Below are 57,671 nucleotides of genomic sequence, written 5' to 3' on the forward strand. Positions count from 1 at the left end.
GGAGAAGTGGTGGGCATCTCAATAACTGGAGCAGATATGGATGATATAAGGAGAGGAATGGTTGTTTGTCATGAAAACTATCCTGCAATGGCTGTGAGAGAGTTTGAAGCTGAAGTTGCAATATTCGTCCATCCAACAACCATAAAAAATGGTTACGAATGTATAACACATATAGAAACCATTGCAGAAACTGTTATTTTTAAGCCCCTTGATAAAGAATACCTTTCAGCTGGAGACAACGGCCGGATAAGAATGAGATTTAAGTACAGGCCATGCTGTATACATGAAGGTCAAAAACTCATATTCCGTGAGGGAAGAAGTAAAGGATTCGGAACAGTGACCAAAATACCATTAAATAGGATCAGTTAATTAGGATTAACGAGTTACTGGTAATTAAAGGAGTTAATTAGGATTAATGATAACTTAATTAGTCAAATAAAACCCTAATTCATATTATAATAGTGTTCTATAAATTATCTGCTTTTATTTATTTCTTCAATCATTTCACATGCCTTGCAAATGCTCAGAGATGATGGTTCTCCACATCGTGTGCATTCACCCATTTTTATCCGCTTTTTAGGGAATTCAAAACTTTTATCAAAGGACTGAAGTATTGAAAGCTTTGTTCCCTGCCTTCGGGATTCCAGGTTGTTCAAATAATTCTTCATCTTAGCCCTGAGGGAACTGTGGGAGTATGGGCATTCTGCAAAGTGCACATCCACCCCATTCATAACCGCCCATATCCCAACATCCCTTTCAGGAATTTTCCAAAGGGGTTTTATCCTTGGAACAAGTTTGGGGTGTATCCTGTCGAGTTTTGGCCCGAACTTGGTGAACCTTCTGAAATCTGCCCTTGCAAAACTCATCAAGAATGACTGTATTTCATCGTCCAAATTGTGGCCAGTTGCAAGTTTATCAGCCCCCATTTCAAAGGCTGTTTTGTTTAGAAGGTACCTTCTGAAAACCCCACATGGAATGCATCCACTTTTGTACTGGTTTACAATGTCGTCAAGTGTGAAGTCAAATTCTTCCTTGAATGATTTTTCAATGAGCTCAACATCCATGTCCGATGCAAATTTTCTTGCGGCCTTTATACCATCAGCACGGTATCCTGATATTCCTTCATCAATTGAAACTGCTTTTAATTCAAAATTAAAATCTTCCCTGAATTTAGAAAGTAGATTAAGGGTTAAAATACTGTCCTTTCCACCTGAAAGCCCAACTACAACCATTTCTCCAGGTTTTATTAGTTCATACATTTCAACAACAGTTCTTGCAGTGTTTTCTATGTAATCTGTGAATCTTTCTGGATCCAGTGCTTTCATAAAAATTATATGAAAACCTGAACATAAATAGAAGTATGATATCTGCTGAAATTACAATAATTCCCATAGGAACCTCCGGGACCAGTTTAAGCCGTTATGTGGCTGCTGCAGTTTCAGCCCTGAAGGAAGTGGGAATAAAATATGAGTTAAGTGGAATGGGAACTTTGATGGAAACTGAAAACCCCCAGGAACTTTTTAAAGCAATTGAAGCTGCACACGAAGCTGTTTTCCGTGAAGGTGCTGAGAGAGTTACAACAAGCGTGAAAATAGACGATAGAAGAGATGTTAATCGCAGCCTCAAAGATAAAGTGTCCTCAGTTGAGAAGAGACTTAAATAGGGTCAAAATCACCTTTAAACTCAGTTATAAGCATCAAGTTCTGTAATCTGCTTTGATACTTCATTAAAATATATGAAGTAAATGCAGATGTAGACTAAATAGGTTTAAAAGTTTTTTTTGAGATTAATAAGTTTGAAAAAGGTTTTTGGAAGTAGATTAGTTTTGGGAATAAATTAGTTTTTGGGAATAGATTTCTGAATGCGGTTGATAACTTATCAATAAATAATATCTTTTGGTAGATAAATCCAAAAAATGAAATGAATGAAAAAATGAAAGAATTTGAAGTTGATTCTAAAAGATGGTTTCTGAAGCCTTTTCAAGGGTTGAAACTATTTTTTCAAGGTCTGATTTTTCAAGTGAGGGATGTACTGGTATTGAGATTACACTTGAAGCTGCCTCTTCTGCTTCTGGACAGGATACCTTGAATCCCATGTCCTGATAGATCTTCTGCTGGTATATTGGTTTTGGATAGTGTATACCAGTTCCAATTCCCTCTGCATTCAAGAATTCAATGAGATCATCCCTTTTAGCCTTATCAACACGTATGGTGTACTGGTGGAAGACGTGCTTCACATTTTCAGGTACTGTAGGTGCTTTTATCCCATCTATTTTTTCTATTCTGCTGGTTAAGTATGCAGCATTTTCAATTCTTTTACTGTTGAATTCATCGAGCTTTTTAAGCTGAACAAGACCTATTGCAGCTGCAATATCAGTCATTCTGAAGTTGTAACCAAGCATGACATGAGTGTAGCGCTGGCTTTCACCATGGGCCCGGATTGCCCGTGAAGCATCTGCAATGCCATCATCATCAGTTGTTATCATTCCGCCCTCGCTTGTGGTCATGTTCTTGGTTGGGTAAAAACTGAAGCAAGCTGCATCTCCTATTGATCCAACCATTTTACCATTATAAATTGCTCCATGAGCCTGTGCAGCATCTTCTATGACTTTGAGATCCTTCTCCTCTGCTATTTCGCATATTGGATCCATGTCTGCAGGCTGTCCGTAAAGGTGTACCGGCATTATTGCTTTTGTTTTGTCTGTTATGGCTTCAGATATCTTTTCAGGGTCCAGGTTGTAGGTTTCTGGGTTTACATCCACAAAAACTGGTTTTGCACCCACGTAGAGTATGGAGTTTGAGGTTGCTGCGAATGTGAATGGTGTGGTTATTACCTCATCTCCAGCTTTTATACCTAGAGCAAGGAGTGCTGTGTGGAGTGCTGTTGTTCCTGAGCTTGTTGCAACTGCATGTTTCACTCCAATGTACTCTGCAAATTTTTCTTCAAATTCTGCAACCTTCGGGCCCTGGGCAATGAACCCTGACTTTAAAACCTTGACAACTTCTTCTATTTCTTCATCACCGATAAGCGGCTTGGCAATTGGTATCACTATTTTCACCTTATTATCTGTCTTTTTAATCAATTTAAAACCAAATTTTTTATATAAATTTGTATAAACCTTAAAAATCATTTTATAACATTTATTTACATTAAAAACATTTTATATGTGCGGATCATCTGCAAATAACTATTAGTAAAAAATGTGGGTTTGAATCCGTCCTTTGAACCTGTTTTCATATTTATCTGAAACTCCCAAGTTCTGGTATGGTTTCACCATTCAAAGGTTATGATGGGATTTTATATAAATATTGGCAATCCTCAATAAAATGGTTCATGGATTAGAATCCTTCCATTTGAATATGTTAAGAAGCTCTGTTTTTTTGTTCCAAAATAGGATGGTTATCATTAGCACTGCAGCGATTAAAATTCCAATGGTTCCTGTAACAGCATCTGATTGCTGTACAGTGATTACTGAGGGTAGGTTGCCGAGTCCTGAATCCGTTGAGTTATAGACAACTGCAACGAACATGTTATTTGCTATGTGAATCCCCATAGCTGTTTCCAACCTGTTTTCACCGAGAACTATGATCCCCAACATTAAACCAACTATGAAGGTACCTAAAACCATCATCACACTCATCTGAAGGTCTGTTCCGTTGAAAAAATGCACTGAAGCAAATACAATGGATGTTGTAACCAATGGAATAACAGGTTTTTTGGAAAGAAGACCAAAAGCCTGCATAAGGTATCCCCTGAAAAAGAGTTCCTCAAATGATGCCTGTATTGGAAATGCAAGGACACTTAGAATGAGAAGTACGCCGAAGGTTTTTGGGTTGAAGGTTATCTGGTAACCCTGAATACCTGTTGTCATCAGAAGGGGTGTGAAAGTTAGGGCTACTATTAGAGCTGTCCAGATACCTGCACCCTTTAAAATCTTCATCCAGTCCATTTTTCCAGTGGTATTTATAAGGGATGTGAATTTTTTCTTGTGCATGAACCGTACACAGATGTAAAAAAGTAAAAATGATATTCCATAGGCAATGAAGACTATGAACAGGAAGAACATTGAATTTGAGGTTATGGATGTTAAATCAAGCTGATAAGCATTTGAAGCCCCGTAAACATAATATATTATCATTAAAACTGCTACCAATATTCCTGTGGCAAGTATCGCCCCACCCCATGATATAGTTATGGTTAAAAGGTATCTCCACCAGTTATTTTTACCCTGTGATCCATTATCTAGAAATGGGTTGTGCATTTAATTCCTCCAGTTTATAATTGAATGAGTAACATAATGTAGGTTGTAAGGTTCAGCATGACCAGTGAAATTCATTATGTAAGCTCATGTTCAATTAGTAATGTTCAATAACAAATAATTAAATCTTGTTACCGGTGGTTCAGGAAGATGGATGAAACACATATAGATGAAAAAACCATTCACGAAGGAAAAGTCACGATAAAAGTGCCTCATTTCGATAAAGTATCAGCAAAAGCCCCTGTATTTTATAATCCAGTTATGGAACTTAACAGGGACATTTCAATTGCAGCAATAACTGTTTTCAGCCAGGATGCTGACTTTATCAGTATCTGCGACTCCTTTGGAGGTACTGGAATACGTGGCATAAGATACTCCAAAGAAATAGAAAAGGTTCAGAATGTTGTTATAACTGATTTAAACCCCCTTGCAGTTCAATTTGCAGAGAAAAACATTGAAGAAAACGAAACAGAAAATGTAAAAGTCTACAGGGAAGATGCCAACATCATGCTTCGCAGGTGCAAGGGAAAATTTGATGTTGTGGACATCGACCCCTTCGGAACACCCTCACCCTACCTTGAATCTGCTGCAGCCAGTTTAAGGGCTGGAGGAATGATCTGTGCCACTGCAACAGATACTTCTGCCCTTTGCGGTACCTACACCGAACCCTGTATTCGTAAATATGGTGCAATGCCATTGAAAACTGATTACTGTCATGAGAACGGAATAAGGATACTTGCAGGTTTCATGGCCAGAACCTTCGCCAAGTACAAGAAGTTCATTGAGGTCCGTTTCTCCCACAGTACCGAGCACTACATGAGGATCTATGCAACAGTGGGTAAAGGTGCTAAGAATACCGATGAGTCCCTTAAAAATCTTGGTTACATAACACACTGCGATAAATGTCTTAAAAGAACTGTTTTCAAGGGTTTGACCCCACAAATTCCAGAGGAATGTCCTGAATGTGGAGGTAAACTCCGGGTTGGAGGTCCACTCTGGTGTGGTGCCATAATCAACAGGGATTTCACAGGGAAGATGATTGAATCTCTGGATGAATTGAAGTTGAATAAAGAAAATGAAGTTCTTAAACTCTTTGAAACATGCTATAAGGAAGCTGAAGCCCCCATAGGTTACTACGACATCCACAAGGTCTGTAAGAATCTGAAGATAAGTTCCCCACCCCTTATGGACGTTCTGGAAAAACTTCAAGAAGAGGGTTACTTCGTTTCAAGGACTCATTTCAGTCCAGTAGGAATAAAAACTGATGCTGATGTTTCTGAACTTAAAAGAATTGTTTTGAATGTTAAAGATTCTGTTGAAGGTTCAGATTAAATCCCTGATTTGAACCTATCAAAGCCCAGTATTATCTCCTATTTTTTATATTTTTTTGATTATTTTTAAAATACGTTCTCATGTAATTTTTTGTAAATAGTACATGTAAAAGATTTAAATATTTAAAAAAGTTCTTTAAAAAAAGTAGTGTTTGATTAGGGAAAGGGATCCTGTACCCTAACTCTAAAAACACGTTCTTCATTCATAATTCAGCATGTTGTGGGTGTAGTAGTACTGGAGCTCCGATGCATGCTGCAGCTCGAAGTTTCTGTAGGGGCTGTTGAGGTATGGGAATATTTCCCCTGAAAGTACGTAGTAGTAGGCTGCAAACCTTCCGTACTGTTTCCAGCATACGTAGTAATAGAGTGGGAAACCACAGCCTGGATTGATTATTGCACTTCCAGCCCTTGCAGTTCCGTGCCATACCATGGGTATCGGACCCTGTTGACCATGGGCTTCTGCTTCTCTCATCACCTCAGCCCATGCATCATCGTAGTTGTCGAACTCCTTACCGTTTACCATGATCTTCCATTCATCATCTGGAACCCCAAAGAGGAAGTACTGCAGTACTTGACCCCAGTCTATAGTCGTTGATGGTGATGATTCAAATGCCATTTCAATTATGTAAACTCCATTTTCATTGTAACTCAAATATCTAGAAGTCCCCTTGTAATGCGCAACAATAGCACACTTAGAACCTCGATCCTGCGCGTACTGAGCTAAAAGTTCTGAATGCTGATGCCCAGGGTACATATCGGGATTTGCAAGTTTTACAAATGCCAATCTTCCTAGAGGAGTTACATCACCAGCTTCGCTTGAAATATAAAGGTAACCCCCAAAGAATATGAGAATTACCAATAAAATTACGTACCATTTCATTACTTCACCTTGTAAAGTTTTATGAATCCTTATATCGGACCATGGATTTATTCTTTTTATTATTTTTCTTTTTATGGTTTATTTTTTTATTTCCATCCCTTATGGAAGTTTTTATCTTTTTTTTGTTCTATTTTTCTTTTTATATGCTTTCCTTATCCTTTTTGTTTCCTTTTCGGAAAATTCACAATTATGGTGAAACTTTTCTTACTTTTTGTTTTATTTTCTATTTGTAGTTATGTCTATATCCAGAGTAATTTCAATGTTCAACTATCCAAACATACTTTTTGCTTCAGTCATTGAAACATGAAATGGTGTTAGAATGAAGAGAAGGATATTCTCTAAAATGAAGATTTTTCTTTTTACTTCATATATATTAAAGTTTGCTACTTGCGATTTATACTCTCTATTTTATATAAAAATAATTTCATATTATACATATTGATCAAAATGGAGGTGAAAAAAATGGAGATAGGAGAACTCGTATCCGATGCCCTTCGGTACCCACTTTCTGATTGGCAAAAACTTTTAATCTTGGGAGTTGTTGTGATTTTAAGTAGTATTTCTGAACTTGCAAGAATGCTCGGTACAACGAATTCAGCAGTGATAATAGTATTAGGAATCATCGGACTCATATTCAGCATCTTAGTATCCGGTTACATGATAAGGATTATAAAAGCATCCTTAGCCAATATTGCAGAGATTCCTGCAATGGAGGACTGGAAAGAGATGTTCATAGATGGTATTAAAGCAGATGTAGTTGGAATAATCTATGCAATACCTGCTATTTTAATCATAATAATTTCAATAGCACTGGCAGCATTAACCCTTCTTGGAAGCACCAGTTTATCAGATCCTGCAGCATTACTAGGTCTTGCAGCAGGTGCAGGAATTGGAGGAATAATTGCACTTTTGTACATGCTCATAATCACTCCAATAATTGCAATTGCAATAACCAACATGGCGTATCAGGACGAATTCAAAGCAGCATTCAGATTCAGCGAAATCATGGCCAAAATATCTGAAATAGGTTGGGGAAACCTTATAATCTGGTACATCGTTATGATAGTATTATTCATCATACTGAGCATTATTGGAGGAATTATAACCGGCATATTCAGCATTATAACTCCAATACTCGGAACTCTGATATTTGATCTCGTTGTAATGCCCTACATCTACATGTTCCTTTCAAGGTCTGTAGCTCTGGAATACGCAGGATAACAAAAACCCCAATTCTTTGTTAAAATTTTTTAAAAAAATGTTTGAAAAATTGAGGTGAAAAAAATGAATATTAGTGATATAATATCTGACTCCATTAAGTACCCATCCTCAAACTGGGGAAAGGTGCTTATTCTGGGAGTAATATGTATAGCATCTATTTTAATAGTTCCAATATTTTTAGTCTACGGATACGTATTTAGAATAATAAAAGCAACCCTTGCTGGAATGGACGAACTTCCTGAATTTGATGAAATTGGAGAGATGTTCGTTGATGGTTTGAAGATACTGGTTGTGGGTATTGTTTACGCAATTCCAGTATGGATAATAGCAACCATCATTGGATTGATCACAGGGACTGGAATGGGAACAACCACTACAAGCTTAGATCCAACTATGATGTGGGCAGTTCTAGGAAGTAGCATAGTTTTCATTATTGTTGCATTGATTGTAGGCCTCGTGGAGATCATGGCAATTGTCAACATGGCTTACTACAACGGAGAACTTGGAGCTGCGTTCAGATTCAGTGAAATTCTCGACCGCATAGCTCAGATTGGATGGGGAAAATACATTGCAACCTACATCGTCATCGCAGTAATAGGATTCATAGCATTCCTAATAGGCTGGCTCACAATGTTAATCCTAATAGGTTTCATCTTACTGCCACTGATAATCGTTCCATACATCACAATGTTCAGCTCCCGTGCAATAGCATTATTATTCGCATCAACTGAAGAAGCCATAGAATAATATCTGATCTTTTCTTTCTATTTTTTTATTTTTTAACTCTTGATTAAATCCAGAATAACTTTTAAAATTAGTATTATAATTTATAAAGACTCATTTTTTACGTTTTAATGAAATATGAATCATTTTAATTTAAAAAAAGGATCACGATACTTTTTAGTTCTGTAAACAAATTTTTCAGGGCTTAAAATTCAAAATCTATTTATGGTAATATCTTCATAAAAGATTCATATTAAAACACAGGAGGTAAAAGAAAATGGACGTTGGAAACGTTATGACAGACTCAATTAAGTATCCCTCTTCGAATTGGAAGAAGGTTCTTATACTTGGGGTTATGATCCTTTTCAGTTTTTTAATCATCCCATTATTCGTAGCACTTGGATACTTCTTAAGGGTTTTAAAAGCATCCTTAGCTGGTCTGGAAGATCTTCCAGAGTTTGATGAATGGGTGGATATGATAGTGGATGGAATTAAAGTTTTTTTGGTTGGGATTGTCTACAGCCTACCTGCAATAGTGATCCTAGCAGTTTCAATGATAGCAATATGGGGATCCCTAAGCTCCATCACGGCAATGCAAAGTGCGGGGATGTCTCCAACAACTGCACTTGGAATGTTCACTGGAATCGGATTCGTTGGTATGATCGTTGCAATGCTTTACTTGCTTATTATAACACCAGTACTCTACGTTGCAATTGCCAACATGGCCTACAACGAAGAACTGGGTGCTGCATTCAGATTCAGTGAAATAATTGGTTTGATATCCCAAATTGGATGGGTTGATCTCATAGTGTGGTACGTGGTTGTGATATTGATTGGATTTGTTGTATCCTTCATAGGAGGCATAATTGGCATAATTCCGATTATTGGAGGCATAATAGCAGCTTTAACCGTGTATCCTTACTACAACATATTCCTCTCAAGAGCCATAGCTTGGCTCTATGCATCTGCATTCCCTGAGGAGTAATTAAAAACAACATATTCTCTATTTTTTTATTTTTTTTAAATAAATATTCTTAATAACCTGTTTAATGCGGATTCTAGAGGGAATAAATTTAAATCTAAAATTATATTAACTGAAAAATTGAAAAAAATAAAAAAATTTAAGACCAAAAAAAAGTAAGGGCAGTTTTTCAGAATTTTGAAACTGAAATTATTATCATGTTCCAACAAGCCTCAAACCTGTTATGTCCACAGAACTTGAATTCAAAGCCCTTAAATCTTCAGTTGAAAAGTCCCTTATGTCTGAATGTCCTGCAAGCTGGGCAAGCATCTTTGTCTCTTCCGTAATTGATTTTATGTAATTTGCAACCCTCATGGCAGCAACATCAACATCCAGCCGTTTTCTGAGGTTAGGATCCTGTGTTGCAACACCAACCGGACATTTACCTGTGTAGCACATCCTGCAGGCACGACAGCCCATTGCTATCATTGCTCCAGTTCCTATGTACACTGCGTTGGCTCCCAGTGCCATTGCCTTGGCAACGTCTGCACCGCTTCTTATTCCTCCTGTTATTATGAGGTCCACATCATCCTTCATACCGATTTCTTCAAGTCCTCTGACAGCCTGTACAAGGGCAGGGAGTGTTGGAACACCAGTATGTTCAATTACAACTTCTGGAGCTGCACCTGTTCCTCCCTCCATTCCATCGACTGAGATTATATCGGCACCTGCCTCTGCAACGATCTTAACATCTTCATCAACCCTTCCAGGTCCGAGTTTTACGATGATTGGAACCTTCCAGTCTGTTACTTCACGGAGAAGTTCTATGTGTTTGGCAAGGTCTCCCTCCCTTGTGGAGTCAAGGAATCTTGCAGGGCTGAGTGCATCTGTTCCCAATGGTATTCCACGTATCTTTGCAACCTCTGGGCTGACCTTTTCAGCCAGGAGATGACCCCCCATGCCGGGTTTTGCACCCTGACCTATCTTCACTTCAATGGCATCTGCACTGCGAAGGTAATCTGCTGAAACTCCAAATCTACCTGAGGAGTATTGGACAACCAGATTATCAGCAAAATCCCTCTCCTCTGGAAGCATTCCTCCCTCTCCAGTGTTACTGCATGAACCTACAAGGGTTGATCCCTTTGCAAGGGCAAGTTTACACTCCTTACTGAGGGCTCCAAAGGACATACCTGCTATGAGTACAGGAGTTTCCATAACAAGGGGATTTTCAGCGTTCCGAGTGCCCAAAACCACCTTTGTATTACAGGATTCCCTGTACTTGTCAACCGGAGCTATTGAAGCCTGTGCAGGCAGTATAACTATGTCATCGAAACTTGGAAGCCGTTTTTCAGTACCAAATCCCCTGAGCACATACTTCCCTGCCTTGGAAGTGTACCTGATATCTGCTATAGTTCTTGGATCCCATATACTTCCCCCTTTTGTTGGTAAAAGTACTGGACAAGCTGCCGTACATGATCCGCACATTATACAACGGGTTTTATCTATCTCCGCATGATCACCGACTATCTTTATGGCGTCGGTTGGGCAGACTATTTCACAGTTTCCGCAGAACACACACAGTCCCTCTGTGTTGGATGCAAGATCCCCTGAAGGAGACAGTTCCTTGGTTGAGTTTCCGGATATTCTGCTTTCCATCTCAAAACCTCTTTGAAGGCCCGTTGCAAAGTCTTTTATATCCACAACTTCAAGACATCCTGCCTTACATGATTCAACACATGCTGGTTTTCCACCGTCCACCATGCATTGCTGTTCACATTTAATCATTTCATTCTCTGTGCAGTTTATACTACCTATTGGGCACATAAGCATACAGAGTCTGCAGCCGATACATCTGTCCTGATCTATCTTTACAATTCCGTTTTCCCTGTATATAGCATCTCTAAAGCATCCTTTGATACAAGAAGGATTCAAACACTGCTGGCAAACCACTGCATGGTACCCGTTTGTCATTTCATGCAGGAATAAAGTGTTTTCACCGGTTGCCTTTGTGCATGCATCAATACAATCGTTACAGCCATCACATTCCGTGGGTTTTGTTAATAGTATCTGTTTCATTGGATCAACACCTACTCATCGTCCTGTTTACCGTAAAATGGTCTGAGATTTTTAGGTTCTATCTTCTTAAAATCTTCAATATCTTTGTTTATACTATAGTTGGTGAACAGCTTCAGCAATTTCTCCTTGTCATCCCCCTCAAGGGGCTTTACTTTTGCATTTGTACCTGTTTCAAAGTTTCCTGCAACGTATATCGTGCCCCCTATCATCCAGTCACCTGTATCAAGTCCAGCATCACCTGTAACTATTATATCACCACTCAACATGTAAAGACCTGCAAGGTTTCCAATGTTTCCCTCTACAATTATGGTTCCACCCTTGTTGAGTTGGCCAACAGCGTTTCCAGCATCCCCATAAACCATTATCGTCCCATTACAAAGTCCAAATCCAACACCTTCCTCTGCAGATCCATTTATTAAAATTTCACCAGATGTCATGTTGTCCCCAACGTACCTACCAACATGCCCCTGAACTTCAATGTGTGCTCCATCATTAAGAGCCCCTAAAAAGTCCCCTGCATCTCCATTCAGAATTATATCTGCATCTTCACCTAACCCCACAGCTATAGAATCTAGTTTTCCATGATTTTCCAGTAACAATTTTTTTTCAGGTTCAAGAGCTTTTTTTATCTCAAGGTTCAACTGATGTGTTGACAAACCCTCTGCAGTTATTTTACTTTTAGATTGCAACGTTTTAACACCACCCATAGTTTTTATATCTTCCATCTGAAATCCTTTAAAAAAATTCTAAGTTAAATTGAGGTTAAAATTCGTTTTATAATAAGGTTGCTATTTATATAACATTTAACTTATACAATTCCATATTGAACTGAGACAACTGGAGGTGTTTGGTTTGAAAACCCTGATAACCAATTTAAATGGGCATTGCCTTTTCAATGCTTCAAGAAAAACACAAACAGAGGGCCTTATAATTTTACATGAAGGAAAGTACAGGAAAACTGATCTTGAAGATTTTCTCAAGGGTGGAGACATAAAAATAGAAACAGAAGATCCCTATGAAGCTTGCAGGAGAATTGAGGAAATTATCAAAGGCACAAAAAAACATGGCAGAGTATTTGTAGCATATAACGGCAGAAATTTAGGCCCTCTTTTAAATTTTGTAGCAAACAAGGTAGGTGTTGATGGAATATTCACGTGTTACAACGATAAGGTAGTAAGATTGCCCCTTTTGAAGCTGGATATATCGGGAACAAAGCTGAAAATACTTAACATACTTTACCTTAAAGATTTAACAGCCCGGGAACTGGGCGAAGAGGTAAAAATATCACGTGCAATGGTTTATAAACATTTGAAAGGCCTTATGGAATTGGGTTTGGTTAAAAAATCCGACTCCTTGGAGAAATACTCCATAACCAATGCAGGTAAACTTTCAATTTCATGAATATTTAAAAATAAATATTTAAAAACTTATAAAAACATTGAACTGCTTAATTTCTGTGTATACATTAGGAAAACACTTGTTGATGAAAATTCCATTTATAAAAAACGCAAAATAAATATATGAATTGTGGGATACTCCCTCTAAGATCGGGTGATATTCATAGAAAAATGTTGAATGAAGTTCTTTTGGTTTAATTTTTGTTTAGCCTTAAAAATAGATAAAAATTGAATTGAAGAGTTTATTCAACAGGGTATTCAATTCGAAGTTTGTAACTTGCCCTTTCACTTAAAAGAACTGTTCCCGGAACGAAATAGTCTTCAAATTTCTTCACTTTCCTTATGATACATGGATCTATTTCAATGTTCTTTGTGTAGGAGCTACACTCTTCATCATCTATCACTCCCTTTTTAACAAGTTCTATGTATCTCATCCTTATGGTTTCCTCGTTTAACAATCCCATTTTAACCCCCATATAATACAGTGACAAAACTTATATTTAAATTGTTTGCATAAAATTATAAAAATTGTATAACTATTTATAGAATAAAGGTCTTAAAGATAAACATTGTTCAGTGAAATGGTGAAAGGTATGAAAAGTATTGATGAAAAAGAGAAGACAACAGACATAGATGAAATCGATAAGAAAATCCTGGATTTGTTCAACGAAGATGGTAGAATGTCTTACAGAAAAATAGCCAAACGTTTGGATATCTCAATAGGTACAGTGCACAACAGAATAGAAAAACTAATGAACACAGGCATAATCAAAAAATTCGCACCTGTCATTGACCATGGCAAGCTGGGTTACAATCTCACAACAATAATAGGAGTCCGTGTTAAAGGAGGTATGCTAAAAAACTGGGAAGACAAAACAGCTTTCCATAAGAACGTGCTCTGCATGTACGATGTAACCGGTGAGTTTGACGCCATCCTAGTAACACGTTTTAAGGACACAACAGAACTGGACGAATTTATTAAAGCCCTTCTTAAAGAGCCAGATGTTCAGAGAACCTACACACAAACCGTTTTGAACATAGTTAAAGAGGATATCAGTTCAAGTAAAATGATCTAGACCCCTGAAATTAAGAATTTCAATTTACTCTTAACATATATTTGAATACAAAAGCCCCTTTTATGAATTTGAAACAGTGCTTTATGATAAAATTCAAAAAATAATTCTGTTATGTATTGAATACTAAAGAATTTCTTTTGGCGCCATATCAATAAGTTGTATTAATAATTAAGATATTAAAAGATTTAAAACTTTAATTAAACATTAAAAATAGGATTTAAAGTTTAAATAATATTTAATTATTTTTATTTTCTTATTTAAGCCGTATAAAACTCTTTTTAAAGGAATTTTTAAACCAGATGAGTTAATAGTGTCCATTTACATAATTCTACTGGAGAATTGTTGTTTCGTAGTTTTGTAGGATCGAGTTTTTTTACGGATCGAAGCTCAAATAGATGTTGGGAGACCTTAAATTTGATGTCCATTGTATATTCAGAGGACTATAGAAATCATTCAACAGGAAATCATCCTGAAAATAATTCACGCATTACCCACACAATGGATGCCGTCCAAGAACAAATAAAAAAGGGCTTTATTGAAGAAATTCCAGTTTTAAAACCTGAAACTGTGTCCAAACAGGATTTATTCAGGGTTCATACAGAACAACATGTTGAAATGGTTCGTTCCTTCTGTGAGGGAGGTGGGGGTTACCTTGACTTCGATACATTTGCATCGCCTGAAACCTACAGCACAGCAAAGCTTGCAGCAGGAGGTGCAGTAACTGCATCAAAACTGGTTTTAAATGGACATGACTTTTCTTACTCCATTGCAAGACCTCCAGGACACCATGCAACAAGAGATAAGGTCATGGGTTTCTGTTTCTTCAACAACCTGGCTGTGGCAGTTGAGTACCTCAGAAAGGTTCATGGTGTAAAGAAGTTTTTCATAGTGGACTTCGATGTTCACTACGGTAATGGAACTGCTGAAATATTCTACAACGACCCAAATGTTCTTTATGTATCCATTCACCAGGACCCTAACACAATTTTTCCAGGAAAGGGTTTTGTGGAAGAAACTGGAGATGGTGGAGGGGAAGGCTGTAACTTGAACATTCCCATGCCCCCAGGATCAACAACATCTGATTATACCTACATCCTTGACAGAATTCTGGAACCTGCAGCCACTGCCTTCGGTGCTGATTTCTATTTTATGGATGTTGGATTTGACTGCCACATGGAAGATCCCCTGTCAAATATGGGTATTGATGATGAGTTTTTTCCATGGATTGGAGCAAAAATGAAGGATATTTCAGGTTCCATGGTTCTCATACTTGAGGGAGGGTACAACCTTGAGGTTCTCAGAAGGTGTAATGTGAAACTAATAAATGTGTTGACAGAGGAAGTAAGTATTGAGGAACTTACTGATATAAGGAATATGGAAAGTTATCTTTACAGAGGTGGGGATGATATTAATCCCAAAACAGAAACCTTGTTTAAAGTTATTCAAGATACATTTTCACCATTTTTCGAATTTTGAGGCGATTTTATGGAAAAATTCAGATTGGAACAAACTCAGGCACTTTTAGAAAAAGCTGGAAAATCCAGAAACCCTGCAGTGAAATTTAAAACTCCAAAAGAAGGCAGAATTAACTCAGAGTTGTTTGGAAAAACACTGAATGAACTGTTTGAAGCAGAAGAATTCATATACACCAGCAGACCATCCCATGTACTCAATGCAGAGGATGCTCAAACCTTTTGCAGTAAGATCATTGCTGTAAGAGGGAACCTGGATGAAATGCTTGCTGATTTTGGAGTTATTGAAAGGGAAAACAGGGAAGATGAGATCAAAAAACTTTCAGAAAACTTTTTAATCATCACCACTAAAAGCAACTTCAAAAAAGCTCTTACAAAGCTTGGTGTGGATGCTCAGCACATAATCGTTGCAGGCGTGCCCCTTGAAGCCGAGGATATGAAACTCATAAATCCTAAGATACCTGATGCAGCACTTAAAGGTGTTGGAAAGAAAATAGAGCACGTTAAAAATGATATAAAACGAAAAACCGAACAGTTCAATCCAACGGATATTCTGGTTGTGGTTGAAATGGATAGAACTGGTGAAGTTCTTGGAAAAAGGGCCCATGAGATCTACGGTGCAAAGGTCATAACCATGAGAAATCTGAAGGATGTAACTGCGGAGGAGTTCAGGGCAAAGTTATCCCAATGAGTTAATGAAATTTTGAACTGAAGTTAAATTAAATGAATTAGGATTTGGAATGTTGGATCAAATTTAGGATGTTGGATCAGATAAATGGAATAAATTTGGATTCTAGGAATAATTTAATTGTTATTTGGTTGGTTCCCATTTAACTAATTTTTTTCAACTTCTTTTATAACCTTCTTTTATATACAAGATAAGTTAATTATATCACAAACCAACATAGATAGGAAGGATTTATTTAAATATTTTATAAATCAATTGAATGTAGATCCAGTACATTAATAGTATCTAAATTGAATATCATGAAAAAACTATCATTTAGGGGTGAAAAAATTGGATTCATGTTTTCCAGATACCCAGGATAAGATACCCTCAATTCCTGTTTACCTTACAAGAGTTGGAGTTACTGGGGTTAAAAAACTTTTAAAAATTGAAAGGGATGAGAAAAGACCAATAGTTCTTTTACCAACCTTTGATGCGTTCGTTGACCTTCCAAGCACACAGAGGGGTATCCACATGTCAAGGAACCCTGAGGCCATAAGTGAAGTTCTTGAAAAGTCATTGGAAGGAACTGCAGTGGAAGTTGAATCTCTTTGTGCTGAAATGGTGAGCTGCCTCCTTAAAAAGCATAAATATGCAAAGAGGGCGGAAGTGAGCATGAAAAGTGAGTTCATGATCATGAAGAAGTCACCAGTCACCAAGATCAAAACCCAGGAGATGACCAAGATCATGGCAGACTCCGTGGGCTACAGGGATGAAAATGGAGTTAGAATAAGGAAGATGATCGGCGCAGAAGTTGTTGGAATGACTGTATGTCCCTGTGCACAGGAATCAACCAAAGAATCTGCAAAGACCAAACTTTTAGAGTTCCTGGACGCGGAAACAACACAAAAAGTTCTTGAAACCGTCTCATTTGCCTCTCACAACCAGCGTGGTCGGGGAATGATAATGATAGAGGTTCCTCAGAACCAGAATGTGCGTGCTGAGGACATAATACGGATCATTGAGGATTCAATGAGTTCTCCTGTCTGCGAACTCCTGAAAAGGAGCGATGAAAATGCTGTTGTGGAACATGCCCACAAAAACCCTCAGTTCGTTGAGGACTGCGTTAGGAACATGGTCCAGAAGATCGTTTCTGAATTTTCAAACCTTCCAGACGACACCATGGTAACAGTTAGACAGGTTAACGAGGAAAGTATACACAGACACAATGCTTTTGCAGAAAAAGTAGCAACCATGGGAGAATTAAAAGAGGAAATAGAACGTATGGAGGCAAACGGCGTTGACACGTACACACGAGGTTGCAGGTAAAGTAATGCAGGAACTTGAGGCCTTCGACAAGTCAAGACCTTCAATAGACACCCCTCAAATATTAATCGTGCGAGGAATGTCCAAACTGAGAGTGGATCACCAGGATATTCCAGCAGTTCTCTCAGACCTTCTGAAGAAGCTTGGAGCCAGAAGGGTTGAAACTATCTCAGAAGAAGCAGGCAACCTAATAGGAATCATGGATGAGAATATAAGGGCCAATGTGGATGTGAATGCAGAAACCGATATTCAGGGAATTGTGAGGATGAAGGAATCCTTTGAAAGCATGAACTGCCACGTTGAATATTCCCTTGGAGTTCTAGGTAAAATCGCACTATTCATAATACTCTGGAAGGATAAAAGTGGAATGGGTCCCATGTTCGTTGAACTGGTTGTATCCAACATGGCTGCTTAAATCCGTGCATCCATTAGTTTTAGAAGCTAAAAAAATATTCAATCTGAAAATAAATCGTTCATTGGAGAGAATTTTAATTCAATTTTATTTTTTTTAAAAAATGCAAGTTGGATAACTTATTTAAAACAGCAGCTGAATCAAGTTATTAAAAAACTGATATAATTTAGGAACTGGATTAAAAATAGATAAAAAATCTCTAAAATCAATTAAATGGAAGATATTAATGCCCAGATTATTAGAAGACAACATAATATCCCTTTTAAATGGGGAATGTAATGATGTGCTATCTTTGATGGTTGATGTAAATTCCAAAAGGATCCACGAAAACATCACCTACTCTAAAAACGTTTTCTTACCCCTCACAGATATTTGCAGGAACGAATGTGGATACTGCAGCTTCAGGAGAAACCCTGAGGATCCAGGGGCAAGGATCCTGATGAAGCCTTCGGATGCAATGAATGACATCATCCTTGCAGATAGGTATGGATGTAGGGAAGCACTTTTTGCATTTGGGGAACATGCCGATGAAACCCTTCAGGTTTCCCATGCACTGGAAGATCTGGGTTTTGGAAGCATGCTAGAATATCTCTACTTCCTGTGTGATGAGACCCTCACAAAAACGAATCTTCTACCCCACAGCAACCCTGGAATTCTCAAAAAAAGTGAGCTCAAATACTTGAGGGAAGTCAACGCATCCATGGGACTCATGCTTGAGACAACAAGTCAGCGTATTATGAAAACAGTTGCACACAAGAAGAGTCCTGGAAAAGAACCGAAACTTCGGATTGAAACCATTGAAAATGCAGGTAAACTCAAAATACCATTTACAACGGGACTTCTCATAGGTATAGGAGAAACTGTAGAAGAACGTGCTGAATCCCTCCTTGAGATACGGAGGCTTCATGATAAGTATGGGCATATACAGGAGATAATCATCCAGAACTTCAAGCCAAAACCTGGAATACCTATGCAGGACTTTAGAGAACCTTCACTGGTTGAGATGGTAAAGATGGTGGCTGTTACAAAGCTCCTTTTCCCTGATGTGAGTGTTCAAGTGCCACCAAATCTCAACAGGGACAGTGCTCAGATCTTCCTGATGGCTGGTGCAGATGACTGGGGAGGGGTTTCACCTGTAAGCAAGGACTACGTGAACCCTGAAGCACCATGGCCAGAACTGGACGAACTTAAAAACATTACAGAGGAAATGGGATTCCAGCTTGAGGAAAGACTCCCAGTTTATCCAGAATTTCTGTCAGAAGAATTTTTAAGTCCAAGGATACTTGAAAAGATAAAAGGGATTCCTTGAAAAAATAAAGGATATGAGTTTAAAAGAGAAGCAAAGAAAAAGTTGGGGACTATTTCTGAAGCCATCAGATCATGAATTTAACTCTACAATGAATTCTGTGCCATTATCTCCATTGGAGTTATTGACCTTCAGTTCACCATCCATCTGTCCAACCAACGTTCTTACAAGCTGTAATCCAAGTGTGTCTGCTTTCTCCACGTCCAAATTTTCAGGTAACCCCACACCGTTGTCAGAAATTTTCATTGAAAAGCCTTGATGTTCTGATTTATCAAGTGCATCTACTTCTATCAGGATTTCGCCCTGCATATCCCCAGGGAAAGCATGTTTGAAACTGTTTGAAACAATTTCATTGACTATCAGTCCAGAGGACACTGCACTGTCAATATCCAAGAATAAATCATCAGCAATTACCTTTATTTTTATCCGTTCTTGATCAACTCCATGGGAACGTGAAATATCTTCCACAAGACTATTCACGTACTCTGAGAAGTTCACCTCTCCCATATTTGGGGATTCGTACAGTTTTTCATGGACGAGTGCTATGGATTTAATGTGGTTCTGGCTGTCCCTGAACTTTTCTACTATCTGATCACGGATGTACTCAGATTGGAGGCCTGTGAGGCTTGATATCATTTGCATGTTCTTTTTAACCCTGTTGTGAACATCCTTTAGAAGTGCTTCCTTCTCATGGAGTGATGCCCTTGTTTCCTTCTCAATATTTATCTGTCTTTCAAGCTCGGTCCCAAGTTTTTCAATCCTCTTCTCAAATTCAGAACGTTCCGATTCAAGCTGTTCCTGGGAATCCTTACGGGTTTTTTCAAGACTTAACCTTAACTCCTTGTTCTGATCTGTTTCAGATTTTATGGCTTCATTTAACTGGTTAAGCTCTGTATTTTTTTCATCCAATTCTTTTTCAAGTGATTCTTTCACCTTTTCAAAGTCCAGGGTTTTTGTATGAATTTCTTTTTCAAGAGCGGATTTTTCCTTTTCAAATGAATCCTGAGCTTTCTTATTTTCTTCTAATTGTTTTTCAAGGGTATTTTTTATATTCAAGAGATCTTTAGATATATTTTTAACACTACCCTCAAGTTCATCTCTTCTTTTTTCTAAGGATCTTTCATGATCCTTTGTCTTTACTATTTCATCATTCAAATCTTTTATTTGAGAGTTTAAAGATTCCTTCGTGGCTTGGAACTCATCTGTTTTATCCTTGATTTCAACTTCAAGGTTACAGAGCACCTGGTTCATTTCTTCCTCGATCTTCTTCTGACGGGTCATATCATGACCCACAAACTGAAATTCTTCTATTTTTCCGTTTACATTGAAAACTGCCTTTGTAACCCACTGCCACCACTGAACATTGCCATCTGGCATTATAATGGGGCTTTCAAATAGTTTAACCTGATTTTCAGCGTCAAAGGAGTTCATGTAATCCTTCATTCGTTCCTTGTCCTCTTCCTTCAGTGAAAATACAAAGCTTCCCTGGGTTTCATCACCGAAGTATGTCCTGTAAACCTCATTGGAAAAGGTGAGCTTTCCATTTGTATCCAAACGGCATATTGGTTCTGTTTGATCGGTTAGTATGGACCTGTACAACGCCTCATTGTGTTCAAGCTCTTCTTCACGCAACTTAGCATCTGTAACATCCCTGATAAGAACCGAAATTCCATTTAAATAAGGATATGTATTTATTTCAAAAAATCGAAGATATTCATCATCAATGATGAATTTTTTAATCATAAAACCTTTTTTCTTCGTTTCAAGGGTTTTTTGATATAAATTTTGGACATCATCCCCATCGATATCTTTTAAGAGAGAGGATATGGGTTTTCCAACTGCATTTTGATATGATATTCCGGTGAAGTCTTGGGATGCATCATTCCAGTGCGTGCAGTTCAAATCATTGTCAAGTGCAAAAAATATGGGATCTATACCCCGTAATATTTGCCCATAATCGTTGTTAATTTTCTTTAAAGAGTTTTCAGTTGTTTTATATGCTGTTAAATCCTTGAACTGTACAAGGTACATCTTTGAAGAGGTATCATCGATTTCAAGAGGTTTTATAGATATTTCAAGACATATGAAATCAGATTTCGTTGTTTTAAAAGATTTATAATCTTTATAATCTTTAAAATCAAACTTAATTTCATAAACAATTGGTTCATCATTTAAAAGCTTTTCTTTTTTATCAGAAGGTATTTTAAAGTCTTTGAAGAGATTAAATTCACTTAAATTGGATAGATCAGAAGTTCCAAAGAGATCCAATGCAGCAGGGTTTGCATCCACAGGAACACCATCAGTATCGTATATCTCCATTCCAGTGGTTGACTGGTGGTATATGCTTTTGAACCATTTTTCACTTTCTTGAAGGGACTTTTCAGCCTCAACCTTTTCTGTTATGTCCTGAAAAACAAGGGTTGCACCTACAAATTCGCCACTATCATCTTTAATGGGAGATATACTGTATTCTATGGGGATTTCTGATCCATCAGGGCCATTTAAAGTGGAATTACTGGACATGCCTGATTTTTTTATAAGTTCCTGAACAGGTTTCTCAGGACCCTCAGTTATATCAAGGTTTAAAACTTCCATAAAATCCTTGAAAGAAACCTTGTCCAATTTAAATCCTGTAAAAAACTTTGCGTACTTGTTCATGAAGGTTATGTTTCCTTCAGCATCAGTTACTACAACTGCACCCCTTGAGTTTTCAAGTTTTTTATCCAGCCATTCACCATTTTCCTTTAATTTCAGTATTATTCCATGTTTGTAAAGGGCTTTACCGATGCTTTCATGAAGTTCTTTCTCTTCAAAGGGTTTGATTATGAAACCATAGGGTTCTGTGACTTCAGCACGTTCCAATGTACTTTCATCACTGTAGGCTGTCAAGTATATAACTGGAACATCAATATTATCCCTTATTTCTTTAACGGCATCTATACCGTCACCTTCACCCTTCAAGACTATGTCCATTAAAATGAGATCTGGTTTTATTTCTTCAGCCTTTTTTACAGCTTCCCTCCTAGAAAAAGCAAAAGTAGGTACATCATATCCCCAAAATTTTAGTTTTCTTTGGAGTTCCATTGCAGTTAATCCTTCATCCTCAACAACCAATATCTTTTCACCGGCCATATCAACACCCCAACGATCTTAACACCTCATGTAATAGAAGCTATTGTATTTTTATTATTAACCATATAAAAGGTATTCGATTATACAGTGTTGCCTTCAAAAGGTGAATAGAAAAGGTGTACTGTGAAATGTTAAAAATTTAGTTAAAATAAAAATAGAGGGTTCATGACCCTTTTTATATATCATTGAATGTTTCACAATTCATAAGGTCATCGATCTCACGTCTCAATGGAGGGTATGGTTTTTCATCAGGATATCCCAATGGGATAAGTGCAACTGGCCTTATATGCTCTGGAATATCCAATGTTTCATTAACCACATTCTCATCGAATGATCCAACCCAGCATGTGCCAAGTCCCAGTGCATGAGCTGCAAGAAGCATGTTTTGAGCTGCACATGCTGCATCCTGGATGCAGTAGAGTTCACTACCCCTTTCTTCATATATTGTAGCTGATCTTTGCTTATCTGCACATAAAACCATTACTACCGGTGCATTTGCTATAAAATCCCTCATGTAAGCTGCAACTGCAAGTTTTTCCTTAATATTGCCATCCCTTACCACCACAACTTCCCAGCTCTGAATGTTTCCTGCAGATGGTGCCCATATGCCCGCTTCAACAATTTTAAGGATTAAATCCCTTTCAACATCCTTTTTTTTAAACTTCCTTATGCTCCTTCTTCCAGAAATTGCTTCAAAAACATCCATCTTCACGAAACCCCCTATTTTTTAGGCCAATACAGATGTATGAATTTAAATGATGAAACTAGATACGAAATTTCACAGTTGAAAGTTTTTAACGTGTATTATCATTAATTCTTTAAGCTCAGGATCTTAAATTTCTATCCAATCCTTGCATCAATTACAACGTGATAAACACCGGGTGAATATGGTTTGATGATCCTTTCATTCAATACTTCCACTTCACGTCCATCTGCTGCCTCCTTTATACGATCAACAGGCCTTTTAAACTTTATACAGTCGGGCACAGATTCATGATAATGGATGACTCCTCCATCCTTGAGTATGTCCATTGCAACCGGAAGATATTCGTTGGTGTTTCCAATGTAGCCCATTAAAACCCTGTCTGCAATTCCACGCGGTGCAGCTTCCCTGCAGTCCCCAAGAATGGGCTCGACCACATGATCCACCTTGTTCAAAACTGCGTTCTGGCAGAGGTAGCTGTGTGAAACCGGGTTTATCTCGACTGAATAGATCTTGGCGGGTTTTGAGTGCACTGCCATGGGTATGGAGAAGTATCCAATTCCTGCAAACATGTCAACAATAGTTTCACCATCTTCAGGCATTGTGGACATTCTTTTACGTTCTCCAGTGTTTCCCTTTGACCACATGACCTTTGAAACGTCCATCTTAAAGAGACAGTGGTTTTCCTTGTGAATCGTCTCTGTACCATCACCCAACAAAACATTAACGTCTGGTTCTCTTTTCAAACCTTTTATATGACCTAATTTAACCACCCGTTTTACTCCAGGTATTTTCAGAAGTTCATGGGGGTTTTCAACATCCTGCTTTACAACGAGAATGTCGCCGATTACTTTACCCTTCATAAATCTATTTACACCTACAGATAATAAATAAGTTGTTCAAAGAAATCAATGAAAGAGTTAAAAGAGTTTTTTTGGATAAAAAAACCCAATATTGGCATCAAACTAGCATTTAAATTTTAAAAAAACCTAAAATGGTAATTAAAGGCAAATCACTGAAAAATAAACTCTTTAATAAATCTTCAATAATAAATAAAACGTTCCCAATTAGTTTCAACAATATTTTTTTTGAAAAATGATTGAATTTTTTTTGAAAAATAGTTTAACGATAAAAAATGATTAAAATTCAATGCAAGTGCAAGCCATCATATAATGAAAGGACTAAATAATAATGATTTAAACCCAGTACTGTGTGATAAAGGAGAATTTCTCCATCAGAATTGAATCCATGCTCTGGATAAAATGGATCACTGTAAAAAACATGGAAAAAGCATTTTAAAGGCCATGATCAAGTAAAAAAAGTTTATTCAAAAAAACCATATAGTTGGGATACAATTACATATCCACAACAATATTTATTTTATTCAAATCACTATATATTCGCAAGAGTTACAAAATTCTTGTGAGGTGGTTTAATATGTTTACACCCGTCCAAAAAGAGATCCTACAAATTTTGATCGATCTTTATAAGAAATCAAATTACAGGCCTGTTAAAGGGGAAGAAATTGCCTCGGTTATGAACCGTAATCCCGGAACCATACGCAATCAAATGCAATATTTGAGGAGTTTACACATAGTAGAGGGCGTTTCAGGCCCTAAGGGAGGATATAAACCAACCCTAGAAGCTTATCAAACTTTAAACATCAACGTAACAGATGAAGAGGCAACTGTCCCCATATTTAAAAAAGGAAAAAAGGTAGAAGATGTAACCGTCACTAAAATAGAATTTGGGAGCATCCCACACCCAGCAGGATGTGAAGCTACAATAAATGTTATGGGCAACATAAAACAATTCAATCTTGGAGAGGAACTTAGAGTAGGTCCAACTCCCGTTAATAAGCTTGTGATTAATGGTAAAATTGTTGGAAGAGATGACACCGATAACATTTTGCTGTTAGATGTTGGAGATATACAGAGTATCCCCAATAGATCCGTTCTAGAAATTGCCAGTCAAAATCTCATAACATTAGACCCCAATATGGATATAAAAGAAGCAGCATGGATCTTATCGAATAATGGAATAGATGGAGCACCTGTAATAGAAGGCCATGATATTCTTGGAATCTTAACACTGACTGATATTACAAAGGCAATTGCCAACGAAGAAAAAGATCTCAAAATAACAAAACTAATGTCTAAATACATAATAACAGTGAAACAAAATGTTAAGCTTCCGAAAGTCATTGAAACCCTAAATAAAAACAAAATTGGGCGACTAATTGTCGTTGATGAAAATGAAAAGCCCCTTGGAATTGTAACAAAAACTGATATCATAAACAGAATGGCAGGTCTCTACTTACATTGATTAAACACTATATGAGTAAAGGAGTAATGGGGAATATCTTTTGGAATAGGGAATAAAAGCTTTTTCAACCTTTTTAAGGGAGAATTTTAATTTAAGTCATGTGTTTGTGATTATATATTTTTGATAAATAAGAAGCATTCACAACTTAGAACAAATCCCATTTTTTTTGTAATTTTATAATTAACTTTGGCTTTTAATTTTTTTCGATTAACAACTACATTACAATGTCGTTTTACAGTTTTCTCTCAAGACCAGTTATAGTTGAATCAGCTTCTGAAAGAGTTTTTAACTCCTAAAAAATTGCATTGAAAAGAATGACTTGTCTGATTGAATTGCCTAATTTTATATCTATGACCTTTTTAATCCAGTAAAGGCTTGGAATAACTTAAGAAGGAAGAATAGTGGGTTTCATCGATCTCCATATCTTAAATAAAAAGTTTCCACCCATTACAAGTATAAGAGAAGATTTATATATTGTAATATAATAATATTGTTCAATAAAGAAAATTCTGAAAAGAAGTGGGTGGTCAGAATGGCAAAAGAAATTGAAAAAGAGATACAAGAACAAATAAAAGGAAAAATCCAGGCCAAAATCGAAAACGAAATACAAGAACAAATAAAAGGAAAAATCCAGGCCGAAATCGAAAACGAAATACAAGAACAAATAAAAGGAAAAATCCAGGCCGAAATCGAAAAAGAGATACAGGAACAAATAAAAGGAAAAATCCAGGCCGAAATCGAAAAAGAGATACAGGAACAAATAAAGGGGAAAAAATGATCCAATGATAAATTCCTATTATTTTTTTGAAATTTCAATGAACAGCCCATTAAACAACTGTGAGATCTAACTAAATTTAACCAGTTTGACTCTGCTTTTGCCAAGTTTTTCAATTTAAAATATATTAACTTTTTACTAAGGTTTTTCCCATATAGGAAAGCTATTTAAAATTATTTTCATGTTTAATGCGGTTAAAATTAATATTTTATTTTCTTTTCTTTTTTATACTTCTTAATTGGAGTTATATCTGCTAAATGTTATTATTTCAACATCCATCGTATTGTAAATTAATGCATTTCATTAATCCCCCTAATAAATGGGGGTTATTTTAATTTTATCCCTGAATCCTTCAGGAGTTTTTGGTTGAAATAGGAGGATTATGTGATTCATAGCTTAATTTTTTCTGATTAAAAAGCTTTTTTAAATAGAAATCCTAACCTTTAGCAAACAGTATTCACATTTTTTATATGCAAAGTAGTACGTATTAAATATCCAAACATAAAAAAATACCCTTAGGATATCCAGTCTACATTAAAAAACTTTTAAAGACTTAATTATCCATAATAAACCGATTTAAAACCAGATCATCTAGTACTCTTTTTGATAGACATGCTAAAAGCTACATAACGGATATAAATCTTTCGAAATGGTTCTTCTCACAAAAATTTATATAGCATATAATGGGAGAATCATTTACATCCAATATATCATGAATGTTCATGGAGAATTTGATCAATTGTCCCCAAAACACAGTAGTTAATCCATTACAATGGAAGTTAGTCACTGAAAGATCATGATAAAATCGATCACGTGTAAAATATCTTAAATCCCAGACAACATCCATGTTATATTTGGATTAATAAATTGAATTCGATTAAAAGGAGGTCGAATATATGGCATCGTCGTTTAAATCGCCTGCAGACACAGCAAAAGCATGTGTCGGAATAGCAGAATTGAAGGATAAAGCCCCTTTGAGTAACTTGATTCTTTTAAGCTTTTTAGCAGGCGCATATATTGCTTTTGGAGGTCTTTTGGCAGAAGTGGTTACTGGAGGTATGGCAGCTGCAGGTTATCCTGTGGGAATGGTAAAACTCCTCTTTGGTGCAGTGTTCCCCGTTGGTTTGATGCTGGTCGTTATAGCCGGTTCTGAACTGTTTACTGGTAACTGCATGTACATGCCCTTTGGAATTCTTCAAAAAAGGGCCAGTTGGATGGGACTCATCCGAAACTGGGTAGGAAGCTGGATTTTCAACCTTGTAGGTGCACTATTTGTAGCATATTTCCTGGCTGTAGCCACTGGTATACTAACAGCACCGCCATGGGAAGCAGCAGCACTTACAGTTGCTAAAACCAAAGCACTTGGTGGTGCAACTTTCGTAGCAGCAGGAAAAACTGTTCATTCATTAACATGGAGTCAGGTGTTCTGGAGGGCTATTGGATGTAACTGGCTTGTTTGTCTTGCAGTGTACCTAGCCATTGCTTCAGATGATATCATTGGTAAAATACTGGGTATATGGTTCCCAATATTCGCTTTCGTAGCAATAGGATTTGAGCACGTTGTTGCAAATATGTTCTTTATACCTGTCGGAATATTCATTGGTGGAGTAAGCTGGACACAGTTCTTCATGAACAACATGATACCAGCAACCTTAGGTAACATCGTTGGTGGAGCAATCTTTGTAGCATGTATCTACTGGTGGACATATCTGCGAGGAACAGACAAAACTGCGGATTAATCCAAATTAAGTGGTTTTAAATCTAAACCACTTCCCCATTTTTTAAAAAAAAGACAAATAGACATTATCACCGAACATAAATATGCATTAAATGATAAAAAATATTACTTAACAAGTATTACCACTACTCGTTAATTGAGTAGGTAAGTGGTTAAATAGTTCTTATCACGATCATCAAAGTCATTCAATTTTTTTAGAGGATATTATATTCTATGTAGTAAGGAGGTAAAAAAAATGGAAATTCAATACGTTCCGACCACATGTCCCTACTGTGGATGTGGATGTGGATTCAACTTGGTAAATGTGGACGGTAAACTCGTAGGTGTAGAACCATGGAAAAGAAACCCAGTAAATGAAGGAAAACTGTGCCCAAAGGGTAATTTTTCATATGAGTTTGTCCACAGAGAGGATAGACTAAAAACTCCATTGATCAAGGAAAATGGTAAATTTAAAGAGGCAACTTGGGATGAAGCTCTTGATCTGGTTGCATCCAAATTAACAGAAATGAAAGAAGAAAACCCTGAACAAATGGCATTCCTATCCTCAGCCAGATGTACCAACGAAGACAATTACACATTCCAAAAGTTTGTTAGAACTGTTATTGGAACCAACAATGTAGACCACTGCGCAAGACTCTGTCACGGGCCATCAGTAGCAGGGCTGGCCCAGACCTTTGGATCCGGAGCCATGACCAACTCCCTGGAAAGCTGTGCCCATTCTGATGTGGTGTTCCTGATTGGAACCAACACCCTCGAACAACACCCATTGATGTGGAGAAGAGCATTACAAGCCAAAGCAAAAGGCGCAAAAATAATGGTGGCAGATCCAAGGTTCACACCATCTGCCAAACAAGCTGACTTGTACATACCATTCAAATCCGGTACCGACGTGGCATTACTTAACTCCATGATGAACGTGATCATTGCCGAAGGACTGGAAGATAAAGAGTTCGTTGAAAACCGTACCACTGGCTACGAAGAACTAAAAGAAATGGTCAAAAAGTATCCTCCAGAAGAAGCAGAAAAAATAACAGGAGTTCCTGCTGATCTCATCCGAGAAGCAGCATTGATGTACGCCAAAGCAGATAACGCTTCCCTACTGTTCTCCATGGGTATCACACAACACACCGTTGGAACTGAAAACGTTATGTCCACTTCCAACCTGGCCATGCTCACAGGTAACATTGGCCGACCTGGTACTGGAGTAAACCCACTGCGAGGTCAAAACAACGTGCAAGGAGCATGTGACATGGGAGCACTCCCGGTTAGTTTCCCTGGATATCAGGCCGTTGCCAATGAAGAACTTGTAGAGAAAATGACATGTTCCTGGGGATGCAGTGACCTATCATGTAAACCAGGTCTTACAGTAGTGGAAATAATGCACGCAGCCCACGCTGGTGATATTAAAGGTATGTACATTATGGGTGAAAACCCCATGATATCCGACCCTGACCTACAACACGTGGGAGAAGCCCTAAACAATCTGGACTTCCTAGTGGTGCAGGACATCTTTTTAACTGAAACCGCAGAACTGGCTGATGTAGTGTTACCTGCATATTCATGGGCTGAAAAAGACGGAACCTTCACCAGCACTGAAAGACGTGTGCAGTACATCAGAAAAGCTGTGGAAGGACCTGGTGAATCAAGGGACGATTGGGCTATAACTTCTGACATCGCCACCAGAATGGGATCAGATCTCTTTAAATTCAACAGTGCACAGGAGATCTTTGAAGAAATACGATCAGTCACCCCACAGTACGCTGGTATGAACAAAGAAAGGCTGGAAAAACCAGAAGCACTTCACTGGCCTTGCCCTGATGAAGAACATCCAGGAACTCCCATACTACACGCAGAGAAATTTTCAACCCCTGATGGTCTTGGAGTATTCAAAGCCATTGAGTTCAAAGCACCAGCTGAAAACCCAGACGAAGAGTACCCATTCATACTCACCACTGGACGTTTGCTCTTCCACTGGCACACTGGAAGTATGACCCGAAGATCAGAAACCTTGAACCGTGAAGTTTCAACTGGTTTCGTTGAAATTAACACTGAAGACGCAGCTAAACTGGGCATTAAGAATAAAGAGATGGTCAAAGTTAAAACCCGACGTGGTGAAATTGAAGTTCCTGCCAAAGTCACTAATGACATCATACAGGGAACAGTGTTCATACCATTCCACTTTGCTGAATGTGCTGCAAACATGCTCACCAGTGGTGATGCATTGGATCCATACGCAAAGATGCCTGAACTGAAAGTTTCCGCTGCAAGCATTGAAAAACTGGAGTGATCACAATGGTTCAAATAGGAGATATGTACTATGCATGGGGTTCAGACGATGAAATAGCTGCCAACGGTGAATGTGGTGGGGCAGTAACCACCATATTAAAGTTCCTTTTAGAAGAAGGCATAGTGGACGCAGTACTTGCCGTTAAAAAAGGTTCAGATTTATATGACGCCGTACCAACCCTAATCACAAACCCTGACGAAATCATAGAAACAGCAGGATCCCTCCACTGCGGAACACTGAACATGGCCAAAGTAGTTGGAACATACCTCAACGGTGCAAAGGACATGAAGATAGCCGTTACCACCAAACCCTGCGATGCCATGACTCTGGTAGAATTAATAAAAAGGGAAGAGGTGGATGGAGACAACGTTCTTATGGTAGGGGTTAACTGCGGAGGAACCATGCCTCCTGTTAAAGCTCGACAGATGATCGAAAAATTCTATGAAACTGACCCAGATGAAGTGTTAAAAGAAGAAATTGCCAAAGGAAAACTGATCATCGAAACCAAAGACCATGAAGAACAGGAAATAAGTATCGACGAACTGGAAGACGCTGGATACGGTCGAAGAACCAACTGCCGAAGATGTGAAATCAACATCCCACGTATGGCTGATCTAGCACTGGGTAACTGGGGCGTGATCGGGCCACTGGCTGGTAAAGCCACCTTTGTAGAAGTATTCTCAGAAAAGGGTGCGGATGTCCTTGGTAAAGCCATAGAATCCGGAGCTCTTAACACCCAGGAACCAATACCCAAAGGTGTTGAAATTCGGGCAAACATCGACAAGATAATGGCAAAATTAGCAGGTAAATGGCAAGCCAAAGATTTCGATGAAAGCAGAGGTGAAATATTCACCACCATCGCCCAGTACATGGACGAATTCGATAAATGTATCAAGTGCTTCGGTTGCAGGGAATCTTGTCCAATCTGTTACTGTGAAAATTGCTGTCTAGAGGCAGATAAAGGTCCAGACTGGCTGAGTAAAGATCTTCCACCATCACCACTTTTCCATATGGAAAGGTTGATTCACATGGTGGAATCCTGTACCAACTGTGGACAGTGCGAAGAAGTGTGCCCTGCTGAAATACCCCTGGCAAAAATCTGGCATGAGATTAACCTCAAACTCCAGGAAACCTATGGTTTCACTAGGGGAATGGATGATAAAAAGCCACCTCTTTCTTACTTCCCAATGCCAGGTAAATAAAACGTGAAATATTAAAAATGAGAAGTGAGGATTTCTCACTTCCTATAATTTTCGTGTTTTATATTTAAAAATTAAAAATATGATAAAAAAATACATGGAGACGATATTATGGGATGGGAACCGAAAATTCTGGTTTTCTGTTGTAACTGGTGTTCATACGGTGGAGCAGACACAGCAGGTACTGCAAGAATGCAGTATCCTCCTAACGTACGTATAATCAGAGTGATGTGTTCAGGAAGAATAAATCCACTGTTTGTCCTAAAAGCATTTGACGAAGGAGCAGATGGAGTGATGGTTGCAGGATGCCACTTTGGAGATTGCCACTACGACAGAGGAAATTATGCATGTGACCGCAGAATAACAGCCCTGAAAACTGTTATGGAAACTCTTGGCATTGAAGAAGGCAGATTCAATTTAGATTGGATATCTGCATCAGAAGGCGAAAAATTTGCCAAAGCAATGAAGGGTATTAGTGATCAGGTGAGAGAACTCGGTCCTTTCTCTTGGAGAAAAAATAAGGCGGAGATCGGGTGATTTAGATGGTTAAAGTAAACGATATGTATTATGCATGGTCTCCGGACGAGGAGATAGCTGAAAGCGGAGAGTGTGGCGGAGCCGTGACATCTATAATGAAATTCTTACTTGAAGAAGGTATTGTAGATGCAGTATTGGCCGTTAAAAAAGGAGCAGACCTCTACGACGCAGTACCCACACTAATCACAAACCCCGACGAAATCATAGAAACAGCAGGATCCCTACACTGCGGAACACTGAACATCGCCAAAACACTCAGTAAGTATCTCAACGGCGCAAAAGACATGAAGATAGCTGTCACAACCAAACCATGCGATGCAATGACCATTGTAGAGCTCATGAAAAGAAAGCAGATAGAAAGGGACAACGTTGTAATGGTTGGAGTTAACTGTGGTGGAACCCTACCTCCAGTTCAGGCCCGCGAAATGATAGAAAAATTCTATGAAATCAACCCTGACACTGTTGTAAAAGAAGAAATCGCCAAAGGAAATTTAATCATAGAAACAGCAGATGACCAAGAAAAAGAAATAGGCATAGATGTACTTGAAGATGAGGGATACGGTCGAAGGACAAACTGTAGAAGGTGTGAAAACAACATACCTGTAATGTCAGACCTTGCTATGGGTAACTGGGGAGTTATAGGCCCTATGGCTGGAAAAGCAACATTTGTAGAAGTATTCTCAGAAAAAGGTGCAGAAGTCTTAGATAAAGCTATAAAAGCTGGAGCTTTAAAGGTACAGGATCCAGTACCAAAAGGTATTGAGATACGTGCAAATATTGATAAAGCGATGCTAAATCTGGCAAACAAATGGCAAGACCGGAATTTCGGAGAAGAAAGTGGTGAACTACTCTCCCTTGACCAGTACATGGATGAATTTGACAAATGTATAAAATGTTATGGCTGCAGAGAAGCATGCCCATTATGCTTCTGTGTAAAATGTTCTATTGAGTCAGAATCTAATCATTGGGTAGGAAAAGGAGAACTTCCACCATCACCCATGTTCCACTTCGTAAGAATGATTCACATGGTGGATTCATGCACGAACTGCGGACAGTGTGAGGAAGTGTGCCCTGCTGAGATTCCACTTGCAAAAATCTTCCATAAAATAAATGTCCAGTTGCAAGAAGAGTTTAAATACCATACCGGATACGATGTTGAACAAAAACCTCCCCTTTCCATAATAAATAAAGAGCCTAGTGAGGAATAAATACCGGTGATTACATTAAAAGACGTGCGATTACTGCATATCCATAATGATACAGTAGCACAATAACTTTAATAGACCACAATTAGTTTAAATAAAATATTGTCCACATTCACCTCTTACACGGTACAATCTTTATTACAAATTGTGGTTTATTAGAGTGTTTTAGGTGATAAAATGATGCTTGATGAAGTATTAAAAGCCAATGCAAATTTTGTTAAAGAGTTTGAACCTAAAAAAATGAGCCATATGCCCCAAAAGAAATTAGCAGTTGTAACGTGCATGGATACCAGACTAACAGGATTTTTAGAACATGCCATGGGCATTGGAAGAGGTGATGCCAAAATAATAAAAAATGCAGGTAACACCATAGTAGACAGGGACGTTATAAGATCCCTTGCAGCAGCAGTATATGCCCTTGGTGTAGAGGAGATCATGGTGGTTGGACACTACGATTGTGGGATGGCAAATGTAGATCCAGGGAAGATCCGTGCTGCTATGATGGATCGTGGAGTAGATCAAAAAACAGTTACAGAGCTTGATCTTAAGGAGTGGATAGGAGCCATTGATGACGAGGAAAAAAACGTGGTTCAAACTGTTGAAAAAATAAGGGGATCACAGTTCATTCCATCTGATGTACCTGTGCATGGCTTGATAATAGATCTATACCAGGGTAAATTGAAGGTACTTGTAGAAGATAAATGATTTTCTTCTTTTTTTCTTTATGGTCCTTAATTTAAGGATTGTTGATTCAATGAACTGAATTTTAATTATTAAATCCCAATTACAAGGTCAGGTAGTCAAAAAAATAGCGACTACAAACGCATAACTAATTACTTTTTTTTATGTCACCTTAGTCAGAATAGTACTATTCTTTGTAATATCTTTGTACTTTACCCCTCCAAAGAATAAAACGAAAGATTAATATTAAAAACAAATCATACTGAAATAAAATAACATAACGGAATTCAAAAACGAACCATATTCAAATAAAATGACATGTGGAGGAATTCAAATGAGCAAAATAAACAGACAGGAGATTCTTAGTATTTTGGATGGATACGATAAGGACAATATAACTATTGCGACCTTAGGAAGCCATACCTCCCTGCACATACTGAAAGGGGCAAAAAGAGAAGGATTTAAAACTGCTGTGGTCTGTGAGAAAGGAAGGGAAGTTCCATACCAAAGATTCGATGTTGCAGATGAATACATAATTGTTGACGAGTTCAAGGACATAGTTAACGAAGATGTGCAGCAGAAACTCAGGGATATGAACAGTATAGTGGTTCCTCACGGTTCATTCGTTGCATATGCAGGATTGGATAATGTTGAGGAGAAATTCAAGGTTCCAATGTTTGGTAACCGAGACGTGCTACGATGGGAGGCCGAAAGAGACCTCGAAAGAAAACTCATAACAGAGTCAGGTATAAGGATGCCATTTAAGTATAAGGAACCTGCTGATATTGACAGGGCCGTGATGGTGAAGTTCCCTGGGGCAAGGGGAGGTCGTGGATACTTCGTTGCATCTTCCACTGAGGAGTACAACAAAAAGATCGATGCAATGCTTGAAAGGAAATGGATAGAAGAGGAAGATGTTGCACAGGCCCACATAGAAGAATATGTTTCAGGCTGTAACTTCTGTGTGCATTATTTCTATTCTGTGTTAAAAGATGAGGTAGAAGTTCTGGGAATGGACAGCCGTTTTGAGTCAAATATCGATGGACTGTGCAGAATACCTGCCAAGGATCAGCTTGAAGTGGGACTGGATCCATCCTACGTTGTCACAGGAAATCATCCCGTGGTTATGAGGGAATCCCTGCTCCCACAGGTCTTTGAAATCGGTGACAATCTTGTTGAAACTGCAAAAGAACTCGTGAAACCTGGAATGAACGGTCCGTTCTGTCTACAGACCATGTGCACCGACAACCTGGAGATAGTTGTTTTTGAGATGAGTGCAAGAACCGATGGTGGAACCAACACCTTTATGGATGGCTCACCGTACAGTTACCTACTCTTCGGAGAACCTATGAGTATGGGTCGCAGGATATCCAGGGAAATTAAGAATGGAATTGAAGAAGACAGGTTAGACCTTTTAATAACCTGATATTTATTTCATTTATTTTAATGTTCCCTTATTTTTCTATTTTTAATGTTAGGTTTTTTTAGTTTTAAACTGATATTTTACCATAAAAATGGATATTACGTCTTTAAATCAATGATTAAGTTTTAATTGAATTTTTAAACTTGAATTGTTAAAAATATTTTTTAAAATAAAAAAAATATCTTTAGATGATTGAACTGAAAAAATAAAATGAAAACCTTTATAAACATTTTAAAATGAAAATAATTAAACAAAAAAGGTTTTACTTCAATTAAAATTAGGAAACTCATGAAAGAAATGAAAAAAAGTAAAACTAGTAATATTTATATAGCATGAATTTATAAAATAGGCATAGACAATTCTTATTTGAAAACTATTTTTATTTGCCGTATTTTTTTCGAGGTGTATTTAATGAACGATAAAAATCAATTAATAGGCACTACAACTGTTGGTTTGACCTGTAAAGATGGAGTTGTTTTCGCTACAGAAAGAAGAGCCACCATGGGCAATTTAGTAGCTCACAAGGTTGCAGAAAAGATCTTCAGAATAGACGACCACATAGGTGCAACAATTGCAGGGTCTGTTTCCCATGCACAGGTTTTAATGAAGTACATCAGTGCAGAGGTAGCACTTTACAGACTCAGAAACGGTGCCAGAATAAGCGTTGATTCTGCAGCAACACTAACATCCAACATATTACATTCAAACCCACTCTACGTCCAAACCCTCCTAGGGGGAGTGGATGCTAAAGGGCCAGCAATTTACTCACTGGATCCAGCAGGTGGAGTTGTAAAGGATATGGTCATATCCACAGGTTCAGGTTCACCATTCGCATACGGTGTGCTTGAAGACCGCTACAGTGAAGACCTCTACGTTGAAGAAGGTGTTGATGTGGCTGTAAGAGCAATAAAATCCGCAATTGAAAGAGACACCTACTCTGGTAATGGAATGCTGGTTGCAACCATTACTGAGGAAGAAGGATTCAAAATGTTGCCTCCTGAAGAGGTTGAAAAGAAGATTAAAGAATTAAACTAATTTTCAGTTTAAACTTTTAAACCTTTTTTATTAAATTAAATTATTATAAATTGTTTATAAATCGTAAACACAACTGTTTTAGTATCTAATTAATTCACAGTTGTTTTCTATTTTTTAGAAGTGATTATATGGGTTCAGAGATTCAAGAAATTAAAAATACAATAGTACAAAGATTACCCAAAAGAGTACAAGTAGCAAAGGTGGAATTTGAAGGTCCGGAGGTTGTGATCTACACAAAAAATCCGGAGATCATCACAGAGAATGGTGATCTTATAAGGGACCTTGCAAAGGACATAAGGAAACGTATAATTATACGTTCAGACCGTTCCGTTCTTATGGAGCCTGAAAAAGCAATTCAGAAGATCCATGAGATAGTTCCAGAAGATGCAAAGATAACCAACATCTCCTTTGATGATGTAACTTGCGAGGTAATAATAGAAGCCAGAAAACCTGGCCTTGTCATTGGTAAATACGGGTCAACATCCCGTGAAATAGTTAAAAATATTGGTTGGGCACCTAAAATTCTTAGAACTCCACCAATAACATCAGAAGTTATACAGAGGGTTAGAAGAACCCTTAGAAAAAACAGTAAAGAACGTAAGAAAATATTGCAGGATCTTGGAAACAGGATCCATAGGGAACTGCCATCAGAGAATGAATGGACTCGTTTAACATCATTAGGTGGTTTCAGAGAGGTTGGAAGATCTTCATTGTTTCTGCAGACAACCAACAGTAAGATACTCCTTGACTGTGGTGTTAACGTTGCAGGTACAGATGATAAAAGTTCATACCCCTACCTGAACGTTCCAGAATTTGTTTTAGACGATCTAGACGCAGTTATAATATCCCACGCCCACCTTGACCACTGCGGATTTTTACCCTACCTTTACCACTACGGATATGAAGGCCCTGTTTACTGTACAACTCCAACAAGGGACCTCATGACTCTTTTACAGCTTGATCATATTGACATAGCCCACAGGGAAGATAATCCATTACCATTCAATGTTAAACACGTTAAAAAGAGTATTAAACATACCATAACCCTTGACTACGGTGAAGTGACAGATATTGCTCCAGACATAAGGTTAACCCTTCACAATGCAGGGCACATACTTGGTTCTGCCATCACCCACATGCACATAGGTGACGGTCAGCACAACTTCGTTTACACTGGCGACTTCAAATTTGAAAGGAGCAGACTCCTTGAACCTGCAGTTAGTAAGTTTCCACGTATAGAATCCCTTGTTATGGAAAGTACGTATGGTGGACACGATGATGTTCAGCCAACACGCAACGATGCAGAGAAAGAGCTCGTTAAGATCATCTACAAAACACTTGAACGTGGTGGAAAGGTGTTAATACCAGTATTTGCTGTTGGACGTGCACAGGAACTTATGATAGTTCTTGATGAGTACATAAGACATGGAATCATTGATGAAGTACCCATTTACATAGATGGAATGATATGGGAAGCAACTGCCATACACACAGCCCGTCCAGAGTACCTGAGCAAAGACCTCAGGGATCAGATATTCCACATGGGAAGGAATCCATTCATATCCGAGGTATTCCACAAGGTCAACGGTGGCAATGAGAGGCAGAACATAGTTGAAGGAGAACCCGCAATAATTCTCTCAACATCTGGAATGCTTACAGGTGGAAATTCAGTTGAATACTTCAAATGGTTCTGCGAAGACGAGAAAAACACTCTGGTCTTTGTTGGTTACCAGTCCGAGGGATCCCTTGGTAGAAGGATTCAGAAGGGTTGGAAGGAAATACCACTTAAAGAAGAGGGTAAAACCAACGTTTACAACGTGAAGATGGAGATAAAAACCATTGAAGGTTTCAGTGGACACTCAGACAGGAAACAGTTAATGGACTACGTGAGAAGACTCTCACCAAAACCAGAGAAGATCATGATATGCCACGGTGACAACTACAAAACACTGGATCTTGCCTCAAGTATCTACAGACAGTACAAAATTGAGACAAAAACTCCAATGAACCTTGAAACCGTTCGAATACAGTGAAAAGTAGAAATTCCTTGATAAAAAAAGTTTTGAGGAAGATTCTACCACTTTTTTTAACTCCCTTCCTTTAATCTATTTTTAATTAACTTGTTTATTTTGATTCTACTAGGTTTTGATTTAGTTTTTGATTTAGCAATTTGAATTGATCTATTCTAATTTGAATGAATGATATCTCCCATAACTCAGATTAAAAACTTAAAATTCCTTATTAATCTCTCCACAAAATTTAATAAATCCTAAGTTCAAATATATATCTGGAGATGCTTGAAGAATATGTGCCTTTGAATACCTCAAATAAGTTAAAAAAAAGATTTTGAGGGGGGTGGAGGTGATATGGGGTTGAGATAACTTATAAAAAAAAGTATTGTCCCATTACGGTTTTTGAAAAGTCATACTTTGACAATGAACAAAAACATGAAGCCAATCATAAAAAATCCCAATTCGAAGCAGAACCTCTTAAACAGCTGGAAGAAATTTTAGACCACTTGAAAAAGTACCATGACAACACAGAGTTGAATTTGGGTATTAATTTACTGATAACTTTAACATCACATAAAAGAAGGGATGTGGTTGCATATTCCCTTGGACAGTTGTTCGTTTTAATACCAGAAATTCACATGCAAAGGTTGGTTTTTGAAGAACTGCAGTGCATGGAAAATGATGAAGATGAGTATGTGCGTAGATCTGCATTGGATTCCCTGGAAATAATTTCAGGCGAAGTGAATTATGCAGAACCCTTCAATTTAATCCCCGAAATGTTTGATGAATTTCAATCCATGATAAAAATAAATTTAAAATATTTTAAATCCCATAATACATCCATACCCTATTTTAAAGAATTAAAAAAAGTTTCTAATAAAATAACTTTTTTTAAACCTGATATTAAACTGAAAGAACGTTTAATACGTTTTTACAATATATTGAACTACTCATTGTACAAAAACTTCCTTTACTCCCGTATAATGAAATCCTTCCCAGAACTTGAGTGCCTTGAATATCTATTTGATGATATATTTGAGGAAAAACTGGTTGAAAATGGTGCAGATTCCTACTCAAAACTTTTAGAGTTTGAATCCGTGCAGAAAGATGCTTTGAACGAGTTATGTACTGTTTATGCCAGTAGTTTCCTTGAAAAGGGACATATTCGCAGGTTAAAAAGTTTTCTTGATGATGAAAATTACCATGTAAGACTCAGTGGAGTTAAGGCTTTAAGTTATGTTGCGAAGATATTAATTAGTTCCAACGAGAAAACATTCATGAAGAATTTAGAAACTTCAGTTTCAATGGAACTTGCTCATGGCAAAGAGATGGTATCACTTGAAAAATCCATTGCATGAACCTAATAACTAATTTAATAACTATTTTAGAATAAAAACCAAATAACTAAGAGTATCAGTAAAAACCAATTAAGGTTAAAAATAAATATAATGTGGTGAATTTATGGTAACGTATTCAGAATCTGGGGTAGATATAAGTCTTGAAGAAGTAACAGTTTCTGCACTAACTTCGAAACTGAAAGAAACCCTTAAATTTAGGGAGATAATAACAGAAAGTGGTCATTTTGCAGCACTTGTTAAACTCGGAGATAAAGGTATTGCAATGAGCACAGATGGTGTTGGCAGTAAGATACTGGTGGCTGAAATGATGGAAGACTTCAGCACGGTTGGAATAGACTGCATTGCAATGGTTGTAAATGATATCCTCTGTGTTGGAGCAGAGCCCATAGCAATGGTGGATTACCTTGCAGTTGAAAAGCCGGACCCTGAAGTTGCAGCTCAGATAGCTGAAGGCCTTCTTGAAGGGTGTAAACAGGCAAATATCGCAATGATGGGTGGAGAAACTGCATCACTCCCTGAGATAATAAAGAATTTTGACCTTGCAGGTACAGGAATTGGAATCGTTGATCTTGACAGTGTTGTAACCGGTAAAAACATCAACGAAGGGGATGTTTTAATTGGAATAGAAAGCAGTGGAATACACAGCAATGGGCTCAGCCTTGCAAGGAAGGTTTTCTTTGATGAAGCTGGACTCAAGGTTGATGACCCACTACCAGATGATCCCAACACAACCGTTGGTGAAGAACTTCTAAGACCAACGAAGATCTATGTGAAACCTATAGTGGAACTTTTAAAGGAAGATATTGATGTTCATGGACTTGCACATATAACTGGAGGTGGATTTACAAACCTGAAACGCCTTAAAAAAGGTGCGGGTTACGATATAAACTCACTCCCCGAACCTAAACCTCTCTTTAAGTCCCTCCATTCACTTGGAGTGCCCCTTGAGGAGATGTACAGGGTTTTTAATATGGGAATTGGTTTTGTTGTGATTGTAAATCCAGAAGATGCTGATGCAACAGTAAAGATTATAGAAAGGTACAACAAAGCTTATAAAATAGGGTACGCTTTAGACGACCAAGAAGAGAAGGTTAATGTAAAAACCTTAAAGGACACTATTATTCAGTTATAATTCAATTGAAGGTGCATACATGAACATACAAATAGACGAGGAAAGGTCAATAATCATCGAAATCCTGAAAAGGATGGACGTGTCAGAAGAGGACGCAAAGATCGTTGCAGATGTCACTGTAGACGCAGATTTAAAAGGATTTTCATCCCATGGAATAGGAAGATTCCCCCAGTACATCAAGGGATTAAGGGCAGGAACAATAAAAACAGATACAGAAATAGTTGTTGAGAAAGAAACTGTTTCAACAGCCCTCATAAATGGTAACCACAGATTTGGACATGTTGTGACCTCCAGGGGAATGGAGCTTGCAATAGAGAAAGCCAAAGAAACAGGAATAGGTCTTGTGGGTATTCATAACTCCAACCACTTCGGTGCCACAGGTTACTACACAGACATGGCCCTAATGGAGGACATGGTGGGTATTGCAATAGCCAACACAGAACCCGCAGTAGCTCCACTTGGAGGAAAAGAACCAATAATAGGTACAAATCCAATAGCAATTGGTATGCCTTCAAACAAGAACTACGTGTCTGTTGATATGGCAACATCAGCATCTGCAAGGGGAAAACTAATTGAAGCCATGAGAAAGGGTGAAAAAATACCCGAAAACGTTGCACTCGATGCAGATGGAAATCCAACCATAGACCCAGAAGCAGCACTTAAAGGTTCAATACTGCCATTTGGAGCCCATAAAGGATACGCACTTGCTTTCATGATCGAGTTGCTTGCAGGACCCCTTGTAAGGGCCGCTTGTGGTAAGGAAGTTACTGGAACAGCACATCCTGAGGAAATGTGTACAAAGGGAGATTTAATAGCTGCCATAGATCCTAGTAAGTTCGGTGACACTGAAACCTTCAAAACAGAAGTTGATGATTTCATATCTGAAGTTAAAGCCCCTGAAAACGTTTTCATACCTGGAGATATGGAAGTTCTCAACGTGAAAAAACACAAGGAAGAGGGTATTGAACTGGATGATAAACTCCTATCACAGCTCAAAGAAATATCAGAGGAAGTATCACTTGATCTGGAGGAAATTATAGGTGGAAAGTAGCCAAGCAGTTTATGAAGCCCTTAAAAAGGCAGGGATAAACTTCGTAGTCACACTTCCATGTGTGAACCTTGGAGAGGTTCTCAAGATGGTGGAGTGCGACCCTGAGATAAAACATGTTCCTGTTACAAGGGAAGAGGAAGGATTTGGGATATGTGCAGGGGCATTCATGGGTGGAAGAAAACCTGCAATACTCATGCAGAACTCTGGGCTGGGCAACTCTGTAAATGCATTGGCTTCACTATTTAAACTTTACCAGTTCCCTGTTCTTATGGTTATGAGCCACAGGGGGACGCTGGGCGAGAAGATATCAGCCCAGATACCCATGGGTAAAGCCACCCCAAAGGTCCTGGATGCACTGGACATGCCCTATTTCAACCCCAAAACTCCTGAAGAGGCATTGAAGGTTATTCCTGATGCTTGGGGTCTTTCAGAAACTGGTGGAACTCCTGTGGGAATTCTTCTTGATATCGGGTTCTGGTAATATAATCAAACCCGATAAATTCATTTTAGAATTAATTTTAAAATCTTTTTTTTGAACCTTAATTTTATCAAAATAAAGTTATAACCTATAACTCATTATTTTGATATCTTTTAGTGAATTATCTTTTAAAGGATTATATCTTAATGGATTATATCTTAAAAAAGAGTGCTAATTTCATCTTTTTCCTGCAAACCTTACACCCATATCAAAGGCTTTTTCACAGTCCCTGGGAAATACTTCTTTTCTTCTTTTAAGTTTTGATGCAGGGTCAAATCGTGAAGAAACATATTTGGAGTAATCATTGAACTGATATGTGTCTGTAACAAGTAAGGACTCTGATTCTCCAATTATACGGCCGGCAAGATGTTCTGCAACTTTGAAATGTTCAAGGTAAGCTATTTCATTCATTACCTTCTCAGTCACCCCCATGGTGTAAATAAAACCTACAGGTATTCTTTTAGGAAAAAGGGTTGATCCTTCAGCATCATAAACAAGATATGGAAATATCAACCTTTCAAAAAAGGATCTCATTTCACCTGTGGCTGCTCCAAGGTAAATGGGAGATCCGAGGATCAGTGCATCACTTTCAGTGATTTTGTCAAGTAGAGGGGTTAGATCGTCCTTGATGTCACATCTTCCGTAACTTCTTCCACCCTTTAACTTACAGGCAAAGCAGCTTTTACACCCTTTATAAGTCATATCGTACAAATGTATGAGTTCTGTTTCTGCTCCCTGTGATCTGGCACCTTCAAGGGCTTTTTCAAGGAGCGTTGCAGTGTTCCATTTCTTTCGGGGACTTCCATTGATTGCAGTAACCTTCATATATTTCAATCCCTCCTGAAATTGATTAAACTGGAAGTATTGATCTTTTAGATTTTAAGGGGATAATAATGGGATGTATTTTCAGTTGCGAATTTTTAGTATAAAACTACAAACCATACCAGTATTATATAATATTGAACTTAAATTCTAAACTTTTTAGTGTTGTTCAATTTTGAAAAGTTGGAATATTATAAATTTTAAAAAAAGGTTTAAAAAATGAGTTAGGGAATTAAATCCATTAATTAACAAGATCTTTTCCTATTTCCCTTGCCCTTCTCATAACCGCTTCATTACCTTTAATTTCACCAGGTTCATGGGTTCCCCCTGCAACCAGTGGATCCCTGACATTTCCAAACAAGCCGTACATATCTTTTACAGAGTTCAGGTAGTCTGTGAAAGCATTTTCATCAGGGTTTCCCTGTGCGAATGTGAGTGCAATATCTTTTTTACCGTATTTTTCCTCAAAACCTGTCATGAAGAATGCGTAAAGTCTGTCTGTGAATATTTTTGCCTGGGCTGACATCTGCCACATGTATATGGGTGCACCGAGTATGAATGCATCAGATTCTTTTATTTCTTTGTAAAGCGTCTGCATGTCGTCATCGGTGGCACATTCACCCCCATTGATTTTGCAGCGTTCGCACGCCTGGCATGGAGTTATTTTCAGTGCATTGAGGTTGAATATCTTTGTTTCTGCTCCGCTTTCAGAAGCTCCCTTCAACATTTCCTCAACCAGAATTTCAGTGTTTCCACCCTCCCTTGGGCTTCCTACAAATCCTACTACTTTCATGGTATGAACCTCCAGTTTCAATCAACAGAATAGTTGTATGTACAAACATATATAAGTGTTTTCATACAGATCATTGTTGTGGATCAGGGCGATTCTAGATCCCTGTGAAACCTAAGTTCATCTGATTCCAATGTACTCAACTCAAAAAGTGAATTTACACTCAGATATACTCAACTCAAAAAGTAAAATTCAAACAAATTTTTTTATACTACAAAAAATAGAGAATAAAAAGTAAGATATGTTAAAAAGTAAGGTTTTTTAACGTTTTAACTGCTTAAATTTCATGTAAAAATATTTTATCCAAGGAGAACGGATTATGAGTGATGGATATCTCTGTAACTGCCTGTATTTTACAAGCAACAGATTATCAAGAATATTAACAAAAATGGCTGAAGAAGAATTTAAGTCAGCGGGTTTGTTCCCATCACAGGCATTTGCCCTGATGATAATAAATAGAAACCCTGGAATATCTCAGAACAATCTCAGCCATGAGCTTGATATCAAACCATCAACTACCTCACGTTTCATAGACAAACTGGAACACAAATCCCTGGTTAAAAGAGAGGTTAAGGGTAAATCCTCATTTCTCCACCCCACAGAGGAGGGTGTTGATCTGATGGGGACCATTGAAGAATGCTGGAAAAACCTTTTAAACAGATATTCCAAGATATTGGGATTTGAAGAGGGTGAAAAGTTAGCCCAGTCAATTGATTTGGCATGCAACAAACTTGAACAGGATTTGTAATATTAACATCAAGCATATCATCATTTAACTATACATTTTATGGCCTGAACATGATTTAAACTAAAGGGGATGCGAAAATGGAGAAAATAGATGCAATTAAAATAATCACTGACGAGCTGGAAGATGAACTCGTTGTCTGCAACATAGGATTTCCATCAAGAGAACTTTACCACGTTAAAGACAAGTCCACCCACTTTTACATGCTGGGTTCAATGGGACTTGCATCCTCCATCGGCCTTGGACTTGCACTATCCACAGAACAAAAGGTCGTTGTTTTTGACGGTGACGGCTCAGTTCTCATGAACATGGGGAGTCTTGTAACAATTTACAATCAAAATCCAAAAAATCTGGTGCTTGTGGTGCTCGATAATGAATGCTACGGTTCAACAGGCTCCCAGTGTACCTACGCATCATCCTTCGACATGTGGAAGATTGCAGAGGGCATTGGATTCAAGGAAGTATTTTACTTCGAGGATGAAATAAATTTCAAGGAAGTTTTAGAGACAGAAGGTCCTGTTTTCGTCCATGTTAAGGTCGAACCGGGAAATGCAAATGTTCCAATAATACCCATGGATGCCTGTGCCATAAAGGAACGTTTCATGGCTGAAGTGAAACCTTGAATCCCCTTTTTATTTTTCAGGTTTATTTTTCAAGGGTTTTGGAAACCTCTTTAAGTGTTCCCTTGATGTCGATCATCTGTGGACATGTCCATTCACATTCACCACATTGGGTGCAGTTTGAAGCCCTTTCTTTCTCATTTAAAAGTCCGTAGTAGTTCATTCTGGCATTTTCAACATCGTTGTATATGTGTGCGCTGTTGAAATGTTTGAAGTTTCCTGGAATGTTCACGCCCTCAGGGCATGGCATGCAGTAGCCGCACTCAGTGCACAGTACCTTCATCCTCTGATGGTAAACCCTTCTAACTTCCCTTATAATATCCCTCTCGTCCTGAGTGAGTGACTCTGGAACTCCGGCCTCAGCTATTTTTAAGTTCTCTTCAAGCTGTTCAACTGTGTTCATACCACTTAAAACTGTGTTTATCTCGTTTTTATCCCATAGAAATCTTAAAGCCCATTCTGCAGGGCTTCTCTTTACTGGAGCTTCATTCCATAGTTCCTGAACCTCGGATGGTATTCCATTCACTAGGGATCCTCCCCTCAAGGGTTCCATCACAATGACTCCGATTCCCTGGCTTGAAGCATATCTTATACCATCGATTCCTGCCTGGTAGTTTTCATCTGCAATGTTGTACTGGACCTGACACACATCCCATTTGTAAGAGTCAACTATCTCAAAGAAAAGATCTATTTCATCGTGAAATGAGAATCCTGTGTATTTTATTCTGCCGTCTGCAACTGCATGGTCCAGGAACTCCAGAACTCCCAGGGATTTCAGATTTTCCCAGTAGTCCTTCTTAAGTGAGTGTAGAAGGTAGAAATCTATATGGTCTGTTTGAAGGCGTTCCATCTGTTCTTCAAGGTAGAAATCCATGTCTTCTCTTTTTTGGATCTTCCAGCTTGGAAGTTTGGTTGCAAGGTGAACCTTTTCCCTGTAACCGTCCTTGAGAAGTTCTCCAAGCACCTTTTCACTCTCACCATTGTGGTATGGGTGTGCAGTGTCAACGTAGTTAACTCCGCAGTCCACTGCATGGTGTAGGAGTTCTTTTGTTCGCTCAAAATCTATTTTATCGTACTGACCATCCAGAACAGGCAGGCGCATTGCACCGAAGCCTAGTATGGATACTTTTTCACTTGTGGAACCTAATTCACGATACAACATGTATTATACCTCAAAAATATGTAAGAATAAGAAGTTTTAATGTGTTTCAATTTAATGAAAAGCTTTAAAAAAGTTATATAAAAAAATTTATTTTCTTCTCCTCTCAAACTCCTCGAAGAGTTCGTCGAGTTCAACTCCCTTGTAAACCAGTAGCAGTAGTGTGTGGAATATGAGGTCTGCAGATTCATAAACAAGGTTTTCATCATTTTTAGATGCAATTAAAACTTCTGCAGCTTCTTCACCTATTTTTTCAAGGATCTTGTCCTCTGCACGTTTATTACTGTCACACATTATCTTAGAGGTGTATGAATCAATGGGATTGTCACGTCTATCCTCTAAAACCTGGTAAACTTCCCTTATTATTTCATCTTTCACTTTTTTATCTCCCTGAGAGGTCCTGTTATTGCTATTAGTGGATGTTGTGCATCATCTATTATTTCTATATCGTTGAATGAAAATATGCCGTTTTTGTCAGCTGTTTTTTCAAGTCCAAGCTTCATATCTTCATCTATCCTGATGACGTAGGAATCTATTTCTTTGTAACCTAGTTTTCGGGCTGCAACTGTCCTGTGATGGCCGTCAACAAGAACGAAACGATTTCCAACCTTAACAACTATGGTTGGTTCTGCAAGACCCCTTTTAAGTTCATAGGTTCTTCCCTGAAGTTCATCGGCGTATATTTTGTCCTGTGTTGGTCTCAGCTTCTCAATTGGGACTTTCATGCGTACTATCTTAGTTTTGATGTTGTAAAGCTGTTCCAGGGTTTTTTTGAAGTAGTTAACTTTCATTGGAGTGGATCTCTCAATATGGGACCGTACAATATCTGTGTTTGTTAATATTCCAACCAGATTTTCTTCTTTATCAACCACTGGGAGTCTTGAAATTCCCATACGGAACATGACCCTTGCAGCATCATTTATTGACATTTCCTGGTCAGATACAACAACATCCCTTGACATTATACCTTCAACATGTGGAACCCACTCCTTGAGAAGAAGGTCAAATGCTGTTACCATTCCAATAACCTTTCCATCGGTTTTAACAGGAAAACCATCGTGACCTGTTGCCTTCATTAACTTGATAACTTCTTCATTTGGAGTGTTGGGAGTTACAGTTATAACTTCTTTAGTCATATAATCCTTTACGAGGGCTGAACTTGTCATTCAAAATCTCCTAATCAATTATTATTGAATTTTATTATAAGTTTATTGTTGAGTTAAATGTTGCTGGATTAACTGGTGGATTGAGTTTCAACCAATTTTTTTTAATATTATTTAATTTTAAATTGTTTTTTTTTGAATGTGGTTTTTTTGAATATTTTTTTAGGGAGTTTTTAAGGTGTTCCCAGTATCATTTCTTCCATAAAATTTTAGTGTCTGATTCTATTTTAACGATTCTATGGTATGGAATGTGGGTTCCCTCCTTTAATATTAAAAATCCACCTTCTAAACTTTCTATTGAACTTCCAGGAATGGTTTTCAGGTTTCCATGTGCCCCTCTGTGGATGTAAGTTATCCTTGTTTTCTCAACATCCATCTTGGGATGCCAGAGTATCATATTCAGGATGTTCTTTGCCATCTTGAAAACCTGGAAAATTATCTTTAATTTTTCTTTAATTTTTTACAGTTCAGGAGCTCAATTTCTTTTTTTTAGGTTACCTTTATGAAATTTTAGAAAATTTTAGGAATAAATGAAATTTTTAATGAATTATCCCAAATTTATTCCTTTAATTCAGCTTCAATTAATTTATGAGTTTCACCAGGATCAGCTTTTCCCCGTGTAAGCCTCATAACCTGGCCTATAAGGAAGTTCATCGCGTTTTTCTTGCCTTCATGGTAATCTGAAACTGCTTCAGGGTTTTCAGCTATGGCCTGTTTCACTGCACCCACAACCACATCTTCCTCAACAACACCTAAAAGACCCATTTCCTCAGCTATGGTGGAGGGCATCTTGGAATTTTTCGGCAGTTTCTCCATGATCTTCTTACCTGCTTTCGCCGTGACCTTCTTATCTTGTAGAAGGTTGAGGAGATCTATAATTTGCGCAGGTGTTATTTCACTTTCCTTGAAGCTGAGCTTGTTGTAGTAAACAACACGTTTGAGTTCATCCCTCATCCAGAGTGCAGCGAAGTTTGGATCAACAACCTTTGCAACTTCTTCAAAGGCATCGGCAAGATCCAGTTCAGAGGTTAAGACCTTTGCATGATCCTTCTGAATTCCGTACTCTGCAACGAACCTGTCAGTTTTGATGTGTGAAGGTTCAGGCATTGCCTCCCTTATTGCCTCAACCCTCTCGGCCTCTGCAAGCATAGGGGGTAAATCCGGATCAGGTATGTACCTGTAATCCTCTGCTTCCTCTTTAAGACGCATTGGAACAGTTATCATCTGAGATTCCAGGAAAGCCCTTGTTTCCTGTTTTATTTCTATTCCACGTTTCAGGAGGTTTTTCTGGCGTATCATCTCAAACTTCAGGGCTTTGTAGGCACCTTTTATTGAGTTGACGTTTTTGATCTCTGCCCTTTTACCTCCCTCAAGGGATATGTTCACATCTGCACGCATTGTACCCTCTCCACGGGCACTTCCGCTGTACTCAAGAACCCTTATGAGTTCTCTGAGGAATGTACGGGCGGCTTCAGGTGAAGTCATGTCTGGCTCTGTCACTATCTCAATGAGTGGTATTCCAGACCTGTTGAAGTCCACAATTCCAAGGTCCGGCTTGTACTGACCAGGATCCTCTTCAATATGAACATCCCTTATCCTAACACCGTTTAAGTCACCTTCATATCCTATCGGGATTGAAGTACGCTGGTATCCTGATGAAAGATCAGGGTAGTCGTAGTGCTTCCTCTGGAAGTATGTGACCTCAGGTGCGATTTTACAGCCAAGCATGAGAGCTATTCTCACAGCCCCGTCCAGCGCATCCTTGTTCGGTGGGTATGGTTTGGCTCCTGGCTGGTTCAAACATACATGGCAGATGTTTGAGTTCGCTGGGGCTTCCTGATAATTTGTATGACAGGTACAGAATAACTTGGAATCAGTTTCAAGTTGAACATGAATTTCCAGTCCGCATTTCATCTTAATGGTTAATTCCTCCTTGAAAATCTAATGAGTGTTAATCCTTATTTTTGCTCTGATTTATTATTGAGACACATATCAATATATCTTTTTATAAAAGGCTCAACTTTGGGATCAGGAATTCTCCCAGTTGTGAGCATGTCGAAATCTGTGAAAGTTCCCTCAAGGGTTCTACCAGCCCAGCGAACTTCTTCTTCAACACGCTTACCGTAACCTGTCCCGAACATTTTAAAAAGTGGAAACTTAGTTAAGCCGTTGGCTCCTGCAAGTATCAAAGGCCCTATATTGGCAAGGTTGTCTGTCCATGTGCCTGTGATTATTTCAAGCTCTGGAAACCTTATCCTTGTGGCCGCAACAACACCTGTGTAGTACAGGGATGCAGGTTGTGGTGAATTTTCGTAAGCCGTGTCCTTGTGGGGATTCAAGGAGTAAAACGTGACCCTGTGGATTCCAATATCTTCTATCATCTGCCAGAGGTACTCCAGGTCTTCTGGCGTTTCTCCAAGGCCCAATATTATTGTTACTGACTTTTTAAAGCCCATATCCCCTGCAAGTTCAAGCATACCCTCTATGTCATCCAGTGACTTGCTTGGGCAGATCTTGTCATGAAGCTCAGGGTTTGCAACCTCCACTGCACCTGTAACCCCTGCAATTTCCTTTCCATATGCTTCCAGTTCACTGGTTATTCCCACATTGAGCCATACAGGTTTTTTGGTTATTCTGTAAATGTTCTCTGCAATGCTCTGGATTTCAGGGGTTGTGAACGAACCATAACCTCCGGATAAGAATTCTATGTTCCAACCTAATCTCCTTGTAAGTTCTGCCTCAGCCAGAATTGAGTTAACATGCCTTTTGGCCTTTTCTGGTTCCTTGATCCTGGACTTCTGTGAGGACATGTAACAGAAGGTACAATCCCCCCTATCACACCACCAAGAAAGAAATATTGCCCTTTCAAGGGTGATGAAACTTCCATGGTTCTTGAGTGTAATTTCGTTGGATTCCTGAAGGAGCTCAAGTGTTTGATGGTTTTTTATTTTGTCTATTAAATTCATGTAAATGACCCATTGAAAAATATCGTATGCAGATTAAAGCTTTAAGAAAATTCTTATAAAAATTATTATGAAATCATGTTGTGAAAGTTTAAATTTTTATAACAAGTTTAATTTTATAGAAACTTCCTATTATGTTTGATCTGTGTTTGAGGGAAAACTTCGATCTGATGATGGGTAACTGAAGGGAAAATTCTGAAAATCCTTGTAAAAAAAAATAATTTAAAATTAATATTGTTCCCCATATTCAAAAATACAGCAGGTAAATTCATTTCTAAATATTTCCTTGGTTTCTTTGTATAATTCAAAGAAAATTTAAGGCATAAAATGGGATAATGTTATGTGAAATGGTATTGTACAGCTGGGAAAAACCTTAAATATCGAGAGAACAAGAATGAATATTGGAGACCTAGTCCAACATAAAATTTAGAGATAAATTCCTACATCCCAAACGTTTATATAGGATAAATACCAACCTACAAAATACACTCTTGGTATGCTATGTTTTACAATACTGCAAACCCAGATAGTAGTTTGCATACGTTACTCGGCATTTGCCGCCGTAGCTCAGTAGGTAGAGCGTTCGACTGTTAATCGATTGGTCACAGGTTCGAGCCCTGTCGGCGGCGCTTTTGGGCCCATAGCTTAGCCAGGTAGAGCGCCCGGCTCATAACCGGGCGGCCATGGGTTCGAACCCCATTGGGCCCATTTGTAAGTAAAGTTAAATAAACTAAAAATTAAATATAGTTTTAACTGAATATAGTTAAAATAAATCCAGTAGTATTGCTCCGATGGTGTAGTCCGGCCAATCATTTCGGCCTTTCGAGCCGAAGACTCGGGTTCGAATCCCGGTCGGAGCATTTAATTATAATTTTTGAAGTTTTATCAGCATATTAACACATCATTTATCATAACGGTCTTATTTAAGGAATCATACCTTGAATTAAATAACGCTGCAGGGGTGCCCGAGCTGGCCAAAGGGGACAGGCTTAGGACCTGTTGGCGCAGGCCTACCAGGGTTCGAATCCCTGCCCCTGCACTCAAAAGTCTGCAGGTAAAAAAGTAAAGGATTAAAAGTTAAGATCAACAGATTTAACGTGCCGGGGTGGGGTAGGTGGTTATCCTACGGGACTGTGGATCCCGCGACTCGGGTTCGAATCTCGGCCCCGGCCTTTACTATTACTCACTTATTTTAGACTGGTCTTTATTATTCCTTAACCTATTTTCATATCCAATCCCAATTTTCATAGTTCATTCTATTTTGAATCCATCAAAATTTTATGGTCTCACTTATTTTTCATTATAAAGCCATAAAATTTAGAAAATTACTTATACACCATTTCAAAAGAGATATTATCATATTTAAATTGCATTAGGTGTCACATATGATAAAAATGGAAAAAACGTGTGGTTCGTTAAAATGCGATGTTTTACATGACGGTGCCAAAATAGGGCATATGGATGGGGTCAACATAATCCAGTGGTTCGTTAAAAATAGGTACCGTTACACGGGAACATTTTCCAGGTTTATAACAGAAAACCCCAGTGACAGTCAATCTGGAATAGATGTGGACATAATTCTATTAGACAAGAATCTTGTTATCAAAAATGCAAGGGTTGAATGGATGAAAAGTCCATGTAAGAATGGAACGTTCCATGCAGATAAAATAGAGAGTAGAGTTTAATAAATTCATAATTCAGAACACTCTACAGCAACCAATGAAATATCCAAACTTATTAAATTATACTCTGGATAAAGTGTTGGATAGAATCAACTGCCAACCCTATCAAAAAGTTTCTTTACAATGTCTTTAATAATCTTATTTTGAAACATACACATGAACTAAACCCCAGTGAACAGATATGAGCAAAACAGGTACCCGAGAGGAACGTGAACTTGTAAAAATGCTATGGAATGCAGATTTTGCAGCAATGCGTGCCCCAGCATCAGGAGGAGCAACTAAAAAACCACTTCCCGATGTTCTGGCAGGTAACGGTAGAATTTATCTGGCTATCGAGGTTAAATCAACCACCCTTGAACGTATATACATACCATCAGATAAAATTGAGGGTTTAAGAGAATTTTCAGGAATATTTGGTGCTGAGCCTTACGTTGGGGTCAAATTCATAAGGCAGAAATGGCGCTTCGTTAAACTGGACGATCTTCACAAAACCCGGAACAATAACTACAGGTTAAATAAGGATCTGGCCTTTGGTAAGGGCCTTGAATTCGATGAAATGGTAGGCACAGATAAGCAGGTTAAATTCTGATCACTTTATATGAAGTAAACATCCATATAGAACAACAGTTCAAACGGAGGTGTTTAAACGGATAAAAAAATAGGAGTTGTTGTTCTAGTAGTTCTAATTTGTGTGATTGCAGGGGTAGCTGCAGTACTCTACACCAACACTGGATCCAACAACACAACAACCAACAACACAGATTCTAATTTAACAGAAAATGCAAAAAATACATCGGAAACTGGAGCTCCAACAGTGAAGATCGTTGCAACCCAAAAGGGCCCATCTGATGCATCCAAAGGTAGTGATGTGACACTGAATTACACTGTCAAAAACAACGGCACAGAAACTGTCTACAATGTTAAGGCACACGATCAGAATTTCTACAAAACTCTGGGAGATCTGAAAGCAGGCGAAACTGCAAGTTTCCAGTACACACTCCACATACCCACTGATCAGGAAGTTCAGGAGGATTTCGGAGCCAACGCCACTGTTTCAAACCCATTTTACATAAGTGGATTTGCAGTAACCTTCCAGGATGTGAAAGGTTCCAAATACACAGTGAACTCCAACAGCATTGAAATAAAACTTAGTTAAAGGTTAAATAAACTCGAAGATTTGATCTTTGAGTTTAACTTTCTTCTTTTATTTTTGTTCAAAAATCCGTAACAGATTCGTTATTTTTCAGGCCTCGAAGTTTTGTTGACCTGAGGATCATCTGAAGTATTGTTCTTTTCATTTTTATAGGTTATAACCGCTGCATAGGTCACACCAAGTATCAGGGGACCTATTATAAAGCCAACCAGGCCCATGACCAGGGGGCCGCACATAAAACCAAGGAGGAAGATCAATGGATGTATGTCTGCGTATTTGCCTGAAATCTTTGGACGGATGTAGATATCACTTGCACTCAGGAAAATTCCGAAAAGAATCACAAGCACTGCACGGATATAGTTTCCAGTTAATACATCATATATTGCAAGGACTGTGTAGGTGGGCCATGGCCCTATAACAGGGATCAGTTGTAAAAACCCTGCAAGTATTCCTAAAAATAAAGCGTAATGATATCCGAGAAGATAAAAACCTACTCCTGCCATTAAACCTATTATAATGGCTGTGAGAAAGTGTCCGAAGAATATGCTTTTTAGAACCCTCTGGATTTCATCAGAGAGTTTTTGAAAGAATTCATTCCTATCTTCAGGTATTGCATATTCAAGGTATTTCCATATTTTGTCCCCATCCCTTGCAAGGTAAAAGGTGGAGGTAAAGAAAATGAAAAGTTCCAGTGCAATCATTGGAATAGATTCTAAAAATCCTAAAAGGTACCCAGTAACGCTTTTAGCAACATCAACCAACTCAACATTAATTGTCTTCATGAAGGAGTTGATGTATGGATACACCTCTGCAGGAAGGTACTGCTGAACCATTGCTGAACTCTGAATGTTGGTGCTGTTTATACTGTTCAGATCAACATTTTTGGCTGCTGTAGCAATTACAGGTGCTGATTGGGCTACAGAATTTATACTTAACCCCAGAATGAGTATCAATGGTAAAATAACTATTATCATTGCTATAAAAATTGCAACAGACTTGAACTTTATGTATGGTTCCATCCTACTTGCTATTGGGCGTATTCCATAGGCAAAAACAGCACCTAATATGATCATGCTCAGCATAGGTGTTAGTATAACAAGTGACATTAACATCAATAGCAGAACTATGAAAATAGCGGATGTAACTGTTCCTTTTAGTTTATAAATCATAATTATCACTGCCATTGCCTAAATTAGTGAACATTATTCTGATCCGTGTTCTTCTACGAAAAATCGTTGAACGATTTAAGATCTTCCCTTGGAAGTTTAAATTCTTTCTTCGTATTCCAGTTTTCCAAATATGAGTTTAAATCTAGAACCATCATTTCTTTCAATTTCTATTTTACCATCTATCTGGTTAATCAAAGACATTACAAGTTGCATCCCAAGTGTTTCTGTTTTCTGAAAATCCAGATCTTCTGGGAACCCCACCCCATCATCACCTACGATAAGTTGGAATTTATCATCTTCACCTTTTTTTAAGTTTATGAAGATTTCACCTTCACCATTTGGGAAAGCATGTTTTATGGAGTTTGTGAGGAGCTCATTCAGTATTAAACCACATGGAATTGCTGTTTCTATGTTCAATGATATATCCTCAAGATCCATGTTCAACTTAACACTGGAACTAACATCATATGAACTTAAAAGGCTGTAGGCTAAACTGTTGATGTACTCTGAGAAATTTATACTTGAAAGATCATCCGATTGATATAATTTTGCATGTATAAGTGCCATAGATCTAACACGGTCTTGACTGGCCTTAAAAAGATCTGAGTCACTTTCATCCTTCACTTGGGTTGCCTGCAGGTTTAGAAGGCTTGAAATTATCTGCATGTTGTTCTTAACACGATGATGTATCTCCTTTAAAAGTGCCTCTTTCTCATTCAACGATGCTTTTATCCGATTTTCTGAATTTTTACGTTCAGTTACATCCCTTATTATGGTTAAAATTCTTACAACTTCTTCATCTTCAAATATAGGTATTTTCCTTACTTCTTCAACCATTTCAACACCACTAACTACATGGTACTCCTCCGTGATCATGGTCTCCCCAGTTTCAAATATTTTGAGGTAATCTTCCTTTAAATTTTCAGGAAGAAATGGGAGGGCTTCGAACATGCTCTGGCCCTTCAGAGCTTTTCCCATTCCAAATTCCCTTTTCATCCTTTCAAAGGTTTGGTTGAAGAGTATTATTTGCATATGATGGTCAACAACTATTAGAATATCATCAAGGGCATTTATGGTTGTACGGTATTGCATCTCTGAATTTTTCAGGGCCTTTTCAGCACGCTCACGTTTCAAAGTTTTTTCAACTTCTTTTAAAGCCCTTTTAACTGCAAATGGAAGTTTTGAAATGTTTTCTTTTAGAACGTAGTCTGTTGCACCTTTTTTAAGTGTTTCAACTGCAAAGTCCTCTCCGAAGGTTCCACTGACAAATATGAATGGTTTTTCAGGAAAGCTCTGCCTAACAAGTTTAAGTGCCGAGATACCATCAAATGTGGGAAGTTTGTAATCTGAAAGTATCAACTGGGGTTCAAACTCATCAAGTTCCCTTAAAAAATCTTCCTCATTGTCCACCACCCTTGAAGAGAATTCCAGGCCATCTTCTTCAAGTTCCAGTTTGGCCAGTTCAGCATCTGGAGGGTAGTCCTCAAGTATCAAAATTTTGAGTTCCTGCATGTTACCACTACAACGCCTTTAAATCGTTTAAATGTGAGTCCATCTAACCACTTCAATTAATATTTTCAGTCCATAGTCCAATACCATTTTTTAAAATCAATTCTATGGGATAGTATGTGAGGGTATACATTAAAAATTTTATTATTTAAAAAAAGTTTGGTGTTATTTGAAGTTTTAGAGGGTGTGCTTAACACCAGAAGCATCCCGATGGTACTTACCAAATTCTGAGATTAGCCTGACTTCATCAGTCCAGAATACAGGTCCTTCTGCGCATACTCTCCATCCCACATCATCAACACAACACTGGCCACATATTCCCAGTCCACATTTCATGTAACGCTCAAGTGAGAACTGTGCCGGGATTTTATGTTCATCAACCAGGTTGAAGAGTTTCTTCATCATTATCTCAGGGCCGCAAGTCACAATCATGTCGTAGTCATTCTCATGGAGAGCTTTTTCAGCGAGATCAGTTCCAAACCCGCAGAACCCGTGACTACCATCGTCTGTGCATGTTAAAAGATTTGCACCAGCTTTTTTAATTCTTTGCGTGAATATGAGTTCGCCTGCTGTAGCTGCTGCGCTCACAACATCCACTTCAATACCCCTTCTGCATGCTTCCTCTGTGAATGCCATTAGAGGTGCCATCCCAATACCTCCACCAACTGCAAGCACCTTGGAGCCTGATATTTCGAATCCACGTCCGTAAGGACCTCTTATACCAAGTTTATCCCCCACTTTCATTGAATGAACATCTTCTGTGAAGTTTCCAACATTTCTTATTGATACTCCAATTTCATCGTTAACTGGATCTATCAATGAGATTGACATTGGTTTTTCATCCTTAAAATTCCAGAGCATGACGAACTGGCCCGGAAGTTCATTTTTTACTTCCCAATCAAAGATAAAAGTCTTTACTGTTGGTGTTTCTTCTATTATCCTTTTTATTTCAAGAACCTTTGGAACATGCATGATCTATCCGCCTTAAATTCCTTAAATAGTTAATAATCTATTTGAATCCATTATAATCCTTTATAATCCTATTCAATGAGACTTTCCAATCATCTCTTCAATGGAACTGTAGTCCTTCTGAAGCATGAATTTTTCAAGACCCCTGTTTATTTTGGTGAAGATTTCCATTCCCTCATACATCACAGCTGTACCGATCTGAACAGCCCTTGCACCAGCGTACAAAAATTCAACAACATCCCTGTAATCCCTTATTCCCCCAACACCAATTATTGGAACTTCAACTGCTTCGTAAACATCAAAAACACATCTAAGGGCAACAGGTTTTACTGCAGGGCCTGACATCCCCCCAAAACGGTTGCTCAGTATGGGTTTTGCTGTTTCAAGGTCTATCCTCATTCCAGGTCCCAGAGAGTTTATCATGGTCAGTGCATCACAGCCTGCAGAAACTGCAGAAACTGCTATTTCAACTATGTCTGTCACGTTTGGAGTTAACTTCACCACAACTGGTATTTTAACTACTTCTTTGACCGCTTTAACTATTTCTGCTGTTAAATATGGGTCCTGACCTATTGCAGCCCCACATCCACCCATTGCATGGGGGCATGAAACGTTGAGTTCAACTGCATCCACCATGTCCTGGACCTGCACAGCAATACTTTCAAAATCACCAGGATTTGCACCGTAAATGGATGCCACACTTGGAACCTTACCTTCAAGTTTTTCCAGTTCTCCCTTGAAGTTTTCAAC

Annotated in this window: 55 protein-coding genes and 5 tRNA genes (2 of these 60 only partly in view); 38 read left to right on the forward strand and 22 right to left on the reverse strand. The window is 38.2% G+C overall.

Annotated features, from left to right (window positions below; all coding sequences use genetic code 11):
• Positions 1 to 369 carry the 3' end of a GTPBP1 family GTP-binding protein gene (locus J2756_RS07540; RefSeq protein ID WP_209584249.1) on the forward strand. The gene continues 1,233 nt to the left of window position 1, outside the view, so 369 of the gene's 1,602 nt are visible here — the last part of the coding sequence; its start codon lies off the left edge, out of view; its stop codon occupies positions 367 to 369.
• A gap of 104 nt (positions 370 to 473) precedes the next feature.
• On the opposite strand, the gene J2756_RS07545 is transcribed toward J2756_RS07540, so the two are convergent.
• Positions 474 to 1,325, reverse strand: a complete 852-nt coding sequence (locus J2756_RS07545; protein ID WP_209584250.1) for a TIGR00269 family protein — start codon at positions 1,323 to 1,325, stop codon at positions 474 to 476.
• 35 nt (positions 1,326 to 1,360) lie between these two features.
• Here J2756_RS07545 and J2756_RS07550 point away from each other — a divergent pair, with 35 nt between their 5' ends.
• Entirely contained in the window at positions 1,361 to 1,663 is a 303-nt protein-coding gene (locus J2756_RS07550) for an MTH1187 family thiamine-binding protein (protein WP_209584251.1), read from the forward strand.
• Between the two features lie 291 nt (positions 1,664 to 1,954).
• On the opposite strand, the gene J2756_RS07555 is transcribed toward J2756_RS07550, so the two are convergent.
• Both J2756_RS07555 and J2756_RS07560 read right to left on the reverse strand, forming a co-directional pair.
• The gene (locus J2756_RS07555) at positions 1,955 to 3,049 is read right to left on the reverse strand and encodes a DegT/DnrJ/EryC1/StrS family aminotransferase (RefSeq protein ID WP_342593120.1); all 1,095 of its coding nucleotides are present in this window, start codon (positions 3,047 to 3,049) and stop codon (positions 1,955 to 1,957) included.
• A gap of 282 nt (positions 3,050 to 3,331) precedes the next feature.
• A complete protein-coding gene (locus J2756_RS07560; RefSeq protein ID WP_209584255.1) occupies positions 3,332 to 4,261 on the reverse strand; it encodes a CPBP family intramembrane glutamic endopeptidase in 930 nt (309 codons plus the stop codon).
• Between the two features lie 147 nt (positions 4,262 to 4,408).
• Here J2756_RS07560 and J2756_RS07565 point away from each other — a divergent pair, with 147 nt between their 5' ends.
• A complete protein-coding gene (locus tag J2756_RS07565) occupies positions 4,409 to 5,590 on the forward strand; it encodes a tRNA (guanine(10)-N(2))-dimethyltransferase (RefSeq protein WP_209584257.1) in 1,182 nt (393 codons plus the stop codon).
• A gap of 198 nt (positions 5,591 to 5,788) precedes the next feature.
• On the opposite strand, the gene J2756_RS07570 is transcribed toward J2756_RS07565, so the two are convergent.
• Entirely contained in the window at positions 5,789 to 6,469 is a 681-nt protein-coding gene (locus tag J2756_RS07570; RefSeq protein ID WP_209584259.1) for a hypothetical protein, read from the reverse strand.
• A gap of 462 nt (positions 6,470 to 6,931) precedes the next feature.
• Between J2756_RS07570 and J2756_RS07575 the strand changes: the two genes are divergently transcribed.
• From J2756_RS07575 to J2756_RS07585, 3 genes are all read left to right on the forward strand, one after another.
• Positions 6,932 to 7,690 carry a DUF4013 domain-containing protein gene (locus J2756_RS07575; RefSeq protein WP_209584261.1) on the forward strand — a complete coding sequence of 253 codons (759 nt, stop codon included), beginning with the start codon at positions 6,932 to 6,934 and terminating at the stop codon, positions 7,688 to 7,690.
• Positions 7,691 to 7,753: 63 nt separating this feature from the next.
• On the forward strand, positions 7,754 to 8,437 hold the full coding sequence (locus J2756_RS07580; protein ID WP_209584263.1) for a DUF4013 domain-containing protein: 684 nt from the start codon (positions 7,754 to 7,756) through the stop codon (positions 8,435 to 8,437).
• Between the two features lie 253 nt (positions 8,438 to 8,690).
• Entirely contained in the window at positions 8,691 to 9,398 is a 708-nt protein-coding gene (locus J2756_RS07585; RefSeq protein ID WP_209584265.1) for a DUF4013 domain-containing protein, read from the forward strand.
• 192 nt (positions 9,399 to 9,590) lie between these two features.
• Here J2756_RS07585 and J2756_RS07590 read toward each other — a convergent pair whose 3' ends face one another.
• Both J2756_RS07590 and J2756_RS07595 read right to left on the reverse strand, forming a co-directional pair.
• The gene (locus J2756_RS07590) at positions 9,591 to 11,450 is read right to left on the reverse strand and encodes a glutamate synthase-related protein (RefSeq protein ID WP_209584267.1); all 1,860 of its coding nucleotides are present in this window, start codon (positions 11,448 to 11,450) and stop codon (positions 9,591 to 9,593) included.
• 11 nt (positions 11,451 to 11,461) lie between these two features.
• Positions 11,462 to 12,175: a GltB/FmdC/FwdC-like GXGXG domain-containing protein gene (locus tag J2756_RS07595; RefSeq protein ID WP_245315983.1), complete on the reverse strand. Its 714-nt coding sequence runs from the start codon at positions 12,173 to 12,175 to the stop codon at positions 11,462 to 11,464.
• A 118-nt stretch (positions 12,176 to 12,293) separates the two neighbouring features.
• Between J2756_RS07595 and J2756_RS07600 the strand changes: the two genes are divergently transcribed.
• Positions 12,294 to 12,851 carry an ArsR family transcriptional regulator gene (locus tag J2756_RS07600; RefSeq protein WP_342593121.1) on the forward strand — a complete coding sequence of 186 codons (558 nt, stop codon included), beginning with the start codon at positions 12,294 to 12,296 and terminating at the stop codon, positions 12,849 to 12,851.
• A gap of 238 nt (positions 12,852 to 13,089) precedes the next feature.
• Here the strand turns inward: J2756_RS07600 and J2756_RS07605 are convergent, their stop codons facing one another.
• Complete coding sequence (locus J2756_RS07605; RefSeq protein WP_245315984.1) at positions 13,090 to 13,311, reverse strand: hypothetical protein; 222 nt, start codon at positions 13,309 to 13,311, stop codon at positions 13,090 to 13,092.
• A 129-nt stretch (positions 13,312 to 13,440) separates the two neighbouring features.
• Between J2756_RS07605 and J2756_RS07610 the strand changes: the two genes are divergently transcribed.
• The 6 genes from J2756_RS07610 to cofG all read left to right on the forward strand — a co-directional run bounded on the left by J2756_RS07610 (position 13,441) and on the right by cofG (position 19,109).
• A complete protein-coding gene (locus tag J2756_RS07610) occupies positions 13,441 to 13,923 on the forward strand; it encodes an Lrp/AsnC family transcriptional regulator (RefSeq protein WP_209584273.1) in 483 nt (160 codons plus the stop codon).
• A gap of 417 nt (positions 13,924 to 14,340) precedes the next feature.
• Positions 14,341 to 15,399, forward strand: coding sequence for a histone deacetylase family protein (locus J2756_RS07615; protein WP_245315985.1), 1,059 nt, complete (start codon positions 14,341 to 14,343; stop codon positions 15,397 to 15,399).
• Between the two features lie 9 nt (positions 15,400 to 15,408).
• Positions 15,409 to 16,086: a DUF2100 domain-containing protein gene (locus tag J2756_RS07620; protein ID WP_209584277.1), complete on the forward strand. Its 678-nt coding sequence runs from the start codon at positions 15,409 to 15,411 to the stop codon at positions 16,084 to 16,086.
• 327 nt (positions 16,087 to 16,413) lie between these two features.
• Positions 16,414 to 17,391, forward strand: a complete 978-nt coding sequence (mptA, locus tag J2756_RS07625) for a GTP cyclohydrolase MptA (protein ID WP_209584279.1) — start codon at positions 16,414 to 16,416, stop codon at positions 17,389 to 17,391.
• Positions 17,363 to 17,803: a DUF2120 domain-containing protein gene (locus J2756_RS07630; RefSeq protein WP_209584280.1), complete on the forward strand. Its 441-nt coding sequence runs from the start codon at positions 17,363 to 17,365 to the stop codon at positions 17,801 to 17,803. The genes mptA and J2756_RS07630 overlap by 29 nt, the downstream gene beginning before the upstream one ends.
• A gap of 223 nt (positions 17,804 to 18,026) precedes the next feature.
• On the forward strand, positions 18,027 to 19,109 hold the full coding sequence (gene cofG / locus J2756_RS07635) for a 7,8-didemethyl-8-hydroxy-5-deazariboflavin synthase subunit CofG (protein ID WP_209584281.1): 1,083 nt from the start codon (positions 18,027 to 18,029) through the stop codon (positions 19,107 to 19,109).
• A 69-nt stretch (positions 19,110 to 19,178) separates the two neighbouring features.
• Here cofG and J2756_RS07640 read toward each other — a convergent pair whose 3' ends face one another.
• The 3 genes from J2756_RS07640 to J2756_RS07650 form a co-directional block, all read right to left on the reverse strand.
• Positions 19,179 to 22,238, reverse strand: a complete 3,060-nt coding sequence (locus J2756_RS07640) for a PAS domain S-box protein (protein WP_209584282.1) — start codon at positions 22,236 to 22,238, stop codon at positions 19,179 to 19,181.
• A 175-nt stretch (positions 22,239 to 22,413) separates the two neighbouring features.
• A complete protein-coding gene (locus J2756_RS07645; RefSeq protein WP_209584546.1) occupies positions 22,414 to 22,944 on the reverse strand; it encodes a nitroreductase family protein in 531 nt (176 codons plus the stop codon).
• 134 nt (positions 22,945 to 23,078) lie between these two features.
• Positions 23,079 to 23,804 (reverse strand): class I SAM-dependent methyltransferase, encoded by a 726-nt coding sequence (locus tag J2756_RS07650; protein WP_209584283.1) that lies wholly within the window; start codon positions 23,802 to 23,804, stop codon positions 23,079 to 23,081.
• A 574-nt stretch (positions 23,805 to 24,378) separates the two neighbouring features.
• Between J2756_RS07650 and J2756_RS07655 the strand changes: the two genes are divergently transcribed.
• From J2756_RS07655 to comD, 15 genes are all read left to right on the forward strand, one after another.
• Complete coding sequence (locus J2756_RS07655) at positions 24,379 to 25,266, forward strand: CBS domain-containing protein (RefSeq protein ID WP_209584289.1); 888 nt, start codon at positions 24,379 to 24,381, stop codon at positions 25,264 to 25,266.
• A 532-nt stretch (positions 25,267 to 25,798) separates the two neighbouring features.
• Positions 25,799 to 26,044, forward strand: coding sequence for a hypothetical protein (locus J2756_RS07660; protein ID WP_209584291.1), 246 nt, complete (start codon positions 25,799 to 25,801; stop codon positions 26,042 to 26,044).
• 893 nt (positions 26,045 to 26,937) lie between these two features.
• Positions 26,938 to 27,780: a formate/nitrite transporter family protein gene (locus J2756_RS07665; protein WP_209584293.1), complete on the forward strand. Its 843-nt coding sequence runs from the start codon at positions 26,938 to 26,940 to the stop codon at positions 27,778 to 27,780.
• Positions 27,781 to 28,014: 234 nt separating this feature from the next.
• Complete coding sequence (fdhF, locus tag J2756_RS07670; RefSeq protein WP_209584296.1) at positions 28,015 to 30,066, forward strand: formate dehydrogenase subunit alpha; 2,052 nt, start codon at positions 28,015 to 28,017, stop codon at positions 30,064 to 30,066.
• A 5-nt stretch (positions 30,067 to 30,071) separates the two neighbouring features.
• The gene (locus J2756_RS07675; RefSeq protein WP_209584298.1) at positions 30,072 to 31,268 is read left to right on the forward strand and encodes a Coenzyme F420 hydrogenase/dehydrogenase, beta subunit C-terminal domain; all 1,197 of its coding nucleotides are present in this window, start codon (positions 30,072 to 30,074) and stop codon (positions 31,266 to 31,268) included.
• Positions 31,269 to 31,376: 108 nt separating this feature from the next.
• Positions 31,377 to 31,802, forward strand: a complete 426-nt coding sequence (locus J2756_RS07680) for a hydrogenase iron-sulfur subunit (protein ID WP_209584300.1) — start codon at positions 31,377 to 31,379, stop codon at positions 31,800 to 31,802.
• Positions 31,803 to 31,807: 5 nt separating this feature from the next.
• Positions 31,808 to 33,010 (forward strand): Coenzyme F420 hydrogenase/dehydrogenase, beta subunit C-terminal domain, encoded by a 1,203-nt coding sequence (locus J2756_RS07685; protein ID WP_209584302.1) that lies wholly within the window; start codon positions 31,808 to 31,810, stop codon positions 33,008 to 33,010.
• Between the two features lie 174 nt (positions 33,011 to 33,184).
• Complete coding sequence (locus J2756_RS07690; RefSeq protein WP_209584305.1) at positions 33,185 to 33,712, forward strand: beta-class carbonic anhydrase; 528 nt, start codon at positions 33,185 to 33,187, stop codon at positions 33,710 to 33,712.
• A gap of 310 nt (positions 33,713 to 34,022) precedes the next feature.
• Positions 34,023 to 35,114, forward strand: a complete 1,092-nt coding sequence (locus J2756_RS07695; RefSeq protein ID WP_209584307.1) for a formate--phosphoribosylaminoimidazolecarboxamide ligase — start codon at positions 34,023 to 34,025, stop codon at positions 35,112 to 35,114.
• A gap of 408 nt (positions 35,115 to 35,522) precedes the next feature.
• Positions 35,523 to 36,146, forward strand: a complete 624-nt coding sequence (gene psmB, locus J2756_RS07700; protein WP_209584309.1) for an archaeal proteasome endopeptidase complex subunit beta — start codon at positions 35,523 to 35,525, stop codon at positions 36,144 to 36,146.
• Between the two features lie 128 nt (positions 36,147 to 36,274).
• Positions 36,275 to 38,179 carry a beta-CASP ribonuclease aCPSF1 gene (locus J2756_RS07705; protein WP_209584311.1) on the forward strand — a complete coding sequence of 635 codons (1,905 nt, stop codon included), beginning with the start codon at positions 36,275 to 36,277 and terminating at the stop codon, positions 38,177 to 38,179.
• Positions 38,180 to 38,664: 485 nt separating this feature from the next.
• Positions 38,665 to 39,516: a hypothetical protein gene (locus tag J2756_RS07710; protein WP_209584313.1), complete on the forward strand. Its 852-nt coding sequence runs from the start codon at positions 38,665 to 38,667 to the stop codon at positions 39,514 to 39,516.
• 103 nt (positions 39,517 to 39,619) lie between these two features.
• Positions 39,620 to 40,648, forward strand: a complete 1,029-nt coding sequence (purM, locus tag J2756_RS07715; RefSeq protein ID WP_209584318.1) for a phosphoribosylformylglycinamidine cyclo-ligase — start codon at positions 39,620 to 39,622, stop codon at positions 40,646 to 40,648.
• Positions 40,649 to 40,667: 19 nt separating this feature from the next.
• The gene (gene comC, locus J2756_RS07720) at positions 40,668 to 41,699 is read left to right on the forward strand and encodes an L-sulfolactate dehydrogenase (RefSeq protein ID WP_209584319.1); all 1,032 of its coding nucleotides are present in this window, start codon (positions 40,668 to 40,670) and stop codon (positions 41,697 to 41,699) included.
• Positions 41,689 to 42,180 carry a sulfopyruvate decarboxylase subunit alpha gene (gene comD / locus J2756_RS07725; protein WP_209584320.1) on the forward strand — a complete coding sequence of 164 codons (492 nt, stop codon included), beginning with the start codon at positions 41,689 to 41,691 and terminating at the stop codon, positions 42,178 to 42,180. Before comC ends, comD begins: the two co-directional genes overlap by 11 nt.
• 174 nt (positions 42,181 to 42,354) lie before the next feature.
• Here comD and J2756_RS07730 read toward each other — a convergent pair whose 3' ends face one another.
• Together J2756_RS07730 and J2756_RS07735 are read right to left on the reverse strand one after the other, a co-directional pair.
• The gene (locus J2756_RS07730; RefSeq protein WP_209584321.1) at positions 42,355 to 43,002 is read right to left on the reverse strand and encodes a flavodoxin family protein; all 648 of its coding nucleotides are present in this window, start codon (positions 43,000 to 43,002) and stop codon (positions 42,355 to 42,357) included.
• 238 nt (positions 43,003 to 43,240) lie between these two features.
• Positions 43,241 to 43,792, reverse strand: coding sequence for a flavodoxin family protein (locus tag J2756_RS07735; RefSeq protein WP_209584322.1), 552 nt, complete (start codon positions 43,790 to 43,792; stop codon positions 43,241 to 43,243).
• A 316-nt stretch (positions 43,793 to 44,108) separates the two neighbouring features.
• Here J2756_RS07735 and J2756_RS07740 point away from each other — a divergent pair, with 316 nt between their 5' ends.
• Both J2756_RS07740 and comE read left to right on the forward strand, forming a co-directional pair.
• Positions 44,109 to 44,537, forward strand: a complete 429-nt coding sequence (locus tag J2756_RS07740) for a MarR family winged helix-turn-helix transcriptional regulator (RefSeq protein ID WP_209584323.1) — start codon at positions 44,109 to 44,111, stop codon at positions 44,535 to 44,537.
• 77 nt (positions 44,538 to 44,614) lie between these two features.
• A complete protein-coding gene (gene comE, locus J2756_RS07745) occupies positions 44,615 to 45,157 on the forward strand; it encodes a sulfopyruvate decarboxylase subunit beta (RefSeq protein ID WP_209584326.1) in 543 nt (180 codons plus the stop codon).
• 22 nt (positions 45,158 to 45,179) lie between these two features.
• Here the strand turns inward: comE and J2756_RS07750 are convergent, their stop codons facing one another.
• The 6 genes from J2756_RS07750 to J2756_RS07775 all read right to left on the reverse strand — a co-directional run bounded on the left by J2756_RS07750 (position 45,180) and on the right by J2756_RS07775 (position 50,442).
• Positions 45,180 to 46,316 (reverse strand): aldo/keto reductase, encoded by a 1,137-nt coding sequence (locus J2756_RS07750; RefSeq protein WP_209584327.1) that lies wholly within the window; start codon positions 46,314 to 46,316, stop codon positions 45,180 to 45,182.
• 87 nt (positions 46,317 to 46,403) lie between these two features.
• Entirely contained in the window at positions 46,404 to 46,691 is a 288-nt protein-coding gene (hisE, locus tag J2756_RS07755; RefSeq protein WP_209584329.1) for a phosphoribosyl-ATP diphosphatase, read from the reverse strand.
• Positions 46,688 to 47,479, reverse strand: coding sequence for a CBS domain-containing ParB/RepB/Spo0J family partition protein (locus tag J2756_RS07760; RefSeq protein ID WP_209584339.1), 792 nt, complete (start codon positions 47,477 to 47,479; stop codon positions 46,688 to 46,690). The genes hisE and J2756_RS07760 overlap by 4 nt, the downstream gene beginning before the upstream one ends.
• Before the next feature lie 187 nt (positions 47,480 to 47,666).
• Positions 47,667 to 47,894 carry a DUF504 domain-containing protein gene (locus J2756_RS07765; protein ID WP_209584340.1) on the reverse strand — a complete coding sequence of 76 codons (228 nt, stop codon included), beginning with the start codon at positions 47,892 to 47,894 and terminating at the stop codon, positions 47,667 to 47,669.
• Positions 47,895 to 48,034: 140 nt separating this feature from the next.
• Positions 48,035 to 49,390, reverse strand: a complete 1,356-nt coding sequence (gene gatB, locus J2756_RS07770; RefSeq protein WP_209584343.1) for an Asp-tRNA(Asn)/Glu-tRNA(Gln) amidotransferase subunit GatB — start codon at positions 49,388 to 49,390, stop codon at positions 48,035 to 48,037.
• 44 nt (positions 49,391 to 49,434) lie between these two features.
• The gene (locus J2756_RS07775) at positions 49,435 to 50,442 is read right to left on the reverse strand and encodes a radical SAM protein (protein ID WP_209584345.1); all 1,008 of its coding nucleotides are present in this window, start codon (positions 50,440 to 50,442) and stop codon (positions 49,435 to 49,437) included.
• A 553-nt stretch (positions 50,443 to 50,995) separates the two neighbouring features.
• Here J2756_RS07775 and J2756_RS07780 point away from each other — a divergent pair.
• The 8 genes from J2756_RS07780 (at position 50,996) to J2756_RS11505 (ending at position 53,277) form a co-directional block, all read left to right on the forward strand.
• Positions 50,996 to 51,068, forward strand: a tRNA-Asn gene (locus tag J2756_RS07780).
• Positions 51,069 to 51,073: 5 nt separating this feature from the next.
• A tRNA-Ile gene (locus J2756_RS07785) sits at positions 51,074 to 51,147 on the forward strand.
• Positions 51,148 to 51,224: 77 nt separating this feature from the next.
• Positions 51,225 to 51,299, forward strand: a tRNA-Glu gene (locus J2756_RS07790).
• Between the two features lie 95 nt (positions 51,300 to 51,394).
• A tRNA-Leu gene (locus J2756_RS07795) sits at positions 51,395 to 51,478 on the forward strand.
• 60 nt (positions 51,479 to 51,538) lie between these two features.
• Positions 51,539 to 51,611: transfer RNA gene (locus J2756_RS07800), tRNA-His, on the forward strand.
• A 213-nt stretch (positions 51,612 to 51,824) separates the two neighbouring features.
• Positions 51,825 to 52,124: a hypothetical protein gene (locus J2756_RS07805; RefSeq protein ID WP_209584347.1), complete on the forward strand. Its 300-nt coding sequence runs from the start codon at positions 51,825 to 51,827 to the stop codon at positions 52,122 to 52,124.
• A gap of 178 nt (positions 52,125 to 52,302) precedes the next feature.
• Positions 52,303 to 52,710 carry a Holliday junction resolvase Hjc gene (gene hjc, locus J2756_RS07810; protein WP_209584348.1) on the forward strand — a complete coding sequence of 136 codons (408 nt, stop codon included), beginning with the start codon at positions 52,303 to 52,305 and terminating at the stop codon, positions 52,708 to 52,710.
• Positions 52,711 to 52,812: 102 nt separating this feature from the next.
• Positions 52,813 to 53,277: a CARDB domain-containing protein gene (locus J2756_RS11505; RefSeq protein ID WP_342593122.1), complete on the forward strand. Its 465-nt coding sequence runs from the start codon at positions 52,813 to 52,815 to the stop codon at positions 53,275 to 53,277.
• 80 nt (positions 53,278 to 53,357) lie between these two features.
• Here J2756_RS11505 and J2756_RS07820 read toward each other — a convergent pair whose 3' ends face one another.
• The 4 genes from J2756_RS07820 to J2756_RS07835 form a co-directional block, all read right to left on the reverse strand.
• Positions 53,358 to 54,443, reverse strand: coding sequence for an AI-2E family transporter (locus J2756_RS07820; protein ID WP_209584350.1), 1,086 nt, complete (start codon positions 54,441 to 54,443; stop codon positions 53,358 to 53,360).
• Positions 54,444 to 54,539: 96 nt separating this feature from the next.
• Positions 54,540 to 55,955 (reverse strand): histidine kinase dimerization/phosphoacceptor domain -containing protein, encoded by a 1,416-nt coding sequence (locus J2756_RS07825; protein ID WP_209584352.1) that lies wholly within the window; start codon positions 55,953 to 55,955, stop codon positions 54,540 to 54,542.
• A 174-nt stretch (positions 55,956 to 56,129) separates the two neighbouring features.
• On the reverse strand, positions 56,130 to 56,924 hold the full coding sequence (locus tag J2756_RS07830; protein ID WP_209584354.1) for a dihydroorotate dehydrogenase electron transfer subunit: 795 nt from the start codon (positions 56,922 to 56,924) through the stop codon (positions 56,130 to 56,132).
• A 72-nt stretch (positions 56,925 to 56,996) separates the two neighbouring features.
• Positions 56,997 to 57,671, reverse strand: partial view of a dihydroorotate dehydrogenase gene (locus J2756_RS07835; protein WP_209584356.1) — the 3' portion only. Its footprint extends 225 nt past the window's final position; 675 of the gene's 900 nt are visible here — the last part of the coding sequence; its start codon lies beyond the right edge, outside the window; it ends in the stop codon at positions 56,997 to 56,999.

The sequence above is a fragment of the Methanobacterium aggregans genome (assembly GCF_017874455.1).
Taxonomy (GTDB): Archaea; Methanobacteriota; Methanobacteria; order Methanobacteriales; family Methanobacteriaceae; genus Methanobacterium_C; species Methanobacterium_C aggregans.

Coding starts and splice junctions, on each gene's coding strand:
- J2756_RS07655 (WP_209584289.1), top strand. CDS start 24,379: ATGTTTACACCCGTCCAAAAAGAGATCCTACAAATTTTGATCGATCTT.
- J2756_RS07570 (WP_209584259.1), bottom strand. CDS start 6,469: ATGAAATGGTACGTAATTTTATTGGTAATTCTCATATTCTTTGGGGGT.
- J2756_RS07685 (WP_209584302.1), top strand. CDS start 31,808: ATGGTTAAAGTAAACGATATGTATTATGCATGGTCTCCGGACGAGGAG.
- J2756_RS07735 (WP_209584322.1), bottom strand. CDS start 43,792: ATGAAAGTAGTAGGATTTGTAGGAAGCCCAAGGGAGGGTGGAAACACT.
- J2756_RS07705 (WP_209584311.1), top strand. CDS start 36,275: ATGGGTTCAGAGATTCAAGAAATTAAAAATACAATAGTACAAAGATTA.
- J2756_RS07615 (WP_245315985.1), top strand. CDS start 14,341: ATGTCCATTGTATATTCAGAGGACTATAGAAATCATTCAACAGGAAAT.
- J2756_RS07695 (WP_209584307.1), top strand. CDS start 34,023: ATGAGCAAAATAAACAGACAGGAGATTCTTAGTATTTTGGATGGATAC.
- J2756_RS07680 (WP_209584300.1), top strand. CDS start 31,377: ATGGGATGGGAACCGAAAATTCTGGTTTTCTGTTGTAACTGGTGTTCA.
- J2756_RS07580 (WP_209584263.1), top strand. CDS start 7,754: ATGAATATTAGTGATATAATATCTGACTCCATTAAGTACCCATCCTCA.
- J2756_RS07740 (WP_209584323.1), top strand. CDS start 44,109: ATGAGTGATGGATATCTCTGTAACTGCCTGTATTTTACAAGCAACAGA.
- J2756_RS07565 (WP_209584257.1), top strand. CDS start 4,409: ATGGATGAAACACATATAGATGAAAAAACCATTCACGAAGGAAAAGTC.
- J2756_RS07730 (WP_209584321.1), bottom strand. CDS start 43,002: ATGAAGGTTACTGCAATCAATGGAAGTCCCCGAAAGAAATGGAACACT.
- J2756_RS07545 (WP_209584250.1), bottom strand. CDS start 1,325: ATGAAAGCACTGGATCCAGAAAGATTCACAGATTACATAGAAAACACT.
- comE (WP_209584326.1), top strand. CDS start 44,615: ATGGAGAAAATAGATGCAATTAAAATAATCACTGACGAGCTGGAAGAT.
- J2756_RS07775 (WP_209584345.1), bottom strand. CDS start 50,442: ATGAATTTAATAGACAAAATAAAAAACCATCAAACACTTGAGCTCCTT.
- hjc (WP_209584348.1), top strand. CDS start 52,303: ATGAGCAAAACAGGTACCCGAGAGGAACGTGAACTTGTAAAAATGCTA.
- purM (WP_209584318.1), top strand. CDS start 39,620: ATGGTAACGTATTCAGAATCTGGGGTAGATATAAGTCTTGAAGAAGTA.
- J2756_RS07605 (WP_245315984.1), bottom strand. CDS start 13,311: ATGGGATTGTTAAACGAGGAAACCATAAGGATGAGATACATAGAACTT.
- J2756_RS07585 (WP_209584265.1), top strand. CDS start 8,691: ATGGACGTTGGAAACGTTATGACAGACTCAATTAAGTATCCCTCTTCG.
- J2756_RS07620 (WP_209584277.1), top strand. CDS start 15,409: ATGGAAAAATTCAGATTGGAACAAACTCAGGCACTTTTAGAAAAAGCT.
- cofG (WP_209584281.1), top strand. CDS start 18,027: ATGCCCAGATTATTAGAAGACAACATAATATCCCTTTTAAATGGGGAA.
- J2756_RS07820 (WP_209584350.1), bottom strand. CDS start 54,443: ATGATTTATAAACTAAAAGGAACAGTTACATCCGCTATTTTCATAGTT.
- J2756_RS07560 (WP_209584255.1), bottom strand. CDS start 4,261: ATGCACAACCCATTTCTAGATAATGGATCACAGGGTAAAAATAACTGG.
- J2756_RS07830 (WP_209584354.1), bottom strand. CDS start 56,924: ATGCATGTTCCAAAGGTTCTTGAAATAAAAAGGATAATAGAAGAAACA.
- comC (WP_209584319.1), top strand. CDS start 40,668: ATGAACATACAAATAGACGAGGAAAGGTCAATAATCATCGAAATCCTG.
- J2756_RS07765 (WP_209584340.1), bottom strand. CDS start 47,894: ATGGCAAAGAACATCCTGAATATGATACTCTGGCATCCCAAGATGGAT.
- J2756_RS07665 (WP_209584293.1), top strand. CDS start 26,938: ATGGCATCGTCGTTTAAATCGCCTGCAGACACAGCAAAAGCATGTGTC.
- J2756_RS07610 (WP_209584273.1), top strand. CDS start 13,441: ATGAAAAGTATTGATGAAAAAGAGAAGACAACAGACATAGATGAAATC.
- J2756_RS07660 (WP_209584291.1), top strand. CDS start 25,799: ATGGCAAAAGAAATTGAAAAAGAGATACAAGAACAAATAAAAGGAAAA.
- J2756_RS07675 (WP_209584298.1), top strand. CDS start 30,072: ATGGTTCAAATAGGAGATATGTACTATGCATGGGGTTCAGACGATGAA.
- J2756_RS07650 (WP_209584283.1), bottom strand. CDS start 23,804: ATGAAGGGTAAAGTAATCGGCGACATTCTCGTTGTAAAGCAGGATGTT.
- J2756_RS07590 (WP_209584267.1), bottom strand. CDS start 11,450: ATGAAACAGATACTATTAACAAAACCCACGGAATGTGATGGCTGTAAC.
- fdhF (WP_209584296.1), top strand. CDS start 28,015: ATGGAAATTCAATACGTTCCGACCACATGTCCCTACTGTGGATGTGGA.
- J2756_RS07645 (WP_209584546.1), bottom strand. CDS start 22,944: ATGGATGTTTTTGAAGCAATTTCTGGAAGAAGGAGCATAAGGAAGTTT.
- J2756_RS07690 (WP_209584305.1), top strand. CDS start 33,185: ATGATGCTTGATGAAGTATTAAAAGCCAATGCAAATTTTGTTAAAGAG.
- J2756_RS07825 (WP_209584352.1), bottom strand. CDS start 55,955: ATGCAGGAACTCAAAATTTTGATACTTGAGGACTACCCTCCAGATGCT.
- J2756_RS07595 (WP_245315983.1), bottom strand. CDS start 12,175: ATGGAAGATATAAAAACTATGGGTGGTGTTAAAACGTTGCAATCTAAA.
- J2756_RS07550 (WP_209584251.1), top strand. CDS start 1,361: ATGATATCTGCTGAAATTACAATAATTCCCATAGGAACCTCCGGGACC.
- J2756_RS07640 (WP_209584282.1), bottom strand. CDS start 22,238: ATGGCCGGTGAAAAGATATTGGTTGTTGAGGATGAAGGATTAACTGCA.
- gatB (WP_209584343.1), bottom strand. CDS start 49,390: ATGAAATGCGGACTGGAAATTCATGTTCAACTTGAAACTGATTCCAAG.
- J2756_RS07760 (WP_209584339.1), bottom strand. CDS start 47,479: ATGACAAGTTCAGCCCTCGTAAAGGATTATATGACTAAAGAAGTTATA.
- J2756_RS07805 (WP_209584347.1), top strand. CDS start 51,825: ATGATAAAAATGGAAAAAACGTGTGGTTCGTTAAAATGCGATGTTTTA.
- J2756_RS07575 (WP_209584261.1), top strand. CDS start 6,932: ATGGAGATAGGAGAACTCGTATCCGATGCCCTTCGGTACCCACTTTCT.
- psmB (WP_209584309.1), top strand. CDS start 35,523: ATGAACGATAAAAATCAATTAATAGGCACTACAACTGTTGGTTTGACC.
- J2756_RS07750 (WP_209584327.1), bottom strand. CDS start 46,316: ATGTTGTATCGTGAATTAGGTTCCACAAGTGAAAAAGTATCCATACTA.